Genomic DNA, 57,313 nt, shown 5'->3' on the forward strand with positions numbered 1-57,313 from the left:
TGGTCGCGTTCACCGGGGTGTCCGGGTCGGGCAAGTCCTCGCTCGCCTTCGGCACCCTCTACGCCGAGGCCCAGCGCCGCTACTTCGAGTCGGTGGCCCCCTATGCGAGGCGGCTGATCCACCAGGTCGGCGCCCCCAAGGTGGCCGAGATCACCGGGCTGCCGCCCGCCGTCGCGCTGGAGCAGCGGCGCTCCACCCCCACCGCCCGCTCCTCCGTCGGCACCGTCACCACGCTCTCCAACACCCTGCGCATGCTCTTCTCCCGGGCCGGCACCTACCCCGAGGGCGCGGCCGGACGGCTGGACTCCGACGCCTTCTCCCCCAACACCGCCGCCGGGGCCTGCCCCGAATGCCACGGCCTGGGCCGTGTCCACCGCGTCACCGAGGACTCCCTGGTCCCCGACCCGTCCCTGACCATCCGCGAAGGCGCCGTCGCCGCCTGGCCCGGCGCCTGGCAGGGCAAGAACCTCCGCGACATCCTCGCCACCCTCGGACACCCCCTGGACACGCCCTGGCGGGAGCTGCCCCGGGCCGACCGCGAGTGGATCCTGTTCACCGACGAACAGCCCGTCGTCACCGTCCACCCCGTACGCGAGGCCGGGCGTATCCAGCGCCCCTACAAGGGCCAGTACATGAGCGCCAAGCGCTACGTACTGCACACCTTCGCCGACTCCAAGAGCGAGACGCTGCGCAAACGCGTGCAGCGCTTCATGGTCTCGGCCCGCTGCCCGGCCTGCGACGGGCGGCGGCTGCGCGCCGAGGCGCTGGCCGTCACCTTCCAGGGCCATGACATCGCGGAGCTGGCGGCCCTGCCGCTGAGCACCCTGGCGGACGTGCTGCGCCCCACGGCGGAACGGACCGGCGACCAGGCGCCGGGCGTCGCCCCGGCGCTGGCCCGCGACCTGGTGGCCCGTATCGACGTCCTCACCGAACTGGGCCTGGGCTATCTGGCCATGGACCGCCCCTCGCCCACCCTCTCCGCGGGCGAACTCCAGCGGCTGCGGCTGGCCACCCAACTGCGCTCGGGGCTCTTCGGCGTCCTCTACGTCCTGGACGAGCCCTCGGCCGGGCTGCACCCCGCCGACACCGAGGCGCTGCTGACCGTCCTGGAGCGCCTCAAGGCCGCCGGGAACTCCCTGTTCGTCGTCGAGCACGACATGGACGTGGTGCGGCACGCCGACTGGATCGTGGACGTCGGGCCGCGCGCCGGGGAGCACGGCGGGCGGGTCCTGCACAGCGGGCCCGTCGCGGATCTTTCGGCCGTCCCCGAATCCGTCACCCGGTGCTTCCTGTTCGCCACCGGTGAGGACGGCGGGGAGCAGGGAACGCCCACGGCCCCCGTCACTGCCCCCGTCACGTCACGCGCATCCGTCACCTCACAGGCATCGGCCACCCCACAGGCATCGGCCACCTCGCGGGCTTTGGCGCCGGCCGGCGGCGACCGGCCCCGTACCCCCAGCGGCGTGCTGTCCCTCCACGGCATCACCCTCCACAACCTCCGTGGCCTGGACGCCGAGTTCCCCCTCGGCGTCTTCACGGCCGTCACCGGTGTCTCCGGCTCCGGCAAGTCCACCCTGGTCACCCGGGCCCTGGCCGACGCCGTGGCCGGTCACCTGGGTACGCCGCCCGGCGCGGACCCCGGCGAAGACGCCGGTACGGCTCCCGGCAGCGACCCCGGCACCGACGGCGTACGGATGGCGGACGCGGCGGACCACGCGCCGCCACTGGCCGGGGCCAAGGGGCTGGAGGCGATCGACCGGCTCGTACGGGTCGACCAGAAGCCCATCGGCCGCACGCCGCGCTCCAACCTCGCGACGTACACGGGGCTGTTCGACGCCGTACGCAAGGTCTTCGCCGCCACCGACGAGGCCCGCGCCCGCGGCTACAACGCCGGCCGCTTCTCCTTCAACGTCTCCACCGGCCGCTGCGAGACCTGCCAGGGCGAGGGCTTCGTCGCCGTCGAACTGCTCTTCCTGCCCGGTACGTACGCCCCCTGCGCCGCCTGCCACGGCGCCCGCTACAACCCGGACACCCTCGACGTCACCTACCGGGGCCGCAACATCGCCGAGGTGCTGGCCATGACGGTGGAGGAGGCCGAGGGGTTCCTCGCCGACGTCCCGGCCGCCGTGCGCAGCCTGCGCACCCTGCGCGAGGTGGGCCTGGGCTATCTGCGGCTGGGGCAGCCCGCCACCGAACTGTCCGGCGGCGAGGCCCAGCGCATCAAGCTCGCCACCGAACTCCAGCGCTCGCACCGCGGCCACACCCTCTACCTCCTGGACGAGCCCACCACCGGCCTCCACCCGGCGGACACCGAGGTCCTGCTGCGGCAGTTGCACGGGCTGGTGGACGCGGGGAACACCGTCGTGGTCGTCGAGCACGACATGGGGGTGGTCGCGGGCGCCGACCACGTCATCGACCTGGGGCCGGGCGGCGGTGCGGCGGGCGGCCGGATCGTGGCCGCCGGCACCCCCGCCGAGGTGGCCGCCTGCCCCCACGGCCGTACCGCTCCCTACCTGGCCCGACGCCTGTCCCGCGGAGCCCGCACGGCCGCTGCCGACGGGACCGGCTCGGCGGTCGGTTAATGTACCCGGGTCAGCTCCGCCGATCAGCGGCACAGCACTATGAAGGGGGCATCTCCCGTGGCAGACATCGAGGCGGCCAAGGCAGCGTTCGACCGGCTGGACGCGAACAAGGACGGTCTGGTCACCGCGGACGAGTTCCGGCGGGCGATGGCCGAGATGGGTGACCCGTACGTCACCGGGCCCGTCGCGGAGGCCGTCATCAAGGCCAAGGACACGAACTCCGACGGACTGCTCTCCTTCGACGAGTTCTGGCAGGCGCTCCAGCGCTGAGCACCCCTCGCGCCGGCGTGCCGGCGCCGCCCCCACGCCGCCGTCCCGTCCGGCGGCGGGAGTCCGCTCCCGCCGCCGGACGGCAGGGGGCCCGTGCCCGGGGCGCGCGCCGTCGCTACCGGCGGCCGTCCGCGCCGTGCGCCGCCCCGGCGCGCGGACCGCCGCGGGCCAGCGCGGAGTGGCGGTAGGAGTACCCGAAGTAGACGCCCAGGCCGATCACGAACCACACCGCGAAGCGGACCCAGGTCTGCCACTCCAGGAACGTGATCAGCCAGATCGAGAAGACCACACCGAGCGCGGGCACCACCGGCACACCGGGGCAGCGGAACGTACGCGGCAGATCGGGCCGCCGGTAGCGCAGCGCGATCACCGCCACGCACACCACGACGAACGCCAGCAGGATGCCGATGTTCGTCAGCTCCGCGGCCTGACCGATCGGCAGGAAGCCGGCGATGACGGCCGAGGCGGCACCCACGATCCAGGTCACCCGGGTCGGCACGTGCCGGGTGGGGTGGGTCTTGGCGAACCACGTCGGCAGCAGACCGTCCCGGCTCATGGAGAACCACACCCGGGTCACGCCGAGCATGAAGGTGAACATCACGGTGAGGATGCCGATGATCGCGCCGACCGCGATGACATCGGCCAGGCTGCCCAGCCCCACCGACTTGAACGCCGTGGAGAAGCCGCTCTCCGGGTCGATGTCCTGGTAGCCCTGCATGCCGGTCAGCACCAGGCAGGCCAGCACGTACAGCACCATCGAGATCGCCAGCGAGTACAGGATCGCCTTGGGCATGTGCCGCTGGGCGTCCTTGGACTCCTCGGCGGCGGTGCTCATCGCGTCGTACCCGAAGACGGCGAAGAAGACGGTGGCCGCGCCCGTGAACGCGCCGCTGACGCCGAAGGGGAAGAACGGCGTGTAGTTGCCGGTCCTGACGTGGAAGAAGCCGACGCCGATGACCAGCAGGACCACCAGGACCTTCAGTCCCACCACGACCGTCTCGAAGCGTGCCGCGTTCTTGATGCCCAGCGTCAGCAGGTACGCGATGAGCAGGCACAGCACCGCCGCGAACAGATCCACCCGGTGGCCGGCGCCGGTGCCCGGCGCCCCCAGCATCCAGGCGGGCAGCTCCAGGCCCATTTCGCCGAGCAGGAAGCTGAAGTAGCCGGAGATGCCGATCGCGACCACCGCGACGATCGCGGTGTATTCCAGCAGCAGGTCCCAGCCGATGAACCAGCCCGCGAACTCGCCCAGCACCGCGTACCCGTAGGTGTACGCCGAGCCCGCCTTGGGGATGAGCCCGGCGAACTCGGCGTAGGAGAAGGCCGCCGCGGCACTGGCCACGCCCGCGATCAGGAAGGAGATCAGGACGGCCGGCCCGGCCTTCCCGTTGGCGACCGTACCGGCGAGGGTGAAGATGCCCGCGCCGATGATGCCGCCGACGCCGATGGCGGTGAGCTGCCACAGCCCCAGCGACCGGTTGAGCTGTTCGGTCGCGCCGCCTTCCGTCTCCTGGATGTGTTCGATCGGTTTACGGCGCAATACGCCCTGTCCCGCGCGCAGACCCATGCCCCGTCCTCTCCGGACTCGTGGTTGACCGACGGCCGGTCATCATGGCCCTTCGAAGGGGGCGGCGGAAGGCGACTCCCTGGTACGGGCCGGGCAAGCCGGCTCCCGGTACGGCCTCAAGGGGTGGGTCAGCCCGCGTCCTCCAGGCGGAAGCCGACCTTCAGACCCACCTGGTAGTGCTCGATCTCGCCGTCGACGATGTGACCGCGCACCTGCACCACTTCGAACCAGTCGAGGTTGCGCAGGGTCTGCGCGGCCCGCTTGATGCCGTTGCGGATCGCGGTGTCGACGCTCTCCTGGGACGTACCCACGATCTCGGTCACCCGGTACGTGCGGTCGGTCACGGTCATCTCCCTCGTCGGGCGGCATACCTCTTCCCCCCACCGTGCCCCAGACCCGGCCGCCCCACCAGCGGAACGGCCCGCGGCGCCGCCCGGCCCGACGGGTCCCGGTCAGGTGCGGCCGAGGTCCGCCGGGCCTACGGGACCACCGTCACCGGCCAGCGGCCGGCCTTGACCAGGCGGACCGCCACCGACCCCATGATGCGGTGCCCCGCCGACTCCGAGGCGCCCACCACCACCGCGTCCGCCTTCAGCTCGTCGGCCATCCGCACCATCCCGCCGTACGGGTCCCCGCGCAGCGTATGGAACTCCCAGCGCACGTGATGGGTGCCGTACGAGCGCTCCGTCGCCGCGCGCATCTGTGCCATCAGCTCCTCGGCGACCTCGTCCGCGGCGTCCACGACCGGCGCGCCCATGACCGCGCCGGCCGGCAGCACCGGCTGGACGTAGACCAGCGCGAGCAGCGACCCCTGGCGGCGGGCCAGCCCCGCGGCGTAGGCGGCGGCCCGCCACGAGGAGTCCGAGCCGTCGACCCCGACGACGATCACCTTCGGTCCGTCCGTACCGCGCTCGAAGGGCGCGGGCGTCTTGTCCTCCACGCAAAGGAGGTTATCCGCCCGCGCCCCCCGGTGATCTCCCGGGCCGGGGTGCCCCGCGGCCCTTCACGCGGCCCGGCCGCGGCCCCTCACGAATCCGCGCCGGTGCCGCGCTCCGGGAGCACCGGCCGCCACGGCGCGAAGGCGCTCGCGCCGCGCGGCAGCATCGCGGCCAGCTCCGGGCAGTGCCGCAGGATGACGGAGCTCATGCCGCCCTTGGCGACCCAGTCCATGCCCAGCGGCGTGTACAGTTCCGGCCGGAAGTCGACGGTCAGGAACCGGTCGGACTGGATCCGCCGGGTCGCCATCAGGATGAAGATCCTGAAGGCGGTGTCGCTGAAGCCGAAGCCCTTGGGCGGGTTCTCGGCGAACAGCCCGACCATGGTGTCGACCTCGTCGACGTTGCGGTAGACCTCCTTGAGCCGGGTGACCGTCTCGGGATCGCCGGAGATGTCCTCGAAGCGGCTCACCCGCTGCTTGTGCAGCCCGGCCCGGAAGTCGTTGTAGCGCGGTACGCCGCGCCGCCTGGTCCGTACCAGATCGACCACCGAGAGGTCGATGATCTCGCCGTCCCGCTCGAAGTGGGTCAGCGACCGCGGGTAGTTGCGCAGGGTGATCGCGCCGGGATGGGCGATGCCGAAGGAGTACAGGGAGTCCGCCAGCCCGGTCTTGCGGGCCACCGCCTCGGCCGCCACACCCTGGATGTCGTGGAAGGACACCGTCTCCAGGCGCTGCCCGAAGTGGTGCTCCCGCAGCTCGTAGTCGTCCGGGATCAGCGGGTGCATGCGGTAGACGGTGACGAAGTCCTCGGTCAGCGAGTACGGCACGTCGTGGTGGTCGGGCAGGGTCCTGGGGATGCCGGTCAGCGCATGCGACTCCACCAGCCACAGGCCCAGCTTGGTCAGCCAGTTGTCCGGCGGGCCCTCCCAGTTGGTGCGCAGGCCGACGTCGATGGCCTTGGTGGCCAGGATCGCCGGGGTCCACTCCACCGTGTGGATCTTGGCGATCAGGGCGGAGACCACCAGCCGCGCGGTGTGGTAGATCCGGTCCTCGCTCATCGAGGGGTACTCGGCGCGCAGCGCGTCGCACAGGGCGTTGTGCTCGCGCGCGAAGAGGGTGTGCATCACGCTCAGGCCCAGCCACCAGTTCTCGCTGAACCCGGTCAGCGGGATACCGTCGGCGCCGATCGGCAGATGGCCGTCCTCCAGGCGCAGCTTGGCGCCGCCGTCCGGCTCGCGCAGCGAACGCGCGGTGCGCTCGTCGCCGCCGTACACCTCCGAGCCGTCCCACCACGGCGAGGTGGTGTTGGTGAACAGCAGCGGCGGCTTGCCGGGCTGCTCCACGCCGATGTTCTCCGCGAACCGCATCACCTCCTCCGACGGTCCGCCGGGGGTGTTCTGCCAGGTCGTGCCGGGCGGCAGCGGCACCTCGACGGACCGGCCGCCGACCGGGTGGCGCCGGTGGTTGACCCAGTCGTGCACCTGGAACTGGATCCAGGCCGCGGCCAGGATGTTCAGGGAGGTCGCGGGCACGAACGCCTCGCGGTGCAGCAGCCGGCGGGCGGTGGTGACCGGGTTGGGCACGTCGAAGAGGTCGGGCCGGTAGACGGGGGCGAGGTTGCGGCCGAAGGTCGAGCCGATCGCGCCCATGTGCGGCACGGACAGATCGGTGGAGGAGCCGTCGTAGGTACGGGCCGTGCGGGCCGCCTCGTCCACCGTCTCCGGCACCGGTACGGCCTTCGGCGGGGCCTCGGGGATCTCGGTGTCGATGAGGTTGAAGCGGCGCAGCGCCTGGCGCAGCGCGACCAGGTTGAGCAGGCTCAGGTTCAGCGGCAGCCGGTGCCAGGGCACGTACCGGTTGACGAATCGGAAGGCGGCCCGCACCGGCACGCCGATCAGCGCGTTGCGTACGGGTTCCTCGGTACGGAAGCGGGTGCCCAGGCGGTGCGCGGCGCTCGCCTGGTAGGCGGCCTTGCGGGCGCGGTTGAGGTTGCCCAGCGGACGGAACTCCTCGGTGGTGTGCCACGGGTTGAACGCCAACTGCTCGATACGGCGCGCCGCCGAGCGGGCCTGCGCGGAGGTCAGGTCCTGGCGCGGCACGGTCAGCCGGGCGACGGTCAGCACCGGCGCGTCCGATTCGCGCCAGTTGGCCGCACCGTCCTCCACCGGGGTCCGCCGCTGGTCGGTGAAGCGCTGGACGCACAGGTCGAAGGCGACGTCCTCGGTGGCCAGCCGTTCCGTCAGCTCGTGCCGCAGGTGGTCGGGGTCGCGCTTGTCCGGGCGCGGCGCGGGCGAGCCGCCGGGCGCCGGCCGGAACTGGTAGCGCACCGGTCCCGCCTCGCCCCACAGGATCGCGCCCCGGCTCCAGTACGTCTCGCGGGCCAGCGACCCGACCACGTGCCGGGAGGCCGCCTGCACGTTCTTGCGCATCCGCGCCGCGGTGTTCCAGCCCACCGCCAGCGGCAGCTTCACCAGCAGCCCGAACGCCTTCTGGACCGGGTTGACGGCCCCCGCCATGGCCTTGGCGAACGCCACGAACTCCCGCGCGTCGCGGGCGTGGGAGACCGGGAAATTGGTTGCCAGCAGGTCGTGGTTCTCCTCCCCGGAGACCTCCACGCGTACGGCGATGCCGCGCAGGTCCGGTGTGCTGTCACTCTGGGCCGTGCCGCCGGCGTTGGAGAGCCGCAGGAGCGCCGGGTACTCCGCGCCGGGCCGCGCGTACCCGGTGGTCAGCGCCGCCGGCAGATCGTCGGCGAAGCGCAGCCGGGCGTTCTCCACCCCCAGCGCGGCCTTGGCGTGGAAGGCCCGCTGGACGCCCGGGGCCCCGGCGGCCTCCTTGTTCTTGAGCTGCACCCGCATCAGTTCGCGTGCCAGCTTCTCGAAGACCACTCGCTCCGCTTCGGGACTTCCGCCTTCGTACGTCTCGTACTGCGCGTAGTTCACGGTGTCGGCCATGGCTGGGCGTCCTGTCCTACGAGAAGAAGGACGCCTGACGCTACTCGGCCCCCTGCCCGGTTCCAGGGGTGGTTTCGGGCGGATTCATGGATCTGTAGGAGGAGTGTCGGGTGGGGCGTACGAGGCGCGTCGGGCCTGCGTCGGGCGCCCGTGCGGGCCGTTCAGACGGGGGCCGGGGCCAGGCGGTGGGGGACAGGACGCCCAGCACGTACGCCTTGGCCACCAGGGCGGTGCGGCCCTGCACCCGCCAGCGGCGGGCGAGCCGGCCGAGGTGATAATTGACGCCGTCGGTGGTCATGCCCAGCGACTTGCCGATGGCCGCCGTGGTCGTGCCGGCCGCGGCCAGGGCCAGGATGCGGGCCTCCACGGGGCTGGCCAGGCCCCGGGCGGACGGCTGCGGGACCTCCTCTCCCGCGCGCAGCACGGCGAGCAGGGCGGGCGGGGTGACGGAGGGGTCGCCGACCGGATCGACCGTCAGCTCACCCGTACGCTCGGCCCCGTCCGTGCCCGCCCGCCAGCGGACCTCGACGGGGTAGCGGGACCTGCGGCCCAGCCGCAGCGCCTCGGTCAGCCGCTCGAACTGGGCGATCGCCGTGGGACGGAAGAGGTCCAGGAGGTTACGGCCGCGCAGTTGGCCCGGGGCGGTGCCCCACTCCGCCGCCATGGCCGGGTTGGCAACGAGCACCACGCCGTCGGCCCGGCACACCGCCGTGGGCAGCGGTATCCGGTCCAGGAGAATGAGGAAGTAGTTGCGCCAGGGACCGGCTTCGTACGGGGCGGCCGGGTTGCCGGCGTCGTCGGTGGTTCCCTGGTCCATTGCTCCTTCTCCGGTCCGTCCGCAAGGGTGCTCGGCGAAAAATCACTGCACAATCATGCAGTTGCCCGGCGCGGGCCCGTACACCGGGCCGGTCACGCTGGAGGAATGACCGACACGATCCCGTTCCACGCCGACGAGCGCGCCGGCGACCGCCCCGCCGCCACGGCCTCACGGACCGGCGCGACCGCTGCCACCGCCGCGACCGCCGTGTCCGCCGAGGTCGTCGAGGACACCGGGGACGGCGGCATGCCGGTGGTCGACATCTCGGCGACCGGCCCGACCGCCACCCCGCTCCAGCAGGCCATGGAGATCACCCGCCGGCACGGCCCCGTCTTCCGGCGGGTGCTGCACGGCCGCTCCTCGGTCATGGTCTCCTCCCTGGAGCTGGTGACGGAGCTGGCCGACGAGGAGCGCTTCGCCAAGGGCATCGCGCCCGCGCTGGAGAACGTCCGGGAGTTCGCCGGTGACGGACTGTTCACCGCGTACAACGAGGAGCCGAACTGGGCCCGGGCGCACGACATCCTCATGCCCGCCTTCGCGCTGGGCTCGATGCGTACGTACCACCCGGCGATGCTGAAGGTGGCCCGCCGGGTCATCGCGAGCTGGGACCGGCGGGCCGCCGACGGCACCCCCGTCGACGTCCCCGAGGACATGACACGGATGACGCTGGACACGATCGGTCTGGCCGGTTTCGGCTTCGACTTCGAGTCCTTCAGCCGCGACACCCCCCATCCCTTCGTGGACGCCATGGTGCGCTGCCTGGAGTGGAGCATGACCCGACTGGCCCGCACCCCCGGCGTGGACCACTCCGAGCGGGACGAGGCGTTCCGGGCGGACGCCGACTACCTCGCCTCCGTCGTGGACGAGGTCATCGCCGCCCGGCAGGGCAGTAGCGGAACGGGCCCCGACGGCCGTACGGCCCCGGCCGAGGACCTGCTCGGCCTGATGCTGGACGCCCCGCACCCCGAGGACGGCGAGAAGCTGGACGCGGCCAACATCCGCAACCAGGTCATCACCTTCCTGATCGCCGGCCACGAGACGACCTCCGGCGCCCTGTCCTTCGCCCTGTACCACCTGCTCAAGGACCCGGTCGCGCTGCGGATGGCGCAGCGCGAGGCCGACGAGCTGTGGGGCGACGAGCCCGACCCCGACCCCTCCTTCGAGGACATCGGACGGCTGCCCTTCACCCGCCAGGTGCTCAACGAGGCGCTGCGCCTGTGGCCCACCGCCGCGGCCTTCAGCCGCCAGGCCCGCCACGACACGCTCCTCGGCGGCCGGTACCCGCTGCGCGCGGGCGAGCTGGTCACCGTTCTGACGCCGATGCTGCACCGCGACCCCGCCTGGGGCGACAACCCCGAGCTGTTCGACCCGGCGCGGTTCGCCCCCGAGGCGGAGGCGGCCCGCTCCCCGCACGCGTACAAGCCCTTCGGAACGGGGGAACGCGCCTGCATCGGGCGGCAGTTCGCGCTGCACGAGGCGACGATGCTGCTGGCGATGCTGGTGCACCGCTACCGGCTGATCGACCACGCCGACTACCGGCTGCGCGTCAAGGAGACCCTCACCCTCAAGCCGGACGGCTTCACCCTCACCCTGGCCGCCCGCACCCCTGAGGACCGGGCGGCGGCACGTGCCGCGCTGGCTGTGCTCCCCGGCGGCGGCGACAAGGCCCCGCAGGACACCGCGCGGGACGGCGAGCTGCCCAGCCGCGCCCGGCAGGGCACCGGCCTGCTGCTCCTGCACGGCACCAACTACGGCACCTGCCGGGAGTTCGCCGAGCGGCTGGCCGAGGAGGCCGGTGAGCTGGGCTTCACCGCCGAGGTGGCGCCGCTGGACGCCGCGGCCGGCGCGCTGCCCGCCGACCGCCCCGTCGTCCTGGTCGCCGCCTCCTACAACGGGCAGCCGACCGACGACGCGGCCGGATTCGTGCGCTGGATCCAGGGCGCGCAGGAAGGGACCGCGGCAGGCGTCGCGTACGCGGTGCTGGGCGTCGGCGACCGCAACTGGGCCGCCACCTACCAGCGCGTGCCGACCCTGCTCGACGACCGGCTCGCCGCCCTGGGCGGGGAGCGGCTGCTGCCGCGCGCCGAGGCCGACGCCTCGGGCGATCTGTCCGGGACCGTACGAAAGTTCACCGCCCACCTGCGGACCGCCCTGCTCGCCCGGTACGGCGACCCCGCGAGCACCGGCGCGAGTGGTACGGAGCCCGCCGGGCCCGCGCAGGAGACGTACAGCGTCACCGAGATCACCGGCGGGCCGCTGGACGCGCTCGCCGCCCGGCACGGCCTGACGCCCATGACCGTCACCGAGGCATACGACCTCACCGCCCCCGGTCACCCGCGCACCAAGCGCTTCCTGCGCCTGGCCCTGCCCGACGGCGTGACCTACCGCACCGCCGACCACCTCGCGGTGCTGCCCGTCAACGCCCCGGCGGCCGTCGAGCGGGCCGCCCGGGTACTGGGCGTGGACCTCGATGCCGTACTGGCGCTGCGCGCCCACCGCCCCGGCCGCGACACCCTGCCCGTCGACCGGCCGCTGACCGTACGGGAACTCCTGGCCCACCACCTGGAGCTGGGGGCGCGCCCGACACCCGCACAGGCCGCGCTGCTGGCCGCGCACAACCCCTGCCCGCCCGAGCGCGCGGCCCTGGAGAACCTCGCCGAGGACGACCCGCGGACCGTCCTGGACCTCATCGAGGAGCACCCGGCGCTGCGCGGGGCGCTGCCCTGGACGGCCGTGCTGGACCTGCTGCCGCCGATGCGCGTCCGGCACTACTCCGTGTCCTCCTCGCCCGCCGCCGACCCCCGGCACGCCGACCTGATGGTCTCCCTGCTGCCCGGCGGCACCGGCTCGGGCCATCTGCACGCGCTGCGGCCCGGGGACACGGTCCTGGCCCGCGTCCAGCCCTGCCGTGAGGCGTTCCGTATCGACCCCGCCGACCCGACCCCGGTGATCATGGTCGCGGCCGGCACCGGACTGGCGCCCTTCCGCGGCGCGGTCGCCGACCGCGTCGCCGCCGGCCGGCCCGCCCCCGCGCTGCTCTTCTTCGGCTGCGACGCGCCCGACGCGGACTATCTGCACGCGGCGGAGCTGAAGGCCGCCGAGGCGGCGGGCGCGGTGGGGCTGCGGCCGGCCTTCAGCGTCCGTCCCGAGGAGGGCCGCCGCTACGTCCAGCACCGGATCGCCGCCGCGGCCGACGAGGTGTGGCCGCTGCTCCAGGCCGGGGCGCGGGTGTACGTGTGCGGGGACGGCAGCCGGATGGCGCCGGGCGTACGGGAGGCGTTCCAGGAGCTGTACGCCGCACGGACCGGCGCCTCGCGGGAAGAGGCGCGGTCCTGGCTGGACGGGCTGACCGCGGCGGGCCGCTACGTGGAGGACGTCTACGCGGCCGGCTGACCGCCTCCGGCCGGCCGGCCGGTCGTCCCGGCCGCGCCGGCCACCCCGGTCCGGCTGCCTGGTACGTACGTGTACGCGGCGGCCGGACCGGCCCGGGAGCGGGTGCCCGGCCCGCTCCCCAGGACCGGGACGCCGGCCTCGCACACCCCTGGGCTCCCGTCCGCCGCGCGGGTTGCGCCCGCGTCCCGCCGCTGCCGCGCGAGGTCTGGCTCCCCTCGCCCTACGGCGTCAAGGTGGACGGGTGCGGCCCCGCGGCCGTGCCCGTCCACCTCGTCCGGAGGGCCGGGAGGTCCGACAGGGGGGAGCGTCATGACCCACGCCCTGATCATCGGAGGCGGCATCGCCGGCGCGGTGACCGCGATGGCCTTGCGCAAGGCGGGGATCGACTCGGAGATCTTCGAGGCGTACCCCACCGGCGCGGACGACGTCGGGGCCTTCCTCGTCGTCTTCGCCAACGGCCTGGAGGCGCTGCGGGTGATCGACGCGCAGCGGCCGGTCGTGGAGCACTCCTTCCCCGCCGAGCGGGTGGAGTTCTTCAACAGCGCCGGCAAGCGGCTCGGCGAACGCCCCATCGCGGGCAGCGGAGGCGGGGGAGAAGGCGAAGGGGACGACGGACGGCGGGGGACGAGCGGCACCGGTCCCCGTACGCTGCGCCGCGCCACCCTCTACCGGGTCCTGCACGACCAGGCCCGCGACCGCGGCATCCCCCTGCACCACGGCAAGCGGCTGATCGCCGCCGAGACCGTCGGCACCGGCCGGGTCGTGGCCTCCTTCGCCGACGGCGGCCGTGCCGAGGGCGACGTCCTGATCGGCGCGGACGGCATCCACTCGGTGACCCGCAAGCTCATCGACCCGGCCGCGCCGCGCCCCCGCTACACCGGGCAGAACACCGTCTGCGGCTACACCCGGGACGCCAAGACCCTGCCCGCGGCCCGCACCTACACCATGATCTACGGCAGGCGTGCCTTCTTCGGGTGCACCCTCGCCCCGGACGGCGAGGTGTGGTGGTTCGCCAACGCGCCCGGCCGCGAACTGTCCCGGGCGGAATTGGCCGCCGTCGCCCCCGACCAGTGGCGCCACCGTGTCGCCGCCCTCTTCGAGGAGGACCACACCCCGGCCGCCGCCGTCGTCCGCTCCACCGGCGAGGCGATCACCGGCTCCAACGCCTACGACATCGCCTCCACACCGAACTGGTCCACCGACACCATGGTCATCATCGGGGACGCCGCGCACGCCGCCGCCCCCAACGCCGCCCAGGGCGCCTCGATGGCGATCGAGGACGGCATCGTGCTGGCCAAGTGCCTGCGCGACCACCCCCGCGCGCGGGACGCCTTCGCAGCGTATGAGGAGCTGCGCCGCGAGCGGGTGGAGCGGGTTGTGGCGGCCAGCGCGGAGATGGTCCGGCACGCGGCGCCCGGACCCGTGCGCCGGGTCGTCAGGGACGCCGTACTGCCGCGCCGCATCGAGCGCCGGGAAGCCGGCGCCGGAGCCGACGACTGGCTGACCGGGTACCGCATCGAGTGGTGAACCGGGTACCGCATCCAACGCGTCCCATGTCCAGCGCATCCCATGGTGCACCGGCCGGGCGCCGGACCGGTGCGGGCGCGCCCGGAATCCGGGCTGTTCGGCCGGCAATCCGGGCTATTCGTCGGGCGCCGTACGCTCCCGCGTCCCCGGAAGGTGGACGACCACCAGCGCCACCCCCGCCAGGAGGAAGTTGCGGGCGGCGGCCTCCAGGCCGTTCCAGCTCTTGGACTGCCACATCGCGAACCACTCGCCGCCCACCGCGATGAAGCCCGCGCCGAAGAGCAGCAGCACCATCAGCAGCCCGGCGGTGGCCGCCCGCCGGGCTCGGGCGAAGCCGCCGCGGCGCCGCAGTCCCCCTGCCCACAGCGCGGTCGCCGCGATCAGGACGAGCGCGGCGGCCGTCTCCCAGAGGATGATCAGGACGTACGCGATGTCCTGGACCACGGGTGACTCGATGGCCCGCCACATCAGGTCCGGGTCCTTGAACGTGGTGTCCATCGCCAGGACGTGCCGTACGAACTCCCGGTTGGTACCGAAGTCGGTGATGTTGCCGAAGGCGACCAGCGTCATGTAGAGCGCGAGCGTCGCGGTGAGCACGGCCGCCGCGAGCGGCAGCGCCACAAGGGACGTCGCGGCCGGTGTCCGTGGTCTTCGCGGTGTCCGTACCGGTGCGAAACGATACTTCCGGGTCATGCCGCCTCCCCTGTGGTCCGGGACAACTCACGGTAGAGGCAGGGAAGTTGCGGCGGAAGGGCGTGCTTCCGGCGGCCCCGGCGAAGGATGACGCCGCCGACGGTCCCCGGAGCGGGACCCGCGCGGGGTACGGCGTCAGCCGGTGCGGGCGGCCAGCGCCACCAAGGAGGTACGCGGCGGTACCACGCACACGTCACCCGTCTTGAGGGTGGCGGCGGGGGCGGGCGCGCCGTCCGGTGCCGTGGTGTCCACGACGACCTCGTAGACCGCGCCCGCCCGGCCCGGCACCACGAAGCTTGCAGGCCCGGTGTCCGCGTTGAGCAGGGCCAGCAGGTCCGCGTCCGGCACGGCGCTCCCGTCCCCCGCCAGCAGCATCCCCAGGAACCGGTGCGCCGGATCCTGCCAGCGGGCCGGTGTCATGACCCGGCCGTCCCGGTCGTACCAGGCGACGTCCGGAGGGGAACCTGCGCCGGTGAGGAAAGTGGTGCGCCGGAGCACCGGGTGGTCGCGCTGCAGCGCCACCACGCGGCGCACGAAAGCGGTCAACGGGGTCGGCGCGGACCAGTCGTACCAGCTCAAAGGGTTGTCCTGGCAGTACGCGTTGTTGTTGCCTCCCTGGGTGCGCCCCAGTTCGTCGCCCCCCTGGAGCATGGTGCAGCCCTGGGAGATCAGCAGGGTCAGCAGCAGGTTGCGGCGCTGCCGTTCGCGGACCGCGGTGACGGCGGGGTCGGTGGTGGGGCCCTCGACCCCGTAGTTGGCGCTGCGGTTGTCCTCCGTGCCGTCGCGGTTGTTCTCGCCGTTGGCCTCGTTGTGCTTGCGCGCGTAGGTGACCAGGTCGGTCAGGGTCATGCCGTCGTGACAGGTGACGAAGTTGACCGAGGCGTCCGGGCCGCGGCGCCCGGGCGCGTACAGGTCCGAGGAGCCGGCCAGCCGGCTGGCGAGGTCGCCGGTGGCCGCCGCGCCGCGCCAGAAATCGCGCACCGTGTCGCGGTAGCGGTCGTTCCACTCGTTCCAGCCCGCCGGGAAGCGGCCGGCCTGGTAGCTGTCGGGCGCGCCCACGTCCCACGGCTCGGCGATCAGCTTGACGCGGTTGAGCACCGGGTCCTGGTAGAGCAGGTCGAAGAAGGCGGAGAGCCGGTCGACGTAACCGTACTGCCGGGCGAGGGAGGCGGCGAGGTCGAAGCGGAAGCCGTCGACGTGCATCTCGGTGACCCAGTAGCGCAGCGAGTCCATGATCAGGCGCAGTACTTCCGGGCGGCCCGCGTTGAGGGTGTTGCGGGTGCCGGTGGTGTCCACGTAGCGGGACGGGTCGGCGGGGTCCAGCCGGTAGTAGATCTCGTTGGCCAGACCGCGCAGCGACAGCGCCGGATCGTCCGGCGGGCCCTCGGCGGTGTGGTTGTAGACGACGTCCAGGACGACTTCGATGCCCGCCGCGTGCAGTGCGCGGACCATCTCCTTGAAGCCGGTGAGCTGCCCGCCGTCGTGACCGGACGCACTGTAGGCGGCGTGCGGGGCGAAGAAGCCGATGGTGGAGTAGCCCCAGTAGTTGACCAGCCCGCGGTCCAGCAGGAACTGCTCGGACAGGAACTGGTGCACCGGCATCAGCTCGACCGTCGTTACGCCCAGTTCGCTCAAGTGGCGCAGCACCGCCGGGTGCGCCACCCCCGCGTAGGTGCCCCTGATCTCCGGCGGCACCTCGGGATGGGCGGCGGTCAGCCCCTTGACGTGCGTCTCGTACAGGACGGTGCGGGACCACGGGTGGCGCGGCGGGCTGTCCGTCCCCCAGTCGAAGGCGGTGTCGGCGACGAGGCTGACCAGCGACCGTTCCCCCAGCGGCTTCATCACCTTGGCGTACGGGTCCAGCAGCACCACGGACGGATCGAAGCGCAGGCCGCGCCGGGGCTCGTTCGGGCCGTGGGCGCGGTAGCCGTAGGCCAGACCCGGCCGCGCGTCAGGGACGTGGGCGTGCCAGATGTCGCAGTCCACGGACATCGGCACCCGCCGCTCACCCCCTCGCCGAACAGGCACAGTTCGACCGCGCCGCCGTACGCGCCGGCCGAGGAGTGGACGGCGAAGGAGGTGCCCCGGCCGTCCCAGTGGGCGCCGAGCCGGTAGGGGTCGCCGGGCAGGCTCGCGGGAGTCGTCATCAGTCGTCACCGCCGGGTCCGTGGTATCCGCCGAGTCAGTCGTCACCGTCAGGATCAGTCGTAACCGCCGAACATGAAGAGGGAGGCGCGCTGGTCGGCCGGGTTCATCAGCCCGTGCAGATTGCCGCCCTTGAGGAACGCCAGGTGCCCGGCCGGCAGCCGGCGGATCTCGAAGGAGCGCACGCGGGTCCCGGAGTCGGCCCAGTCACCGATCACCATCAGCCCGTCGCCCTCCAGCATCAAGAAGACCTCCTGGTTGTCGCGGTGGCGGTGCAGGCCGATGCCGCAGGCCGGGTCCAGGACGTGCAGGTCCATGTAGTTCACGGCGAAGAACGGCTCGCCGTCACCGCTGGAGTGCCCCTTGTTCCCGTACGCGTCCAGGTTGTACGGCTCCAGGGCGCGCCGCAGTTCGCCGCTGCCCGCCCAGCGCCCGTAGTCGCTGAAGAGCGTGCGGTACTCCAGGAACCCGACGCCGCCGTGCGGATTGCCGCTCGTACCGACGCTGAGGTAGTTCTCCCAGCCGCGCAGCCGCATCTCGAAGCCCAGGCGCACCGAGCCCGACGGCGGATCGGCCGAGCCCGCGCCGTCCGGGCTCGCCGTCCAGCGCAGGTCGATGTAGCAGGGCAGGACGGGGTGCAGGGCGTGCCGGGGCGAGATCTGCCGCAGGTCCTGGTCGCTCATCCGGTCGCGGGCGAAGTCCTGGGCGAGTCCGGTGACGATGTCCGGGCGCGGCTGGAGCAGCCCGCTGTCCAGGGCGGCCCTGCCGCGCTCGCCCAGCAGGTCGCGCAGCCCGTCACCGACCCGGCCCCACAACTCGACGGTGTAGAAGTCGGTTTCCTCGTCGTAGGGGACCCGGACCGGCAGCGGCGTACTGCCCTGTACGGAGACCACACACCCGATCGCGTCCCCGAGCTGTCCCGCCTCCCGCCACAGCGCGGAGTCCGGGCCGCCGCGGTAGGACAACTGGAGGAAGGGGCCGCGCCAGTCGCCGACCGAGGCCCAGCCGCGTACCGCCCGGGTGTCGCCGAGCCGGAAGTCGCGCACGTTCTGCTTCTGGAAGTCGGTCTTGTCGTCCTGGTGCTCCGGGTCGAGCTGATCCTGGTTCGGGGCGGCGGGCCCGTACAGCTCCAGGGAGCGCAGCGGGAAGAGGTACTGGAGGGAGGCGGGGTCATACAGTTCGCGCTCGGCGGCCGTACGGGAACGCTCGACCAGGCCCAGCAGCTTCAGCAGGGGGTTGTCCGCCGCGTAGTCCGGTGGTTTGCCGGGGTCGACGCGGAAGACCGAGTCGGTGTGCACGATCTTGGGCATCGCTGGACCGCCTCAGATGGTGGGTGTCGGTGGGTGTCAGGTCGTGTGGTACAGGAACGCGACGAACTTCAGGGGCGCGTCGTTCGGGTTGCGGATGCCGTGCACCCCGCCGCTCTTGGTGTAGATGACGCTGCCCGGCTTGACCGGCAGCTCACGGCACTTGACCGGCCCGACACCGAAGACCGGCCGCTCCACCAGCGGATAGTTCGCGGTGGTCGGGTCGTCCCCGTCGCTCATGTACGCGATGCCGGTGCCCGAGACGACGTAGTACAGCTCCTCGGAGCCGATGTGCCGGTGGGTGCCCTCCACCGCGCCCGGCGGGACCGTCACCTCGTGGAAGAAGACCAGGTCGCTGCCGAGCTCCCGCTGGAAGAGCCAGCGCATCTGGACGATGTTGTCCTCCCGGCGCTCCGGGTTGCCCTCGTCGCTCATGGCGTTGCGGTAGTTGACGGGCGCCAGCGCCGAGGCGTCGGGGATGAAGAAGCCGCGCTGGAAGTCCAGCAGGTAGTTGCTGTCGGCGACGGTGTTCTGCGGTGAGCTGGGTTCCGGCGTACGCGGTTCCTGGTGCGAGCGCAGATAGGCGTTGTCCCACTGCGGGTTGCCCAGCTTCTGCCCCGTCGGGTAAAGGACGCCGTCCTCGCGGAAGGCCATCGCCACCTCGGTCACCGACCCCAGCAGCGGGGAGAGCTGCGGCACCCGCGTGATCGGCGCGTCCCGCCCCATCAGGGGCAGCACACGGTGGTCGTGGGTGGTGCCGTCCGGCGGCTCCAGGGTCTGCCAGATCTCGGCCGCGTACGCGCCGATCACCGGGTCCCAGTGCAGGGTGACGATCGCCTCGGCGGACTGCGCCGGGTCCTCCCCGGTGACCTTCAGCCACGCCTTCGTACGGGGCCCCAGCCGCCGCCCGAACTCCCGCGCCTGCTCCACCAGCCGGATGCCGGAGTACTCGATGCGCAGCATGGGGCAGAGCTTGCTGCCGGCCAGGAAGACGTCGCCCTTGATGGCGGTGCCGTCCGCGGAGCCGCGTACCTCCGAGACGTAGTAGCGGTAGCGGGAGGAGCGGGTGGCGTTGAGGTAGCGGGCATGGTAGATGCGGTCGGGGTAGAAGACGACGCGGAAGATCTCGTTCTCGGGGTGGGTGTAGATCTGGTCGAAACGGCTGTCCATGTCACGGCCTCCTGGGCGGCGTCCTCACGGCTTCTGGAGCCGGCCGAGCAGCACGTCGCCGACGCGGAAGGAATTGGCCTCGATGGTCAGCGTCGGGTTGGCGCTGCCGGAGGTCGGCATGAACGCGCCGTCGGTGACGTAGAGATTGTCGAAGTTCCAGGCCCGGCAGTCCGGGTCCAGGACGGAGTCGCCCGGCTGCGACCCGAACCGGGCGCCGCCCAGGACGTGGTTGGCGATCCGTACCACCGAGCCTCCGACCGACCCCGAGCTGACGTCGCGCACGTCCCCGCCGTGCACCAGGATCTGCCGGCACTGCTCGGCGAGGGTGTCCATCAGGGCCCGGTCGTGCGGGTGCCAGGTCTTGATGATGTACGCGACCGGGCGGCCCCACTTGTCCTTGACGGTGGGGTGCAGCTCGATGCGGTTGGAACGCTGCGGCACCTGGTTGGCCATGAACGCAACCGACAGCCGGCGGCCGAAACTGTCCTCCAGGTAGTCCTCGAAGCCGTCGCCCACCAGGCCGGTGTCGTAGAGGTAGCCCTTCCACATGTTGTCCATGTCCATGGCGTGCCAGGTGCGGGCCAGGGAGATGGGCAGCGCGCCGTCGGAGGTGTTGTTGTAGATCACCCCGCCCGCCCACAGGCCCTGCGCGCGGAACCACTCCGGGCGCGCGCAGTGGTCGGTGGCCCAGTCCGAGTCCAGCGTCTTGGACTTGTCCGCGCGGGTGGGCACGATGCACTGCGCCCCGCCGAAGCAGTGCGTCAGGAAGTAACTCCCCAGCAGGCCGCCCGCGTTGATCCGCTGGTCGAAGGCCGCGTCCAGCGCGGCGGACAGCTTCAGCAGCCGCACCGACTCGATCGCCGAGCACGCCACGACCACGGTGCCCGCGGCGATCGTACGGGCCCGGCCGCCCGGGTCCCGGTAGTGCACCCGGGTCACCCGCGGGCCGTCCGCCTCCAGATGCGTCACGGTGCAGTTGGCCCGCAGGTCCAGCCCGCCCGTCCCGTCGGTGAGCAGCGGAGCCAGCAGCGAGACCCAGGTGTTTGACTTCAGCCCCAGCGGGTCGCCGTAGCGGTTGACGAACGCCGTCTTGATGCTGTCGGTGTCGGCGGGGACCGTACGGCCGCTGGGGGCGTGGTCGCGGGTGATCACGGCCAGCGGGGTGCGGTAGCGGCGCATGCCCAGCGCGTCCATGCCGGCCGCCGCGTACGCGCTGATGGCGTTGGGCTCCAGCGGCGGCTGGTAGTGGTCCTCGGAGGGCACCTTCGCCTGCCCCTCCCAGGTCCCGTTGATGCCGACCAGGCGCTCGGCCCGGCTGTAGTACGGCTCCAGCACGGCGTACTCCAGCGGCCAGTCGCGGGCCTCACGGCGCACCTCGCCGCCCGGGTCGTCACGCAGGTCCGTACGCGAGGCGTTGAGGGTGGCCAGCCGCAGGTCCTCCGGTGTGAAGCGGGGCGAGACCCCGCCGTACAACTGGGTGCCGCCGCCCACCACCTGGGCGGTGTAGCCCTCGATGGTGACCCGGTCCTGTCCGTCGCTGTCGCGGTAGACGTGCGGCTCGTCGTTCAGGTCCGGCTCGACATGACTGGAGTAGTACGGCTCACCGGTGTTGGCCACGCCCTGGACGGTGATCCGCTTCTCCGAGCCGGTGGCGAAGGACTCGTCGCGCTTGAAGTCCGAGAGCCCCGTGGGACTCTGCGCCTGGGTGCGCAGCAGCGGGCCCTTCTCCAGCATCACCACGCGGTGGCCGGCCTTGACGAGCGTGTGGGTGAGCGGTGCGCCGCCCGCGCCGCTGCCGATGACGACGATCGGGGCACTCTCCTCGGAGGCCATCTCTCCCCCTCAGCCGCGGTAGTCGGTGTTGTGGCCCAGCGGCGACTCCAGCGCCCGCCGCCAGTCGAAGAGGGTGCGGTCCCCGGCGTCCCTGAAGCGGCTCTCCAGGTACATCCAGCCCGCCGCCCCGGAATTCCCGCCGTACTTGGGGTGGACGAACGCGCCGGTCATCGCGTGCCGCCTCAGCAGCAACAGGAAGAAACGCGGGCTTCCGTAACGGGAGTAGTCCCAGCCGTCGACCTTTTCGGTCTCCATCTGCGCGTAAAGATCCGCGTACATTTCGGGGGGCGCGGACGCCGGGTCGAGACTGCCGAAGCGGTACCGCAGTATTTCCCCGATGATTTTGAGGCAGATGTGGTAGTCGTCGGCGTTGTGCTGTTCCTGGCGGGCCACGAGCTTGTCGATGTAGTTGACCGTGCCGACCTCGTCGTCCAGTTGATAGGCGAGCGGGAATTCCTCCTCGCGGCTCGCCCGGTCCAAGGACTCGTACACGCCGCGCAGGAACCGCCGGTTCTCCTCCAGCCGGAACGGCAGCAGATGGCGCACCAGCCGGCCCAGCAGATCACGCTCGGCCCGGCTGAAGGTCAGCGGTACCGCGCAGCCGTCGGTGAAGAAGCGGGACCAGGTCTCGCCGTTGTCCAGGACGGTGCGCTGCGGATTGACGGGGTCCAGGCCGAAGGTGCCGTCCACCGCGAACTTGTAGGTGTGCACCTGCCCCTTGGGCACGCGCACGGTCGCGGCGTAGAAACCGGTCGGCTCCCCCGCGAAGACCAGCGGGCGCAGCGGCACGGGGGAGTGCAGCGGGCCGAAGGTGCCCAGCACGGACACCGAGGAGGGGGTCCGCCGCCGCCCGTCGTGGACGAACGTCACGTCGTTGTACGGATAGGAACTCGCGGCCGACACCCCGTCCCAGTGGGCGTCGACCACCGGGAACCGCCAGGCCTCGCAGATTGCCGCGCGGGCGTCCCCGGGCGGGTACTGGCCGAAGTCGTGACGCGGGTCGGCGCTGTCCCGGGCGAGATATTTCGTGCAGTGATTCAGAACGTACTGATCGTCTTTCTCGATGACCTCGATCTTCACCGCGGCACCCCCGAGAGGTCTGGAGTGCCATTGAAAGTATTGCGGCGACCGGGGGTTGTCCACGCCACCGGCCAAGGCCGTATCGTGCGGGACATGCGCGCCGCTTGGTATGAGAACAGAGGCCGGGCCCGAGAGGTGCTGCGGGTGGGGGAGATGGAAACTCCCGTGCCCGGGCCGGGGGAAGTGCGCATCAGGGTGGAGTTCTCCGGGATCAACACCGGGGACGTCAAGAAGCGGCAGGTGTGGCTGGGCGCGGGCGCGATGGCCCACCCGCGGATCGTGCCGCACAACGACGGGGCGGGAGTGGTGGACGCGGCCGGCGAAGGGGTGCCGCGCTCCTGGCTGGGGCGGCGGGTGTGGTGCTCCTACGCCCAGAGCTACCGGCCGTACGGGACCGCGGCCCAGTACACAGTCGTGCCCGTGCGTCACGTCGGCGCGCTGCCGCAGGAGGTGCCGGCCGAGCAGGGCGCCTGCCTGGGCATCCCCGGGCTCACCGCCCACCGCGCGGTCTTCGCGGACGGGCCGGTGGCAGGCACCACGGTGCTGGTCGCGGGCGCCGCGGGCAGCGTGGGCCGGGCGGCTTCGGCCCTGGCCCGCCGGGGCGGGGCGCGGGTGATCGGCACCGTCACCCGCGCCGATCAGCTCGACGCGGTACGCGAGGGCGGCGCCGACCACGCCCTGCGGACGGGCCCGCACCTGGCCGCGGCGGTCCTGGAACTGACCGGCGGGCGCGGCGCGGACCGGGTGATCGAGGTCGCCCTGGACGCCAACGTCCACGCCGACGCCGACCTGCTGGCCCCCGGCGGCGCGGTCGTCACCTACGCCACCGGCGACCCCGAACCCGCCCTGCCCTTCTGGCCGCTGGCGTTCAAGAACGCCACGGTGCGGCTGCTGGGGTACGACGACTTCCCGCCCAAGGCGGTGGCCGCCGGCATCGCGGAGGTGACCGCCGCTGCCGCCGCCGGCGACCTGCGCTACCCGATCGCCGGGGTCTTCCCGCTCACGGACATCGCCGCCGCCCACGAGGCGGTGGAGCGGCCACAGAAGCCGGGGCGGGTCCTGCTCGCGCTGCCCGACGGCCGGCAGGCCGGTCAGGAGCTGTCCGCTTGACGGCTGGTCAGGAGCCGAGCCGGCGCAGCAGCCTGCGGGCATGTGCCAGCAGGGACCCGAACAGCGCGATGGCCCCCGGATCGTCGGGTGTCTGGGCGGCCAGTCGCTTCTGGAGCGACTCGTGGGTGTCCTGGGCGTGCCGCAGCGCCCGGGACAGCTCCTCGCGTGCGGCGTCCCGGTCCGGGCCGGTCATGCTGCGCCCGTAGGTGTCGGTCGCGGCGGCGACCTGACGCAGGAACGCGGCGTAGGACTCGGTGGTCTCCGCGTCCGGCTTGGTGATCGGGCCGATGCAGTCGGCGTCGCTGTCGCTGGCGGCGTCGGTTTCGGTGCTGGTTGCGGTGCCGGTGCCGGCGTCCGAGCCGGCAGCGGCAGGGGAACCGGAGCCCGGACCGCCCCCGTCGTGGGAGCCGGCGTCCTCGGACGCGTCCAGGAGCGTACGGGTCAGCCCCTGGATCTGCTCCGCCACCTCCTCCAGGGTGGACAGCAGCCCCTCGAACTCCGACTGCGCCCGCACCAGTTCGGTACGCCACCGGCGGTCCGGGTTCAGCCGGGCGCTCTCCTTGCTCCAGTCGACGGCGGAGCGCACCCGGCGCAGCAGCCGCGGCAGCCGCCGGGCCCGGTCCCACCAGCCCAGCGTCTGCCGGTTGGTCCACGGCTCGGTCAGGCCGTCCGCCACGGCCTCCAGGATGCCCACGCACTCGGCGATCACCTCCCGTACCGCCTGACGGGTGCTGCGCAGGTGGGCCGGCGGCCGTACCAGGGCGTTGACGCCGATGCCCAGGGCCGCACCGATCAGCGCGGCCAGCACCCGGTCGGTCGCCACGGACACCGACACCGGCCCGCCGACCAGGGTGAACAGCGCCGAGGTCGCGCTGTAGATCCCCTGGTCGCCCAGGCGCGGCCAGTTGCCGACCAGCAGCGTCACGGGCAGCACCACGGCCATCGCCGCCGCCGTGCTGTGCAGCAGCAGGCTCACGGCGGTGGCGAGCATGGTGCCGAAGGCGATGGCGAAGGTCTGCTGGAGCCCCTGGGCGACCGAGCGGTAGACGGTGGACTGGACGAGCACCACGGCCACCCAGGGCGCCATCAGGGCGAGGGTGTCGGGCAGCAGCCACTGGGCGAGCGCCCAGGCGGCGGCAGCGGCCAGCGCCGCCTTGAGGGACTGGACGACCAGGTCGCGTTCCCGGCCGGGGCCGGACCACGCCTGCCGTACGGACCGTAGGACGGCGCTGCTCTCCTGGCGTACCGCGTCGGTGACCTGCTGTTTTGCGATCATGCATGCTCCGGTGCTCGGTGGTCGTGCTACTTCCGTGCGTACGGCGGGTGGTTCCCACGGGTCCATTTCCCCGGGCGCCACACGGGTACCAGAGCAGCGCGTTCCCAGACGTGCGACATACCGGGCGGGTTTCCGGGCACCCGGACCACTCCGGACGCGGACCTGCGGCGCCGCGCCCCGGCAGCACCATGAGCACGGCACCTGAGCACGGCGTTTACGACCACAGCACCTATGACCACAGCTTTACGAGCACAGCACCCATGAGCACGGCCCGGCAGCACAAGGACTGAGGACTTGGAGGCCCTGTGACCCGCGCGACCCGAACGCCCTCCGCCAAACGCCCCCGCATCGTGATCGTCGGGGCCGGCTTCGCCGGCTACCAGTGCGCGCGCACACTCTCCCGCACAGCACGCGGCGCCGCGGAGATTGTGCTGGTCAACCCGCACGACTACTTCCTGTACCTGCCGCTGCTGCCCGAGGTCGCCGCCGGGGTCCTGGAGCCGCGCCGGGTCTCCGTCTCACTGACCGGAACCCTGCCGCACGTCCGGCTGGTCCTGGGGGAGGTGGGGGACGTCGACCTGGACGAGCGGCGGCTGACCTACACCGACCCCGAAGGGCGCACCGGCACGCTCGGCTACGACCGGCTGGTGCTGACCGTCGGCAGCGTCAACAAACTCCTGCCCGTCCCGGGCGTCGCCGAGCACGCCCACGGCTTCCGCGGCATGCCCGAGGCCCTCTACCTGCGCGACCACGTCACCCGGCAGATCGAGCTGGCGGGCAGCACCGAGGACGACGCCGAGCGCGCCGCCCGTACCACCTTCGTCGTGGTCGGCGCCGGCTACACCGGCACGGAAGTGACCGCGCACGGCGTGCTGTTCACCGATGCGCTGGCCCGCCAGAACGCCGGCCTGCGCGGCGCGGGCAAGCCGCGCTGGATGCTGCTGGACCTCGCCGACCGGATCCTGCCCGAACTGGACCCCCGGCTCTCCCGCGCCGCCCACCAGGTGCTGAGCAGGCGCGGCGTGGACGTCCGCACCGGCACCTCCGTCAAGGAGGCCACCTCCGACGGGGTGCTGCTGGACGACGGGTCGTTCGTGGCCACCCGCTCGCTGATCTGGTGCGTGGGGGTGCGTCCGGATCCGCTCGTCGCCTCGCTGGGCCTGCCCATCGAGCGCGGCCGGCTGTGTGTCGACAAATATCTGCGGGTGCCCGGCCACCCGGAGGTGCTGGCCTGCGGTGACGCGGCGGCCGTACCCGACCTGACCCGGCCGGGTGAGTTCACGCCGATGACGGCCCAGCACGCCCAGCGCCAGGGCAGGGTCGCCGCCCACAACATCGCCGCCTCCTACGGGAAGGGCGAGATACGTCCGTACAAGCACAACGACCTGGGCTTCATGGTCGACCTCGGCGGCATCCAGGCCGCCGCCAACCCCCTGCACCTGCCACTGTCCGGCCCGTTCGCCAACCTCGTCACCCGCGGCTACCACCTCATGGCGATGCCCGGCAACCGCGTACGGGTCGCCGCCGACTGGACGCTGGAGGCGCTGCTGCCGCGCCAGGGCGTCCAACTGGGGCTGGTCCGCTCCGGATCGGTCCCGCTGGACGCGGCCACCCCCGAACTGGCCCGGGTGCCCGCGGGGCCCGGCCGCGAGGACGGCTCCGGCCAGGGGAACGGCCGGCCGCAGACCGGGGAATCCCACGGACCCGGAGGAACCGCATGACCACCGAGCACCCTTACGACGACACCGGCGCCGGCGGCGAGCCGCGCCCCGCCGCCACCGGATCCCGGGCCGCCGGGTCCGCCGCCACCGGACCCGAGGCCGTCGGACCCGACACCATCAGCGCCGGCGACCGCGGCCGGCACGCCATGCTGCGGGAGCTGGCCCAGCAGCTCCGCGTGGACTCCGTACGGGCCGCGGACGCCGCCGGCTCCGGCCACCCCACCTCCTCGATGTCCGCCGCCGAACTGGCCGCCGTGCTGCTCGCCGGGCATCTGCGCTACGACTTCACCTGGCCCGAACACCCCGGCAACGACCATCTGATCTTCTCCAAGGGGCACGCCTCACCGCTGGTGTACGCGCTGGGCAAGGCCGCCGGCGCGCTCACCGACGAGCAACTGCTCACCTTCCGCAAGCGCGGCAGCATCCTGGAGGGGCACCCCACCCCCGGATCCCCTGGGTGGACGTCGCCACCGGCTCGCTGGGCCAGGGGCTGCCGATCGGCGTCGGGGTGGCCCTGGCGGGACGCGACCTGGACCATGTGCCCTACCACGTCTGGGTGCTGTGCGGGGACAGCGAGATGGCCGAGGGCTCGATGTGGGAGGCGTTCGAGCACGCCGGGTTCGAACACCTGGACAACCTCACCGCCGTCATCGACGTCAACCGCCTGGGCCAGCGCGGTCCCACCCGCCACGGCTGGGACCTGGACGCCTACACACGCCGCATACGGGCCTTCGGCTGGCACACCATCGAGATCGACGGGCACGACACACAGGCGGTCGACCGCGCCTACGGCGAGGCCCGGTCCACCGTCGGCCGGCCCACCGCGATCCTCGCCCGTACCCGCAAGGGCCGGGGGGTCGCCGCCGTGGAGGACCAGGAGGGCAAGCACGGCAAGCCGCTGCCCGACGCCGCGGCGGCCGTCGCGGAACTCGGCGGCGTACGCGACCTCCAGATCAAGGTGCATCCGCCGCTGGACACCGAACGGCAGGTGTGGCCCGGCGGCGGGGACCCGGCACTGCCGCGCTACGAGATCGGCGAGGAGGTCGCCACCCGCAACGCCTTCGGCGAGGCGCTGGCCGCACTGGGCACCGCGCGCGGCGACGTGGTCGCCCTGGACGGCGAGGTCGGCGACTCCACCCGGACCAAGGTCTTCGCCGACGAGCACCCGGACCGGTTCTTCGAGTGCTACATCGCCGAACAGCAGATGGTGGCCGCGGCGGTCGGCATGCAGGTACGCGGCTGGCTGCCGTACGCCTCGACGTTCGCCGCCTTCTTCAGCCGCGCGTACGACTTCGTCCGCATGGCCGCCGTCAGCCGCGCCGACATCAACCTCGTCGGCTCGCACGCGGGCGTGGCCATCGGCGAGGACGGGCCCTCCCAGATGGGCCTGGAGGACCTGGCCGCCTTCCGGGCGGTGCACGGCAGCACGGTGCTCTACCCGTGCGACGCCAACCAGGCCGCCCATCTGGTCGCCGCCATGGCCGACGCCGAGGGCATCCGCTATCTGCGCACCTCGCGCGGCGGTCTGCCGGTCATCTACGACCCGTCGGAGAACTTCCCGATCGGCGGCAGCAAGACCCTGCGCGCCACCGAAGGGGACCAGATCACCATCGTGGGCGCGGGGGTGACCGTCCACGAGGCGCTGGCCGCCGCGGACGCCCTGGCGGCGGAGGGCGTGCCGGCCCGGGTCATCGACCTGTACTCGCTCAAGCCGGTGGACATCCCGGCCCTGCGGGAGGCCGCCGAGGTCACCGGCCGGATCATCACCGTGGAGGACCACCACCCCGAAGGCGGCCTGGGTGACGCGGTGCTGGACGCCTTCACCGACGGCCGTCCCGTGCCGTGCCTGGCCCGGCTGGCCGTACGCACCATGCCGGGGTCGGCCACACCGGCCGAGCAGTTGCGGGGCGCGGGCATCGACGCCCAGACCATCGCCGCCACGGCGCGCGGCATGCTCGCCACCACCGCCTGACAGCGGGCGCACGGCATCGGAACCACGGCACGGCACCGGAACCGGGGGCGACGAAAGGAGCGGGCCCATGGCGAAGAACACGAAACAGGCGGGCGGCGGCAAGCGGGTCGTGGTCGTCGGCGCGACCGGCAACGTCGGCACCAGCGTGGTACAGGCCCTCGCCGAGGACCCCGACGTCGCCTCGGTGCTCGGCATCGCCCGCCGCGTCCCCGACTGGACGCCGCCCAAGGCCGAATGGGCGAGCGCCGACATCGGGCAGGAGAGCGGCCGGGCCACGCTGGGCGGACGCTTCGCCGGGGCGGACGCCGTCATCAACCTGGCCTGGCTCTTCCAGCCCACGCACAATCCCGCGGTCACCTGGAGCACCAACGTCCTGGGCGGCATCGCCGTCTTCCGGGCCGCCGCCGAGGCCGAGGTGCCCGCCCTGATCCACGCCTCCTCGGTCGGCGCGTACTCGCCCGGCCCCAAGGACCGCGCCGTGGACGAGTCCTGGCCCACCCACGGCTGGCCGGAGGCCGCGTACTGCCGCGAGAAGTCCTACCTCGAACGTGTCCTGGACGACTTCGAGCGCACCCACACCGGCATGCGCGTGGTACGGATGCGGCCCGGCTTCCTCTTCAAGGAGGCGGCGGCATCCGAACAGCGCCGCCTGTTCGCCGGCCCGCTGGTCCCCGGCCGGCTCGTCCGTCCCGGGCTGCTGCCCTTCGTGCCCGACATCCCGGGACTGCGCTTCCAGGTCCTGCACACCGACGACGCGGCCGACGCCTTCCGCCGTGCCGTCCACCGCGACGTCCGCGGCGCCTTCAACCTCGCCGCCGGGCCGCCGGTGGACGCCGAACTGCTCGCCGGGATCCTCCACGCGCGTACGGTCCGCCTCCCGCGCCGGGCGGCCCGCGCCGCCGTGTCGGCCGCGTGGGGCCTGCGCCTGGTCCCCGCCTCACCACATCTGCTCGGCGCGGCGCTGACCCTGCCGCTGATGGACTGCGCCCGCGCCCACGCCGAACTGGACTGGCACCCCGAACACACGGCCGTCGACGCCCTGCGGGAGTTCCTGCGGGGCCTGCGCCGGGGGAGCGGCATGCACACCCCGCCGCTGGCGGCCAGGGTCCGCGGCGGACGCGCCCACGAACTGGCCACGGGAGCCGGCGTACGACCGTAAGAACCGGCTGGTCGACGACGGCACGGAGGTCCTCGGCGCCCTGGCCGCCGCGACCGCGGGCGCCGGAGTGGGAGGAGCGTTCACGATGCTGGTCGTCGTCCTGCGCGGTCTCCTGCGCAAGGCGACGGAGCTGCGGACCGAGATCGCCGGGGTGAACTGATGGCGATCGTCGTCCGACTCGACCGTCGGCTCGCCGCACGCGGAACGTCGGTCGGCGAGTTCGCCGAGGCCGTCGGCATCACGCCCGCCCCACATCGCCGTACTGAAGAACGGCCGCGCCAAGGCCGTACGGTTCACTGCCCTCGACGCCATCTGCCGCGCCCTGGACTGCCGGCCCGGCGACGTACTGCGCCGGGTGCCCGACGGCGACGCGGAGGACAACGCGGTGGACTCGCCTGCGGATCAGGAACGGCGGTGAGGAGCTGTTGGAGCTGTTCCTGGAGCCGTACGGGAGCGACCACTGGCTGGTTCCCGGCGAGACCTTCGTGGTCTGGACGGTCGGTTCGGTGGGCGGTGACGGTCCCTGGTCCGGGACGACACGTGGTAACGAGCCCTTCGAGGCCGACTACCGGCCGGGTTCGGCGACGGTGCACGCCAACGGCGTGCACAGCCATGTGACCGATGAGGACGGCAACGAGATCGACCGCGGTCACCGGCGACCGGACGCCACCGGTCCCTCGGCATGACCACGCACGGCCCCCAATGTGCGGCAGAACTAGATGTACTGGCCCGTGAGGTTGGGGACGCGGCTGGCGGGTGGTTTCCCTTGCAGCGCGGTGTGGCCGCGGTGGTGATTGTAGGTGTGGAGCCAGCCGGGGAAGGCGTCGCGTCGTTCCTGCTCCGAGCGGTAGGGGCGGGCGTAGGCCCACTCGTCCAGCAGCGTGCGGTTGAAGCGTTCGACCTTGCCATTGGTCTGGGGCCGGTAGGGCCGGGTGCGTTTGTGCGTGATCCCGGCCCGGGCCAGCTCGTCTTGCCAGTCGTGTGAGCGGTAGCAGGCGCCGTTGTCGGTCAGCACCCGCTCGACGGTGATGCCGCACTCGGCGAAGAAAGCGTGGGCCCGCTTCCAGAAGCTGGTGGCTGTTTCCTTCTTCTCGTCGGTGTGGATCTCGCTGTAGGCCAGGCGGGAGTGGTCGTCGACGGCGGTGTGCAAGTAGCTGTAGCCGACGTTCGAGCGGGTCTTTCGGCCTGTCTGCCGGCCCAGGACCTTGTGTCCGCCGCCGTCGGGGATGTTGCCGAGTTTCTTGATGTCGACGTGGACCAGTTCGCCTGGCCGTTGGCGTTCGTAGCGGCGTATGACAGGGCCGGTTGCCCGGTCCAGATGCGCGAGGCGGGCCAGGCCGTAGCGAGTCAGCACGCGGTGCACGGTCGAGGGCACCAGCCGCAGCAGGCCCGCGATGCGGGCTGGTCCCCAGCGGCGCAGGACACGAACCTTGATGATGCGGCGCTCGGTGCGGGTGGGGGTGCGGCGCGGGCTTGTGCGCGGGCGGGAGGAGCGGTCGCACATCCCGGCCTCACCGAACCGCCGGTAGCGCTCAGCCCACCGCTGGGCTGTCGTCGGCGAGACCTGGAAGCGTTCCGCGGCGCGCCTGAGGGGCCAGTTGTCCTCGACCACGCAGCGAGCCAGACGCAGGCGGCCTGTCTCGGTCAGGGGTGCATTACGGTGGGGCACGAGGGCCTTTCTGTTGCTGGTGCAGATGTCGCAATCCACACCAGGCCAGAAGGCCCTCACCCATTTCAAGATCGATCAGCCGTGAGCCCTGTCACCGTCCACAACCTCCCGGAACAGAACAACTAGAGCTGCCGCAGATGGTCCCGCAGGGTGCGGGCGACCTGGGACATCAGGGCGTCGGCACCGGGCTGGGTGCCGGCCGGGACGAGGGACTCGGTCAGAACGGCTATGGCGAAGGCCATTCCGTCGGAGTGCTCGACGACACCGATCTCGTGGCGGAGGTTCAAGAGCGTGCCGGTCTTGGAGGACCAGGTGGTGGCGTCGGAGCTGAAGTCCGGGGCGAGGCGGTGCCGCAGCACGTTGTTGGCCATGAGGTCGCGTACCCGCCCGGCCACTTCGGGGTCGATCGCCGAGGGTCTCCACAGGGCCTGGAGCAGCCCGGCGTAGGCGCGTGCGCTGCCGGTGTTGGCGCGGGTGGTGTCGAGCTGGGGCACCCGGTGCCCGCGTCCGCCGGTGCCGGCGTCGATGGCCAGGGCGTAGGCGAGGTGGGCCTCGGCGGGATCGAAGCGTTCCACGGGCGTGTCGGACAGTTCGCGCATCGTGTGCCGTACGGTGATGCCGCCCAGGCCGAACTCGCGGAGGATGGCGGTGACCTGGTCGGGCGGGGTCAGGTCGAACAGGGCGTCGGCGGCCGTTCCGTCGCTCAGACAGGTGCTCAGGTAGAGCAGGTCCTCGACCGCGATCCGGACGGGGTGGCGGAAACGGCTCAGCCCGGTGGGGCCGGGTGTGGTGATCCGTCCGGGCGGTACGTCCAGCATCATCGCGCCGTGGAGTTCGCCGCGCCGGATGCGCTCCAGGGTCGCCAGCGCGAGCGGGACCTTGACCAGGGAGGCGGTGGGCAGCTCGGTGTCCGGCTCGATGCCCAGCTCCTCCCCCGTGTGCAGGTTCCGTACGAGCAGAGTGCCGTGCAGGCCGCCGTCGTGCAGTTGGCGGCGCATCTCGCGCAGCAGTGCCTCGGTGTTCACGCCGCCGTTCCTCCTGTGGTGTGCGCCCTTCCGTCTGTGGTGGGCCCGGTGTCCGCGCCGAGGCAGCGGGCTATGGCGTCGCCCAGGCGCGCCTGGATGAGCCGGGGGTTGCCGTCCGCGGCGGCGGCCAGGGCGAACCCCCGGCCGATGGTGACCTCGCCCAGGGGCCGCCAGTTCAGGGCCAGTTCCGCGGCCTGGGCGGGGGAGCACAGCAACAGGTCGTCGGTGCTCAGGACGTCGGCCGCGGCGCTCGTCAGGTCGGGTGCGGTGACGAGCTGTGCGGGCCGCAGCCCCACCGCGTCGCGCAGCCTGGTCAGCGGGTCACGGATGTGCGGCACGTCGTCCTCCGGCTGGATCCAGACCCGGCGGGCCGGGCCGCGGCCGGCCCGGCCCAGCCGCAGCGTTTCGAGGTAGACGCGCCTGACTCCGGGGTCCCGGACGCCGGCGAGCCCGAGCGGTACGGACCACGCCGCCTCGTCCGCGGGCACCGCGAGCAGCGCGGCCCGTACCTGCTGGGCGTGGACCAGTTCCCTGCGCCGTGCCGGTGGTGCGACGCGGAGGTCGAGGGTGACGCCGTGCCCTCGGGCCTCGGCGACGAGACGGGCGAGGGAGGCCGTGGAGCAGATGCCCGGCACCGCGAGCCGCCACGGCTTGCGCTTGGCGGCTGCCGCCTCGTCCAGCAGCACCTCGGCCGCCTGTGCCAGTCCTCTGGCCGCCGGCAGCATGTCCCGGCCGAAGGGGTGAGTACGGCCCGGCGCGATGTGCGCTCGAACAACTGCTCACCGAAACGTTCTTCCAGGGCGGCGACGCGACGGCTGGCCACCGACTGGGACATCCCGGCGGCGGCTGCTCCGACGGTGAAGCTGCCGTACTCGCTGACGCTGACGAACGCGCGACACGCTCCCACGAGATCCACGGCCCGCACTCTATGCCAGTTCGGCATGGAACGGCGCACAACCGTATTGGACCGCATGGTCACCCGAGGGCGAGGGTGTTCCCGACAGCCAGCCGCACACCGGGGTGGAGCCTTCGCGTTCCATCCCTCGACGCGCCCTGCCCGCAGGGCGCCCCGGGAGGTTCGGACCATGCAGCAATACCGTTTCCGGCGTGCCGTCGTCGGTACGCTCGCCACGCTCGCCCTCGTCCCGTCGGCAGCCTGTGGCGCGCAGGGTCACACGGAGGACACCTCGGCGTCCTCGTCGGCGTCCTCGGCGACGTCGGTGTCGGCATCGGCGGCGTCCCTCGCCAGGACGGAACCGGCCGCGGCCGTCAAGCCGTACGCCCGCGCGTTGCGGGACCTGGAGCGCAAGTACGGCGCACGGCTCGGGGTGTACGCGATCGACACCGGTACGGGGCGCGAGGTGGCCTACAAGGACGGTGAACGGTTCGCCTACAACTCCACGTTCAAGGCCCTGGAAGCCGGTGCCGTCCTGCGGAAGTACTCGCTGAACGGGCTGGACCGGATGATCACGTACTCCAAGGACGACCTGGTCGACAACTCGCCCGTCACCAAGGAGCATGTCGCGGCCGGGAGGATGAGCCTGGGTGAGCTGTGTGACGCCGCCGTGCGGTTCAGCGACAACACCGCCGCCAACCTGCTGTTCGATCAGCTCGGCGGGCCCCGGGGCCTGGACGCCGTCCTGGCGGAGATCGGTGACGACGTCACCGTGATGGAGCGCTACGAGCCAAAACTGAGCAGTTGGGTGCCGGGGGTCATCAGCGACACGAGCACGGCGCGGGCGATCGCGAAAGACCTCCGCGCATTCGTGCTCGGGGACGTCCTCGGCAAGCGGGAACGGGCCCAGCTCACGAAGTGGCTGCGGACCAACACCACCGGGGACGAGCTGATCAGAGCCGGTGTGCCCAAGGGGTGGGTGGTCGGCGACAAGACCGGGACCGGCACCTACTACGGCGCGCGCAACGACATCGCCGTGCTGTGGCCGCCGCACCGCGCGCCCGTCGTCGTGGCGATCATGTCGCACCGCAACGAGAAGGACGCCCCGTACGACAACAAACTGATCGCCGAAGCGGCGACCGTGGTCACCGACACGCTGTCGAAGTAGCGGAGCGGCGGGCGCCCGTCACGAAGACGGGCGCCCGCCGGAAGCCGGAGAGACAGGCGCCCCGTCACCAGCCCCAGATGCGGGCGAGAAAGAAGATCGCGCACAGCACGACGACCAGCGCGAGGAGCAGGAGCGGGCCCCGGGACCAGCCGCGCCCCGGGTTGTAGGTCTCGCGCGGCCCGGCGCCGGACATACTGCTCTCGGCGGGCGGCGTCTCACCTGGCGGCACGCCGCCGCCCCCTTCGAGGCCGGGTGTCGTCCCGGGCGACGGGTCGGGGTTCTTGGGATCCGGGTTGGCCGGATCGGGGTTCTTCGGGTCGGGGTTCTGCGCGGGGCCGGCCACGGCTTCACTCCGACCGGGCCTGGCGCGTCCGCGAACGGTTCGCCTTGCGGATGGCCTCCAGCAGCTCCGGCTTGGACATCCGCGAGCGGCCTTCGATGTCCAGGCGCTGCGCGAGGTCGTACAGATGCTCCTTGGAGGACTGCTCGTCCACGCCCTCGCCGCTGCGCCCGCCCTGCTGCCGCGGCCTGGCCGACTGCGGGTCGGAGGGGCCCTTGCGGCCCTTCTCCTTGCGCTCCCAGTGGTCGCCGACCTTCTCGTGGGTGTGCTTGAGGGCGCCGTAGGCCACGCGGTGGGCCCGTTCACCCTCGCCGTACTGTTCCACGGCCGAGTCGTGCGCCTTGATCCAGGTGCGCTGGGCTTCCTCGGGTGAGCGCCCCAGGGTCGAGGGCAGTTCCTGCCGTCCTGGCACGGGTCTCACCTCCGCTTCCGGGTGGTTGTGCGGGTGGTCGTGCGGTCCGGGTGCCCCGCGGCCAGGCGTTTGACACGTGGGTGCCGGGGCCCGGGCAGGCGGTACGGGGCATACCGCCGGCTTCCCGTACGCAGGGCGCGGCGGCCGTACGGGCGCTCAGCTCCCCGCCTCCCGTACGTCCCGGGCCGCCTGTGCGTCCAGCGCCACCCGGACCAGCGCCGCGGCCAGCGCGGCCGGTTCCGCCGTCCGGTCCGCCGTGCGTACGGCCTTCCACAGGGCGTCCGGGTCACCCGGCAGCCCCACCCGCCGGGCGCCGTCCAGCGCCTTGGCGTCCAGGTACGGCGCGAGCGCGGTCCACACCGCCTGCACCTCGCGCAGAAAGATGTCGATGCCCGTCGGACCCAGCCCCGGCACCTCGCGCAGCAGCGTGCGCAGCCGCCCGGTCGAGCCGCCCGCCGCGTCCCGCAGCTTGCGCAGATCGCCGCCGTACTTCTCCAGCACCAGGCGGGCCCCGTCACCCAACTGGGTGGCGGTGCGTTCGTCGTAACGCCGGTAGCCGCCCTCGCCGAGCGCGTCCACCCGCGCCTGCCAGGTGGCGTCCGCCATCCGCCGCGCGTCCCGCAGCCCGGCGTCGGCCAGCGCCCGGGCCGCCGCCACCGCGGTCGTGGCCCGGATGCGGGCGCTGAGCAGAACGGCGAGCACCAGCAGCCGGTACAGCGGCTGCGGGGTGTCCTTCAGACGGATGCCGGCCTCGGCGGCGTACGTCTGTCCGTGGCCCTCCAGGAGCGCGCGGACGGTGCTGGCCGTGCTCTTGGCCGTGCCGCCGCCGCTCACGTCCCCTCGCGCAGCGGATCGTGGCCCAGCGACATCAGGGCGTGCCGCCACTCCGGTCGCTGCGCGGCGTCGGACGGGGCCGTGCTCAGGCGCTCGTTCACCTCGTCGATGACCTCACGCATACAGGTGATGTCCTCGTCGGTGAGGTCGGTACGGCGCTTTTGCAAGATCGCCAGGACGTGCCGGCCCACGGGCGGACCCGCGAGGTCGGGCACCTCCTCGCTGTTCTCCTCGGCGGCGCTGGTCCGCAGCCATGTGGCCAGCTCCGGCGAGGTCATGTTGACCACGCGGTGGAACGTGTCCCACAGCGCGTCGCTCTCGGGCTCCGTCGCGGGGTCCGTGGTGATCGGGTCTTCCGCCATGGTGGTGCCTCCCGGTCGGCCGGGTCGGTGCTCTCGTACGCCCGCCTGTGTGCCCCCCGGTCCGCGGGCGGAAACCTGACCGTACGCAGCGTTGGCCCAGGCACCACACCCGGTGAACAGCCCGTCCGGCAACCCCCGTACGCTGCTGCCCGTTCGACCACAGTGACCTATGAGAGACATGAGGGTGGGGCGCGTGAACAGAACGCGAAGTGCGGGGGCCGCGGCGGTCGCGGCGGCGGCGGTGATCGCGACGATGGGCCCGGCGGTGGCAGCGCCCGCCGGGACGTACGACAAGACCACGGCGGTGGGCGTCCACAACGCCTACGAGAAGGGCAAGTACCCCTATTTCGCCGATGCCCTGGACTCCGGCGCCGGGCTCGTCGAACTCGACGTGTGGACCAACGGGCTGGGCAGGTCCTGGCGCGTCTCGCACGCCAACCCGCTGGGGAACAACAGCAACTGCGTGAACGCCGCCGGCCCCGCGGAGCTGCGCACCAAGCCCCGCGACCAGGACTTCGCCGGCTGCCTCGCCGACATGAGGGCCTGGCACGACGCCAACCCGGGGCACCGCCCGATCGTCGTCAAGGTCGAGATGAAGGACGGCTTCAACGCCCGGGGCGGCCGGGGGCCCGCCGCGTTCGACGCGCTGGTCCGCGGCAAGCTGGGGGACGCCGTGTACGGGCCCGGCGACCTGGTGGGGCGGCACGCGACCCTGGACGAGGCGGTACGCGCCGACGGCTGGCCCGAGCGGTCCGCGCTCGCCGGGAAGTTCCTCTTCGAACTCATCCCCGGCACGGTCGAGGAGGGCAACCCGCTCGACAAGCTCTGGACCGACCGCGAGTACGCCACCCACCTCAAGGACCTCGCCGCACAGGGCGAGCTCGCGCAGGCCACCGCCTTCCCGGCCGTGCACCGCGCCGCCCCCGGAGACCCGCGCGAGCGCTACGCCGACCCGGCCCTGCGCCCCTGGTTCGTGGTCTTCGACGGGGACGCCGCGGCGTACATGAACGGCACCGTCGACACCGCCTGGTACGACACCCGGCACTACCTGCTGATCATGACCGACGCCCACAAGGTGCCCCCGGTCATCGACGGCACCAGGCCCACCGAGGCCCAGGCGCGCGCCCGCGTGGACCAACTGGCCGCAGCCCACGCCAGCTTCGCCACCGCCGACTGGTACCCGCTGCCGCAGGTCCTCAAGACCGTGGTGCCGCGGGGTACCCGGGGTTAGCCGTCCCTCGCAGATCACCGAATCGTCGGCGTCCGGTTCCGGCGCGGTCGCGCGCTGAACACACCTTCCCCCCGCCCGTGGAGGAGGTTTTTGCGGCACAGTACTAACCGATCGGTCAGTTAGCTGACCGATCGGTTAGTCTTTTCCCCTCAGGAGAGGGGAGCAAGCGTGGAACGTACGACGTGCTGTGTGGTGGGTGGCGGCCCGGCGGGCATGATGCTCGGACTGCTGCTGGCCAGAGCCGGGGTCCAAGTGACCGTTCTGGAGAAGCACCGGGACTTCCTGCGCGACTTCCGCGGGGACACCGTGCACCCTTCGACGCTGCGGCTCCTGGACGAACTGGGGCTGGGCGAGGAGTTCGGCGCGCTGCCCGCCCGCCGGCTCGAAGAGATGCGGATGGAGATCGGCGGCACGACCGTGGTGATGGCCGACTTCCGCCGGCTGCCCGGCCGCCACAAATACCTCGCCATGGTCCCGCAGTGGGACTTCCTCAGCCTCCTCGCGGACGCCGCGGCCAAGGAGCCTTCCTTCACGCTGCGGATGGGTACGGCCGTCACCGGCCTGCGTACCGAGGCCGGCCGGGTGACCGGGGTGCGCCATGTGGACGCGGACGGCCGGACCGGTGAACTGGCGGCCGATCTGACGGTCGCCTGCGACGGCCGCGACTCGCTGGTCAGGAGCTTGGCCGGACTCCGGCCGCGGTGGTTCCAGGTGCCCATGGACGTGTGGAACGTACGGGTCCCGGTGCCGCGCGATGCCGCCGGTGACATCAAGGACGGCCGGGTCTTCGCCCGCTTCGGGGGCGGGCAGGCGGCGGTCACCATGGACCGCGGCGGGTACTACCAGACCTCGTACCTGATCCCCAAGGGCCGGGACCGGGCGCTGCGGGCACACGACATCCAGTGGTTCCGCGACCGGATCGGCGCCCTGTTCGGCTGGGACCGGGAGGTGACCGGTGCGATCGGCTCCTGGGACGAGGTCAAGCTGCTGGAGGTGACCATGGGGCGGCTGCCGCGCTGGTACCGGCCCGGCCTGCTGTGCATCGGGGACGCGGCGCACACCATGTCCCCGGTGGGCGGCGTGGGGGTCAACCTGGCGGTGCAGGACGCCGTGGCGGCGGCCCGCATCCTGGCCGGGCCGCTGCGCCGGGGCACCGTCGGCGTACCGGACCTGGCGCGGGTACAGCGCCGGCGGGGGCTCCCGGTGTCCCTGGTGCAGGGGGCGCAGCGCGGCGAGCACGCGGCGGTGCTGCTGCCCGCCCTGGAGGGGACGCTCGACGGCGACCGGCTGCCGGTGCCGCTGCGGCTTCTGCGGCGGTGGCCCGCCCTGCGTACGGTGACCGGCTACCTCGGCGGCATCGGCGTCCGCGCCGAACACGCGCCCGGCTTCGCCCGCCCCTGACCGGGCGCGGCGGTCCCGTCGCTCCCGCCGCGCCCACCGGGGACGTACGCGGCGGGAGCAGCCGTGACCCGGAGCAACCGTGATCCGGAGCGGCTGTGGTCAGGACCGGTCGCGGCGGTCGATGGCGTTGAGGGTGAAGTGCTCCAACTCGTCGGCCGCGGCGTCCAGGTCGAGGTCCGGATGGGCGAGCCAGTGCGAGATCACGCCGTCGATCGCACCGCCGATCGCCAGCGCCACCGTACGGGCGTCGAAATCCCGCAGTGAGCCCGCCTCCTGACCGGCCGTCAGCAGCCGGACCAGGGAGCCGATGCGGTCGTTGGTGTCGTGCGAGCCGGGTGTCTTGAGCCGGGTGCCGCCGTGGTCGTCGAGCAGCATCTCGGTGATCACCCGCACATGACGGCGGTTGGCCTGCTGGTAACCGATCATCGCCCGGACGTAGGCCACGACGGCGGCCCGCGGATCGGACTCCCGTTCCACGCGCTCGGTGACGTACGCGGTGAACTGCTCCAGCACGTGTGCCAGCGTCGCCTGCGTCAGGTTGTCCTTGGAAGAGAAGTGGTAGAGGACGGCGGCCTTGGAGATGCCGGCCTCCTCGGCGATCGCCGACAGCGAGGTCGCCGGATAGCCCCGGGTGGAGATCAGGTCGATCGTGCACTCGACGAGCTGCCGACGACGGGCCTGCTCCGTGAAGGTCGGTGCGCCGGTGTCCGTACCCCGCCGACGAGTCATGGTGACGCCACCCCTGCCCTGTTTCCGCTGCCCATGGCCCTGTGACGGCCACAACGCGGTGACGGTCACACCAGACCGTACACCGGGGCGCGCAGCGGGAGAGCGGGAGGGCCGACCGGCTCCGGACGGCGGCCCGGAGCCACGGGCGCAGCGAGGGCGCGCTCCTACTGGGCGTTGCTGCCCTGGAGGGTGCGCACCGGCAGCAGGCAGTGCGCCGAGGTGGTCAGCACGTCCTCGTTGGCCACGAACCGCTTCAGCGCCTCCTCGCCCACGGGACGCCCGGGCACCGCCTCCGGCCACGGGCGGGTCGCGAACAGCGCGTAGACCTGACGGCGGGCGCGCGCCGCGGCCAGCCACTCCTGCGGCACCGTGCACTGCGCGTTGAAGTGCGGCGTCGTCAGGACCGCCTGCCCGCCCTCCACGAGGAGGGTCAGCGGCAGTCCCGGCGCCCGCGAGCCGTCCAGCAGCTCGTTGCCGATGGTCAGCCCGATCTGCCGGATGAGCTGTTCCATGGCGGCCATGCCGGCCTGCGGACCGTCCTTTCCGTTGCCCAGGGAGTACGTGAGCAGGAAGGGCACGTCGTTCCCGTCCTGCGCGTTCTCACCGCTCCATCCGATCATCACAAGGGTGCCCAACTGGCTGTGCCGGATGGTGCCGCCGGCGGACTGGGTAGAAGTCATGGCCGGGACCCTAGCGGCCGGTGGAGTGCCGGTGTGCGCCCATTTCACCCGGTCGGCGGAGTGTCTTGGCCAACTACTCCGAACGGGGCGGGCCGCTCACACGTACGGCCCAGCCCGTTCGTCCGTCAGTGCCGGGGCCGGTCGTCCCCGCTCCGGCCGAACTGGTCCTTGAGCTTGTCCTGGGCGGAGTCCACCTGGCCGCTGTACTTCCCTCCGGTGCGCTGATCGAAGGCGTCGCCCGCCTTGTCGATGCCCTTGCCGGTCTGCTCCTGGTGGCCCTTGAGCATCTGCTTGAGCTTGTCCATCATCGACATGGTCGTCCTCCTCGCCGTGCACGCCCCCTTCATCTCCAGGGTCGCCGCACCCGGCGGGGTCCGCATCCGGATGGCCCAACGCCGCCCGAGGCCGCCCGGCGCGGCCCGTCGGTCACCGCTGCGCAGGGGAGGCGACGGCCGGTGCGACGGCGCCGCCGCCCGCCCGGACGGCATCGACGGCGGCCTGGTGGACCGCTCTGCTGTGTGCCTCGGAATGAGCCGGTACGGGGCTTCCGGTGAGCGTGAACCAGTCCAGTGCGCCGGTGTACTGCACAGCGATGTGCGCCTGGTCCTCGGTCCAGGTGGTGTGGACGGTCAGCTCTCCGGTGATCACTCCGATCTCGTCCGTGACCACCCCGCCGGCCCCGGCGATGACGCCGCTGGTCGTCCATGAAGCCCACGTCATCGCGCTCCGCCTCTCCGCCGCCCGCGGGCCGCCGCGCCGGTGCGCCGGTGCGACCGGGCGCGTCGAGGCGGCGGCCCGCTGGGCCTGTTCGTCCTGGATGTCCGCACAGTTTCACTCACTATGGTGGGTTTATCCAGGATGTACCGCGACTCACCGCGACTCACCGTGGCCCGTCATCGCCGGTCGCCGCCCGCGATCAAGCCCCTGGCCCGGATTCACGAAACGAACATGCGATGGTTTATACTTGAACTTACCGTGCGATACCGGGACCCCCCGCCCAGGTACCGCACCGGCACCGGGCGACCGGTGACGGGGCTCGTGCCCCAACAAAGCGCCCCGGCCGGTTCCCCCCAACCGGCCGGGGCGCTTTCCTGTGTCCGCACGGCGTACGCCGCGCCCGTCGGCGTCACACGTGCGGGAAGAGATCGGTGAAGGGCTCCGCCGTGGCCGTCAGGCCCCGGCTGAAGGGCGCGTCGAAGTCCCACACCAGGAAGAGCAGAAAAGCGATCAGGGCGCTGAACAGGCCGGCCATCAGCAGCTCACGCCCGGAGCGGCGGATCTGGAGCGTGAAGATCAGGCCGATGGTGACGGCCGCGCCGGAGAGCAGCCCGAACCAGACCACCGGCGGCAGGGTCGCCCCGGCGCTGTCACCGCGGGCGCTGCGGGCCCCGTCCGCCACCCCCACCTGATCGATGATGCCCTGGTAGGACTGCTCCTCATAGCTGTCGCGCGGCCGGTAGTCGCTGACATCGGCCCGTACCTTCGCCAGCAGGTCCGCGCCACGCCCGGTGAGCTTCCCCTGCCCGGCCAGGACCGGCCACTCCTTGTGGACGACATGGCTGACGTACTGGTCGACGTCCGAGCGGATCCGCGCCCGGACCGGCTGCGGATACACCCGGGCCCGGGCGCTGACCTCGTGCAGCGCCTGCGCCTCGGTCCGTACGGTGTCCTGCGCGGCGCCGCGGGCCTCCCAGACGCCGGCGATGGCCAGGCCCAGCACGATCGCGTACACCACCCCCACCATCATCGTCATGTACTCGATGACGTCGGGCGTCTCGGACGGATCGTCGTCCTCGCCGATCCGGCGCTGTCTGAGGACCGTGATGGCCAGGACGACGCCGCAGGCAGCGGCCATGGCGAGGGACAGCACCAGCCATTCGGACATGGACAACCTCCTAGGAGGAACGGCGCCCGGCCGAGCCGGAACCGGACGGGGAGCTGGAGGAGTTCGAGGAGCTCGAACGGGGGCGCAGCGCCGCGGCGGCCAGCACGGCCGGTGCGGTGATCAGCAGGGTCGTGGTCACCAGCGACCTTTTGCCGTGCCGGTGACGGGCGGCCACCGTGTGGTGGTACAGCCGGTGCGGTGTGGCGGAGGGCGGGACCGGGGGAGAGGGGGCCGGAGGGGCGGGAGGCGGTGCGGAGGGAGGGGGCGCGGAACGCTTCGGGGGCGGTTGCGGGGGAGCGGGGCGGGGCGGCGGCGCGGCAGCCGGCGGTGGCGGCGCGGGGCGGGCGGGCCGGTGGGTGGCCGGAGGCGGCGGCTGGGGGGCCGGGGGGCGGGGCCGGGCCGGTGGATGCGGCGGGCGTGGCGGCGCAGGGGGACGGGGCGGGTGCGGCGGACGGGGCGGTACGGGAGGAGGCGTCGGCGACGGCGGGCACGGTGGTGGCGGGGGCGGCGGGAACGTGGGGCAGTCCGGCGGTCTCGTCCCCGCCCACGAACAGTTGCCGTTCCCGTCGTGGGCGTGCGATCCGCCGCCACCGGCCCCCGACGAGGGAGGCGTCGGCCCGGCCCGCGACAAGAGGCGCTCGGCCCCGGTTCCCGGCGAAGGGGACGCCGGTCCGCCGCCCGCGGCCACGGCGGTGAACGCGGCACAGGTGCCCAGCGCCAGGAACGCGGCCAGCGCGGCCACCGCGGCCAGCGTCGCCCCCCACCTCGTCGGCCGGTGCGTACCGAGCGGCGTTCCGAGGGCCGTCACCGGTGGGCCCGCGCGGCGCGCCCGTTGGCGTACTCCTCGACGGGTCCGGGATATCCGGCGTGCTCCAAGTCGTGCGTCCACGCGGAGATCCTGCGCGGTGCAGGGCACGTCCAGCCATGTCGTACGACTGATTCCCTCGAAGGTTGGAAATATCGTACGGTCGTGTGCGTGACTGCTGTTGAGGTGTTCACCCCGCGGACCTACGCCGACGGGGTCCCCTACGGCCTCTTCCGGGAACTGCGCGCCACCCGTCCCGTGTGCTGGATCGAGGAACCCGCGGTCGACGGCTGGCCGGCCGGGCCCGGCTACTGGGCGGTGCTGCGGCACGCCGACGTCAAGCACGTGCTGCGTACGCCCGGGTGCTACTCCTCATACCTGGGCGCCACCCAGATCCGTGACCCCGACACCGAGGCCGACCTGGCCTTCGTACGCGCCATGATGCTCAACCAGGACCCGCCGGACCACGCCCGCGTCCGGCGGGTGGTCGCCGCGGCCTTCACCCCGCGCGCCGTACGGGAGTTGGAGCAGGACATCGACGCGCGGGCCCGCACACTGGTGGAGCAGGTGGCACGGGACGGCGCGGCCGATTTCGTGACGGTGGCCGCGGACCTGCCGGTGTGGACCCTGGCGCGGGTGATGGGAGTGCCGGAGTCGGACCGGCAGTTGCTCGTGGACTGGTCGAACCGGGTCATCGGCTACCAGGACGCGGAGTACGCCGAGTGCGCGGAGCACGCCGAGAACACCGAGCACGCCGAGTACGCAGGGGCCGCGCGGCCGGGCACCGCGGACCCGGCGCGGCTGAGCCCCATGGCCCGGGCCGCGCTGGCGCAGCGCCCGGCACCCGCGCTGCGCCCCGACGGGCACCCCGTCAACCCCCGCTCCCGCGCGGCGCTCGCCGACATGTTCGCCTACGCCCACGCGCTGGCACGACGGCCGCGCCCCGGCAGCGTCATGGCCCACATGCGGGCGGGCGGGCTCAACGAGGCGGAGTTGGAGAACATGTTCTTCCTCTTCGCGGTGGCCGGGAACGAGACCCTGCGCAACGGCATCCCGGGCGGTCTGCTCACCCTGCTGCGCCACCCCGAGGAGTACCGGCGCCTGCGCGCCGCACCGGAGCTGACCGGCTCGGCGGTCGAGGAGATGCTGCGCCACTGGCCGCCGGTGATGAACTTCCGCCGCACCGCCGCCCGCGACGTGGAGCTGGGCGGCGTACGGATCCGGCGGGGCGAGAAGGTCGTCGTCTACCACGCCTCCGCCAACCGCGACGAGACGGTCTTCCACGACCCCGACCGCTTCGACGTCACCCGTGCCCCCAACGACCACCTCAGCTTCGGCTTCGGCCCGCACTTCTGCATGGGCGCCCATCTCGCCCGCGTCCAGATGCGGTCCGTGCTGCGGCATGTGCTGACCCTGCTTCCCGGCCTCCGGCCGGACGGCGAGCCGACCCGCCTGGTCTCCAACTTCCAGAACGGGCTCAAGCACCTGCCGGTGGCCGTCGGCACACCCGACTGAACGCCGGGGGCCGGTGGCCGAGGGCCGGTGACGGCGTGACGCGTCCGAGCCCTGGGCCGGCGGGACCGTGCCGGGCGCCGGCTCCCGTCACTGGCCCACCCTTCCGTCGATGCGCTCGCGCAGCAGGTCGGCGTGCCCGCAGTGCCGGGCGTACTCCTCGATCCGGTGCACCAGCAGCTCACGGACCGCGATCCCGTCCTTGCCCACGCGTTCGCCCGGGTCCGGGTGCCGGGCCAGCGCGGCGTCGGTCGCGGCCTGTTCGCGCTCCAGAGCGCGGTATGCGGCGTCGACCTCGGCCTGGTCGGCGACGGCCGCCTCGAAGTCCGCGCCGCCCTCGCCGTACAGCTTCGGCAGCGGGTCGCCGTCGCCGATCCAGTTGCGCCAGTCCCGTTCCACCTCGGCGAGGTGCCGCAGCAGGCCGAGCAGTGACATCGTCGACGGCGGGACCGACCGGCGCGCCAGTTGCCCGGCGTCCAGTCCCTCGCACTTCATCCGCAGGGTCAGTCGGTAGTTGGTCAGGAAGTCGTGCAGCGTGGCGAGTTCGCCGTCCGGAGCGGGACCTTCGTTGTTGCGCGGGTCCTCCTGCGGGTCGGCCCACATGTCGGGGTAGACGCTCGCCCGGCTCCACCGTGCAGGTTGGTCACTCATGCGTCCCATGTTCCTCCGCGAGGGCCGGAGCCCGCCAGAGCACCGCTTCCCTCAGGGCGGAAACGAGGTGTCAGCGGTGGCGGCACCGGCCGGGCGCATCCACGCCCCGGCCGGTGCCGTCCGGGCCGCTGTACGGGCCGGTCCGTACACCCCGCCGTCAGGCGCGTACGGACCCCCCGCCGTCAGGCGCGTACGGACAAGGACAGGGCGAAGCGGGCCGCGCGGTCGGTCCACCACCGGGACAACGTGAAGCCGGCGGCGGCGAGTTCGGCGCGTACGCCGTCTTCGCGGAACTTCGCGGAGACCTCCGTGCGCACCTCCTCGCCGCGGGCGAAGGTGACCGCCAGGTCCAGTGCGGGGATCTTGGCCGTCAGCTCCTTGCGGGCCCGCAGCCGCATCTCGATCCACTCCCGCTCGGCGTTCCACAGGGCCACGTGCCGGAAGTCCGCCGGGTCGAAGTCGGCGCCCAGCTCGCGGTTGATGACGGCCAGCACGTTCTTGTTGAACTCGGCCGTCACGCCCGTCGGGTCGTCGTACGCGGCCACGAGCGTGGCCTCGTCCTTGACCAGGTCGGTGCCCAGCAGCAGCGCGTCACCGGGCGCCAGCAGTTCCCGTACGCGGTGCAGGAAGGCGGCGCGCTCCTCGGGCAGCAGGTTGCCGATGGTGCCGCCCAGGAACGCCAGCAGCCGCGGGCCGGGCGTGCCGGGCAGCGGGAAACCCTCCTGGAAGTCGGCGACCAGGGCGTGCACGGTCAGGGTCGGATGGTCGGAGAGCAGCGCGCGGCCCGCGGCGGCCAGCGCGCTCTCGCTCACGTCGACGGGCAGATAGGTGTGCAGACCGGTCAGTGCGCCTATGAGATGGCGGGTCTTGTCGGAGGAGCCCGAACCCAGCTCGATGAGGGTGCGGGCGCCGGTGGCCGCGGCGATGTCCCCGGCGCGGGCCAGCAGGATCTCCCGCTCGGCGCGGGTGGGGTAGTAGTCGGGCAGCCTGGTGATCTCCTCGAAGAGCACGCTGCCGCGGGCATCGTAGAACCACTTGGGCGGAAGCTGCTTGGGGGTACGGGTCAGCCCGTGCGTCACGTCCGCGCGCAGGGCGGCGGCGGTGGCGTCGGCGGGCAGGGTACGGGTGATCGTGAGGGGGCTCACGCAGTGGGCTCCTTGAGCGGGGTGAGAAGGATGTCGGTGGGGGTGGCGGCGAGCAGGGTGCGGTCGGGGACCTCGGTCCAGTGCGGCGAGTCGTCGTACGGCTCGGAGGCGACGACGGTGGAGCGGCCGGGCTCGCTGCGGTGGAAAAGCGTGTCGCCCCAGGCGGTGGCGGCGATCGTCAGGCCGTCGGTGAGCAGCAGGTTCAGCCGGGACCCGGGGGCGGCGTCGGCCACCTCCCGTACGGTCTCGGCCAGCGCGTGCGCCGGGTCCAGGCCGGCCGCGAGCCGGCTGTGCACCAGTGCCCATACGAACGCCGAGTCACAGCGCGCCTGGAGGCTCAGCAGCGCCTGTGGCGGCAGACCGGCGGCGAGCGCGGCCAGCGACCCGGGCCAGCCACGGACCGCGCCGTTGTGGCTGAACAGCCAGCGTCCGGACGCGAAGGGCGCGGTGGCCGCCTCGGCGTCCGCGCCGGACTCGGTGGCGTCGCGTACGGCGGCCAGCAGCGCGCCGGTCCGTACGACCCGGGCCAGGTCGGTCAGCGAGGCGTCGGCCCAGATCGGGCCGGCCCGGCGGTAGCGGGCGGGCACCGGGTCGCCGGGCGCGTACCAGCCGACGCCGAATCCATCCGCGTTGACCGTTCCGTGGGCCTGGCGGCGCGGCGCCCACGACTGCCGGTACAGGCCGTACGGCGGGTTGACGATCACCTCGCCGAGGGGGACCTCCGGGCCGAGGTAGGCGATGTGGCGGCACATCAGCGCCTCCGCCGGGTGCTACCGCCCCGGGCCGTGGCAGGGGCCGCGCCCGGGACCGCCCCGGACGCCGGCCTCACGCGCTCTCCGGTGCCGCGTCGCGGGCCGTACGGAAGCCGGCGAAGATCTGCCGCCGCACCGGCAGGTCCCAGTTGCGGAAGGTCCCCCGGCAGGCCACCGGGTCCACGGCGAAGGAACCGCCGCGCAGGACCTTGTACGCGCTGCCGAAGAACACCTCGGAGTACTCCCGGTAGGGGAAGGCGGCGAAGCCCGGGTAGGGCAGGAAGTCGCTCGCCGTCCACTCCCAGACGTCACCGATCAACTGCCGTACGCCCAGGGGCGAGCGCCCCTCCGGATAGCTGCCGACCGGGGCCGGGCGCAGATGCCGCTGCCCCAGGTTGGCGTGGGCGGGGAGGGGTCCTCCTCTCCCCACGGGTAGCGTCGCGAACGGCCGCTGTCCGGGTCGTACCGCGCCGCCTTCTCCCATTCGGCCTCGGTGGGCAGCCGCCGGCCGGCCCAGCGCGCGTAGGCGTCGGCCTCGTACCAGCTCACGTGCAGCACCGGCTCGTGCGGTGGTACGGGCTCGGTGACGCCGAAGCGGCGCCGCTGCCATCCGCCGCCCTCCTGCCGCCAGAACAGCGGGGCCCGCAGGCCGTGCTCGCGGACCTGCGCCCAGCCCTCCGGCGCCCACCAGCGCGGGTCGCGGTAGCCGCCGTCCTCGATGAACTCCAGGTAGGCGCCGTTGGACACGGGGGTGGTGTCGATGTGGAAGGCGGGCAGCAGCCGGCGGTGCGCGGGCCGCTCGTTGTCCAGCGCCCACGGCTCGGTGGAGGTGCCCATCGTGAACGGGCCGCCGGGCACCAGCACCTCCCGGGGCAGCGGTCCCCCGGAGGTGTCCGGGGGCTCGGGCGCGGTGAGGGCGGCGGGACCGCGGCGGAGCTGGTGGGTGATGAGCATGGTCTCGTCGTGCTGCTGCTCGTGCTGGGCGATCATGCCGAAGGCGAACCCGGCGTCGCGCAGCGGGTCACCGTGCAGCGGGGTGCGTTCCAGGATGTCCAGCACCCGGCCGCGTACCTCGGCGAGATAGCCGTGGGCCTCGGCGGGCGCCAGCAGCGGTAGCGAGGGCCGCTCGGCGCGCGGGTGCTCGAAGGCGTCGTAGACGTTGTCGATGTCCGGGCGCAGCGCCCGGCGCCCGCCCACCGTGCGCAGCAGCCACTGTTCCTCCTGGTTGCCTATGTGCGCCAGGTCCCAGACCAGGGGGGACATCAGCGGTGAGTGCTGGGCGGTGAGGTCGGGCTCCTCGACACAGGTGGTGAGCAGCCGGGTGCGGTCGCGCGCGGCGAGCAGGGCGCCGGCCGCGCGTTCCCGGAGCGAGTCGGGATCGGTGGTCACAAACTGTCCTTCCCAGGGGGGAGCTGATCCGCGTGGGCGGCGGCGTCCGTGGGGGCCGGAGGGCTCAGGGCGTCCAGGAGGTCATCGGCCGGGCAGCGGCCACGGTTCACATAGCGCTCGGTGAAGTCCGCGACCGCGCCGATGACCTCGGGGCCGGCGCCCAGCCGGGGCAGCGCCTCGCGGGCCACCGCGAAGCAGGCCGGGGCAACCGCGCGCAGCTCGGGATCGGTCAGGGCGGCGCGGGCGGCGTGCCGCCACAGCGGGTTGCGGGGCGCCGGGCGCGACCCCGCCGTCTCCGCCAGCGGTTTGACGAGCCGGTAGACCCGCTCGGCGGCCTCCGGGTCGTCGAAGAGGGCCGCGGTGACGGCCAGCGGCACGATCCACCCGCCGTCCCCGGGCTGCGCGTCGATCATGCGCAGTTCCAGGTGGCCACGCGGCCGTACGGGCGGGAAGAGCGTGGTGAGGTGGTAGTCCAGGTCCTCCCGCGTCGGCGGCCGTGGCAGCCCCGTACGGATCCATTCGCGGAAGGTCAGGCCCAAGGGCGCGTCCCACGGGCCCCGGTCGGACCGTACGCACATCACGGGCGCGTCCAGGACGTAACGGACCCACGCGGCGCGCGGGTCGGGGTCCGGGGCGGGGCGAGGGTACGGGCCGGGTCGAGCTGGGACCACACGAGCTGACGGGTGGTGCGGTACCCGGTCGGGCAGCCCTCGCTGGCCGGCGAGTTGGCGAAGGCCGCGGCCAGCACGGCGCCCAGCAGATGGGCCAGGTACCAGCGGCGCCCGTAGCCCAGCGGCCCCGGCTCCTCGTACCCCGCGTCCAGGCACACCTGGACCGAGGCCGTGGCGCACATCATGGACCGCCCCGCGTCGCCCCAGCGGTCGAAGTACGCCTCCATGGCGTTGTAGCGCGGTTCGTCCAGGACGCGTCGGGGCGGGTGCCAGGGGTTGTGCCCGTGGCCCGCCATGCCCAGGCCCATCTCCCGCATGGCGGGGCGGACCAGGGCGAGGTCGGCGCGGACGGACTCCACGCAGTCGGTGAGGGAGGCGGCGGGCAGCGAGCTGAGCTCAAGCTGGCCGCCGGGTTCGAAGGTGAGGGCCGACCGCAGGGGCAGGGCCCGCAGTGCGGTGGCCGCGGCGTGCAGCCGCTCGGGTTCCACAGGACATCGGGGGCGGTGCGCGTCGTGGACGAGCCATTCGATCTCGACCCCGGTACGGCGCGGCGGGCCCGTCTTGAAGCAGATGCCGCGCAGGTGGGCCTCCAGTTCGGCTTCGGTTGTCGCCGGTCGTGCGGTCACGGTCGCACTCCCTTCCGGTCGGGCGGTAGTTGCCGCCCTCTACCTAATCGGGTGACGGCCACGGGCTCAAGAGTGCGTGGCCGCGGGTTCCGTGCCGCGGGTTGCGCGTCAATGGGCGGCGGCCCGCCTGGTCCGTACGACCGGCCGCCCGGACCGCACGCCGGACGACCGGACTTCCCGGCAGGCGGGCCACCGCCCGCCGGCTCACTGCCGGTAACCCGCCAGGAAGCGGCCGATCCGGCTGATCGCGGCGTCCAGGTCGTCGGCGCGCGGCAGGGTCAGGATGCGGAAGTGGTCCGGACGCGGCCAGTTGAACCCCGTTCCCTGGACGACCTGGATCTTCTCCCGCAGCAGCAGGTCCAGGACGAACCGCTCGTCGTCGTGGATCTTGTGTACGGACGGGTCCAGGCGCGGGAAGGCGTACAGCGCGCCCTTGGGCTTGACGCAGGTCACGCCCGGGATCTCGTTCAGCCGCCGCCACGCCCGGTCCCGCTGCTCGTGCAGCCGGCCGCCCGGCAGCACCAGGTCCTTGATGCTCTGCCGCCCGCCGAGGGCGGCCTGGATGGCGTACTGCGCCGGGGCGTTGGGGCACAGCCGCATCGAGGCGAGGGTGCCCAGGCCCTCCAGGTAGTCGGCGGCGTGCTGCTTGGGGCCGGAGACCACCAGCCAGCCGGAGCGGAAACCGGCGACGCGGTAGGACTTGGACAGGCCGCTGAAGGTCAGGCAGACCAGGTCCGGGGCGAGCGCCGCGGCATGGTGGTGCACCTCGCCGTCGTACAGGATGCGGTCGTAGATCTCGTCGGCGAAGACCAGGAGCTGGTGCCGCCGCGCCAGGTCCAGCATGCCCTCCAGGAGGTCACGCGGATAGACGGCGCCCGTGGGGTTGTTGGGGTTGATGATGACCAGGGCGCGGGTGCGGTCGGTGATCTTCGACGCCAGGTCGTCCAGGTCCGGCAGCCAGTCCGCCGACTCGTCGCACAGGTAGTGCACGGCCTTGCCGCCGGCCAGTGTGGTCACCGCGGTCCACAACGGATAGTCGGGCGCGGGGATCAGGACCTCGTCCCCGTCGTCGAGCAGCGCCTGTACCGCCATCGAGACGAGTTCGGAGACACCGTTGCCCAGGTAGACGTCGTCCACGCCGATGCCGGGCAGCCCCGCGTCCTGATAGCGCTGGGCCACCGCGCGGCGCGCCGGGAGGATGCCGCGCGAGTCGGTGTACCCGTGGGCGCGGGAGAGGCTGCGGATCATGTCCTGGAGGATCTCTTCGGGCGCCTCGAACCCGAACAGGGCCGGATTGCCGGTGTTCAGGCGCAGCACGCTGTGGCCCGCCTCCTCCAGCGCGTCGGCCTGTTCGATCACCGGTCCCCGGATCTCGTAGCAGACGTCGGCCAGCTTGCCCGACTGCTTGAACTCCATACGGCCTCCCGGTTCCTCGCCCGTCGCCCGGCGCGGCGGGCCCCTGCGCACCGCGCGGCGCGGTGGCATCCGTCAACGTACTTGGTTTTACCAAGCAGCCACTTGGAAAGTCCAACCACTTGTCTATGCTGAGGGCATGCCACGCCGAAGTTACGACCAGTACTGCGCCGTCGCCCGTGCCCTGGACGCCGTGGGGGACCGCTGGACGCTCCTGATCGTCCGGGAACTGCTGGGCGGGGCCCGGCGCTACACCGATCTGCACGCCGACCTCCCCGGAGTCAGTACGGACATGCTCGCCTCCCGCCTGAAGGACATGGAGCGCGACGGCCTGGTCACCCGGCGCCGGCTCGCCCCGCCGGGCGCCTCCTTCGTCTACGAACTCACCGCGCGCGGCCGGGAGCTGCGGCCGGTGCTCACCGCCCTCGCGCGGTGGGGGAGTGCGGACCTCGGGGAGAAGCGGCCCACCGACGCGGTACGCGCCCACTGGTTCGCCCTGCCGCTGATGGAACGCCTCGCGCGGTACGTCCAGGAGCGGGCCGCCGGGGACATCGCGGATCCCGAAGGCGCCTGTGCCGTGCGGACCGTACAGATCTCCCTGGACGAGGGAGACTTCCACCTCACCCTCGGCCCCGAGGGCCCGTCCTACGCCGACGGCTCCGCCGGACACGCCGACGTCCTGCTGCGGCTGTCCGCCGACACCTGTGTCGACCTCGCGTACGATCGCCTTTCGTTCGCCCAGGGCATCGCATCCGGCCGGATCGAGGTCACCCGTCCAGTGGGGGCCGCCGTGTCCCCCGGCCGTACGGACGCGTAGGCGCTAGGAAGCGGCAGACGGGCGGATCGCGCACGTGGCAGAGGACAAGGCGCAGGAGAGGGCGGCACGGCATGGCGACGCTCCCTTTGGCGGTATTCGATCTGGACGGCACCCTCGCCGACACCGGGCACCGGCAGCACTTCCTGGAGCGCCGGCCGCGGGACTGGAACGGTTTCTTCGCCGCCGCCCCGCAGGACCCGCCGCTGGCGCGCGGCGTGGCCCTGGCGCTGAAGAGCGCCGGGACGTGCGAGGTGGTCTATCTGACCGGGCGCCCCGAGCGCTGCCGCCGCGACACCCTGGAATGGCTCGACCGGCACGGGCTGCCGCAGGGGCGGCTGTGGATGCGGCCGAACGAGGACCGGCGCCCGGCCCGGTACACCAAACTGGAGATCCTGCGCCGGATCGCCCGCGGCCGTGCGGTACGGCATCTGGTGGATGACGACGAACTGGTCTGTGACGCCGCCGAGCGGGCCGGCTTCCCGGTCGTACGGGCCCGGTGGGCGGCCCCCTCCCAGGAGTTGAAGGACGCCCAGGAGCGGGAGGGCCGCACCTGAGGGGGAGGGCCGCGCCTGAGGGGAGGGCCGCACCTGAGCGGGGCCGACGGGAGCCGTCCCCGCCACGCGGGCGTCCCGGGAGCTATCCCGCCGAGGTGTCGATGACGCAGAAACGGTTGCCTTCGGTGTCCGCGAGGACGACGAAGTCGGGGTCGGGCGGGTAGCGGTCCCAGGGCACCCGCTCGGCGCCCAGGGCGACCAGCCGCGCCACCTCCGCGGCCTGTTCGGCCGCGTCGGCGGCGTACAGGTCGAGATGGACCCGCGGCTCCGGCTGTACGGGGGTCTCGCTGCGGTCCAGCGCGAGCCCGACGCCGGTCCCCCCGGCCGGGACCAGGACCACCCAGTCCGGCTCCACTTCACCCTCGCGCGGCACGTAATCGAGCGCCGCACACCAGAAGCGGGCCGCGCGCGGCACGTCCTCGGCTCCCATGACAACAGTACCTATGGCCACCATGCCGGTGATCCTGCCAGTCGGGGGCGGGCCGGGATAGAACCTACCCGCCGGGCGTGGCGCGCCAAGGCATGGTGGCGCATTTGCGGCCCGGCCCACGAAAGAGGGGCCGGGCCGCACTGCCGCAGCGGAGTTCGCGCTCCGCTGCCTCACCCCTTGGTCTGGACCGGTAGCGACATGACGTCGTCGGGTCGGCGGTCGCCTAGGGGCGTCCGCGGCGGCATCTGCCGCGGAAATTCAAAGGGCCACAGAGCCACGGGGCCACAGGGCCAGGACCGCTCGTCAGCCGTCCACGTCGCGGGCCTCGGCGGATCCCAGCGTGGTGTCGGCGACGAAGTCCACCGCCTCCTCCGGCGGCGAGTAGGGGGGCATGAAAGCCGCCGCCCGTACGTCACGGTAGGCGCGGGCCAGAGGGTGGCGGGCCTGGTAACTCGCCCCGCCCGTCAGGCGCATGGCGAGGTCGACGACCGTGGTGGCGGCGCGCTCGACGACCATGCTGACGAGCTGGCACTCCTTCATCATCGCCCGGCTCGTGTCGTCGGTGACCACCTGCGGCTTGTTGCGCAGCAGCAGCGAGTCGAAGTCCTGGAGCGCCGCACCGAGCGTGCCGCGGGCCGTGGTCAGGGCGGCTTCCATCTCGGTGACGGCGGTCTTCACCGCGGCCGATCCCGAGCGCCTGCGGCTGCGGGACGGTCTGGTCAGGGCCTCCAGCGCGTGATCGCGGGCGGCCTCGGCGATCCCGAGGCAGACGCCGTTGAGCCCCATGCCGCTGACCGCGCGGCCCTCCAGCATCCCGGCGTCGCGCCTGCCCCAGGGCCCGCGTACCAGCAGCGCGTCCTCGGGCACGACGCACTCGCTGAACAGGACGCTGCCGCTGCCGGAGCCGCGCAGCCCCAGCCCCTGCCAGTCGTCCTCGACCCGCACGCCCGGTGTGCCGGCGGGGATCATGGCGCTCGCCAGGTGGTTCCCCTCGCCGCGCACCGCCTTGAGCCGGCAGTAGAAGTGGGTGGCGGCGGGCGAGAGCGAGGCCAGGATCTTACGGCCGTTGACCACCCAGCCGTTGTACGAGGCGGTCGCGGTCGTGGCCAGATTCCAGTAGTCGGCCCCGCGTTCGGCCACCGCCGAGCACAGCAGCATCCGCCGGCCGCCGATGGCTTCCAGCCACTCCGCCCGGGGCAGGTAGCCCGGCTCGCCGTCCGCCGCGAACCGTACGACGCGGGCGAAGTACCACGCCAGGGCGGTGTGCATGTAGTAGGCGACCGCGACCGAGGCGTCGGCGCGGGCGATCCGGGAGGTGATCACCGTCAGGTCGTGCAGCCGCTCGACGCCGAAGCCGCCGAGATCGGTGGGGACGCTCGCGGCGAACACCCCGGCCTCGACGAGCGCGTCGACGCTGTCACGGGCGAACCGCCCTTCGTGGTCGGTGGCCTCGGCCTGACCGGTGAGGAAGTCCTGGAGTTTCATGACCGCCGCGACCGCCTGCTCGCCGCTCGCCGTGGCCGGCTGCAACTCGGAGTTCAGTGACAAGGAATTCGACATGATTGCGTCCTCGACGTTTAGCGGGTACCCGGCATGTTTTGGACATCGTGTGCAGCGGAAACAATGCCGGTGCGCGCGCCGACCGGCGGATTTCGGACGATCGAGCAAGGGCATTGCCCGGGTGTAAGCCCCCGGTTACTGTGGTTTCAACTAGCGGAGCGGTGAATTCTGTTTCCTTGTACCAACGTTCAGTTTCATGCACCAACGTTCGGAAAAGGTTCTTCACTGTGCGGACTGTGACTCTTCAGTTCTCCGGATGGCTGCCCGGGGGCCCGACTCGTCCGACCACGGCCAGGCGCTGCGAACTCGCCGGGGGCGAAGGGGCGGTCGTCCGGTACGACGAGCGGGCGGATTCCCTGGACTTCGCCCCGGACACCGGCCCCCACCCGCACGGACTCGCCGTCGTCACGGCGCGGGACGGACACTGGTGCCTGACGAATCTGCACGCCGAGGACACCTACTTCGTCGAAAACATGGAGAGCGGCGGGGAGTTCGTCAAGGTGGCGCCGCGGCGCCGGGACATACCCATTCCCTTCGAACTGGCCCGGCTCATCCTGCCGGTGCCGCGGGGCGCAGGTATGGTGAAGGTATTCGGCCCCGAACCCCATTACCTGGCACCTTCCGCGCTGTCCGGAAGTGCCGCCAACTGGCCCCGGCTCGACGAGGATTGCATGTATTTCCGCGTTCTGGTGGCCCTGTGCGAACCGCAGTTGCGCGGGTGCCCGCCGGGCGCGGTGCCGACGGTCGCCGAGGTGATTGAACGGCTCGGGGACGGCCGGCCCGCGTACCGGATCAGCCGGGCCGCGGTCAATCACCACATCGACTATCTGGCCATGCACAAACTGCGGGTGGGTGAATGGGCCGGGGCCGCCGACGGAAAGCGCTCCTACTGGAAGCGCGAGGCGGTCGTGGCGATGGCCCTGCGCTCCGGCCTGGTCGGGGAACAGCACCTGAGGATGCTCCCCAGCCGGCGCGTCACAGCGCGGCAAGGGCCTGGCCCGTCACGCTTACCAGCTCCGCCACCCCGCTCTCGCCGATGACCAGCGGCGGTATGGCCATCACGGCGGCGCCCTGCCGGCGCAGCAGCACCCCGCGGGCCCTGGCCCCGGCCACCAGTTCCGCCGCCACCTCGGGACCGGCGCACTCGACCGTCGCCACCAGGCCCAGCCCCCGCACATCGAGAACCTCCCGGTGGTCCAGCAGCGGGCGCAGGCCCGCCAGGAGCTGTTCGCCCAGCGTCGCGGACGCCTGGACCAGCTTGCGTTCCTCGATGACGTCGAGCACGGCCAGCGCCACCGCGCAGGCCACCGCGTGCCCCCCGGTCGTGTGCCCGTAGCGCAGGCCGCCCAGGAGCGGGTCGGCCGCGAAGGACGCGTAGACCTCCTCCGTCGTGCTCAGCGCCGCGAACGGCACGTACCCGCCGCTCAGCCCCTTGCTCATGGTCACCAGATCCGGCGTGACACCGTCGTGCTCGAAGCCGAACATCCGCCCGGTACGGCCGAATCCGCAGAACACCTCGTCCACGATCAGCAGGGTTCCGCAGCGGTCGCACAGTTCGCGCAGCGCCCGCAGGAACCCGGCCGGCAGCACCACTCCTCCGCCCACATTGAGCAGCGGCTCGACGAACACCGCGGCGGGCGGCGTGCCGTCCAGCACGGCGTGCTCGAACTCCTGGACGAGTGCGGGCAGGGCCTCGGGCGTCCGCAGCTCCCGCGCCGGGAGCGAGGGCCGCACCCGGGTGACGGGGAAGGGCTCGGCGCCGTACACGGCGTTGGTCGGCAGCCCGGACAGATGCTGGGCGATGTAGGTCGTGCCGTGGTAGCCGGCGGCGAAGGTGACGATCCGGCTGCGGGGCTCGCCCTTGTTGGTCCAGTAGTCGTGGGCGATCCGCACCGCGGCCTCGGTCGCCTCCGAGCCGCTGTTGAGGAACAGCGTACGGCCGAGTCCTTCGGGCAGCAGCGCGCCGAGCCGCTCGGCGACGCGTCCGACCGGCAGATGCGTGCCCACGCTCAGGTCGTAGTGCGGCAGCAGGGACATCTGCCGTTCGGCCGCCGCGACCAGCGCGGGATGGGCGTACCCGCAACTGGAGTTCAGCGCGCAGGCCATGGCGTCGAGGTACTCGCGCCCCGCCGCGTCCCGTACCCGGTCTCCCCGGCCGGACACCAGGACCAAAGCGTCCTGGCCGGACGCCTCCACAGGGGACCACGGGTGCCATACGAAGCGCCTGTCACGCTCACGGGCGCGGCCCTCGTCCACGTCGGTGTCCAGGGCGGCGGCCACGCCGGAGTTCTCACCGTTGGTAAGCGACATGCCAACGATCATGCAGCGCCGTCGGCCCGCACACACCCGTACACCTGTCAGGGTGTCAATCCGCCGGGGGACGGTGATCATGGCTGCGGCGGCCGGCAGCGGCCCGTGGAACGGATCGAGAGGAACGCCGACGGTGGTCTTGCACGTGCTCAATCCGGCGACGGACCTGCCGCGCCGGCCGGACCGGGTGCTGGTCGCGGGCGGCAGCGGGGCGGGCAAGACGACGGTCGCCGGCAAACTCGCCGGCCTGCTGGCGCTGCCCCGTATCGAACTGGACGAGCTGTACTACGAGCCCGACTGGCAGATACGTCCCGAGTTCCCCCAGGACGTCGCCCGGGCGGCCGGGCAGCCCCGCTGGATCACGGAGTGGCACTACCCGGAGGTGGCCACCCTACTCGCCCGCCGGGCGGATCTGCTCGTATGGCTCGACTACCCGGCCCGTACCACGATGACCAGTCTCGTCCTGCGGACCCTGCTGCGGTCGCTGCACAAGGAGGTGCTGTGGAGCGGCAATCAGGAACCGCCGCTGCGGTC

The 57,313-nt window shown here is 72.6% G+C and carries 46 protein-coding genes and 6 pseudogenes (2 of these 52 cut by a window edge); 18 read left to right on the plus strand and 34 right to left on the minus strand.

Features of this window, described 5'->3' with window-relative positions; translation table 11 throughout:
- Together KGS77_RS31610 and KGS77_RS31615 are read left to right on the plus strand one after the other, a co-directional pair.
- Window positions 1-2,582, plus strand: partial view of an excinuclease ABC subunit UvrA gene (locus tag KGS77_RS31610; RefSeq protein ID WP_242586588.1) — the 3' portion only. Its footprint begins 82 nt before the window's first position; only the last 2,582 of its 2,664 coding nucleotides appear in the window; the start codon falls outside the window, past its left edge; the stop codon is at window positions 2,580-2,582.
- Between the two features lie 57 nt (window positions 2,583-2,639).
- Window positions 2,640-2,852 carry an EF-hand domain-containing protein gene (locus tag KGS77_RS31615; protein ID WP_242586589.1) on the plus strand — a complete coding sequence of 71 codons (213 nt, stop codon included), beginning with the start codon at window positions 2,640-2,642 and terminating at the stop codon, window positions 2,850-2,852.
- A gap of 115 nt (window positions 2,853-2,967) precedes the next feature.
- Here KGS77_RS31615 and KGS77_RS31620 read toward each other — a convergent pair whose 3' ends face one another.
- From KGS77_RS31620 to KGS77_RS31640, 5 genes are all read right to left on the minus strand, one after another.
- Window positions 2,968-4,419 (minus strand): amino acid permease, encoded by a 1,452-nt coding sequence (locus KGS77_RS31620; protein WP_242586590.1) that lies wholly within the window; start codon window positions 4,417-4,419, stop codon window positions 2,968-2,970.
- A gap of 128 nt (window positions 4,420-4,547) precedes the next feature.
- Window positions 4,548-4,763, minus strand: coding sequence for a dodecin (locus KGS77_RS31625; RefSeq protein ID WP_242586591.1), 216 nt, complete (start codon window positions 4,761-4,763; stop codon window positions 4,548-4,550).
- A gap of 134 nt (window positions 4,764-4,897) precedes the next feature.
- A complete protein-coding gene (locus tag KGS77_RS31630) occupies window positions 4,898-5,359 on the minus strand; it encodes a universal stress protein (RefSeq protein ID WP_242586593.1) in 462 nt (153 codons plus the stop codon).
- 86 nt (window positions 5,360-5,445) lie between these two features.
- Window positions 5,446-8,310 carry a peroxidase family protein gene (locus KGS77_RS31635; protein WP_242586595.1) on the minus strand — a complete coding sequence of 955 codons (2,865 nt, stop codon included), beginning with the start codon at window positions 8,308-8,310 and terminating at the stop codon, window positions 5,446-5,448.
- Window positions 8,311-8,350: 40 nt separating this feature from the next.
- Window positions 8,351-9,127 (minus strand): PAS domain-containing protein, encoded by a 777-nt coding sequence (locus tag KGS77_RS31640; RefSeq protein ID WP_347404552.1) that lies wholly within the window; start codon window positions 9,125-9,127, stop codon window positions 8,351-8,353.
- 246 nt (window positions 9,128-9,373) lie between these two features.
- Here KGS77_RS31640 and KGS77_RS31645 point away from each other — a divergent pair, with 246 nt between their 5' ends.
- Both KGS77_RS31645 and KGS77_RS31650 read left to right on the plus strand, forming a co-directional pair.
- A complete protein-coding gene (locus KGS77_RS31645) occupies window positions 9,374-12,520 on the plus strand; it encodes a cytochrome P450 (protein WP_242587806.1) in 3,147 nt (1,048 codons plus the stop codon).
- A 309-nt stretch (window positions 12,521-12,829) separates the two neighbouring features.
- Window positions 12,830-14,047: an FAD-dependent monooxygenase gene (locus tag KGS77_RS31650; RefSeq protein WP_242586596.1), complete on the plus strand. Its 1,218-nt coding sequence runs from the start codon at window positions 12,830-12,832 to the stop codon at window positions 14,045-14,047.
- Window positions 14,048-14,161: 114 nt separating this feature from the next.
- On the opposite strand, the gene KGS77_RS31655 is transcribed toward KGS77_RS31650, so the two are convergent.
- The 6 genes and pseudogenes from KGS77_RS31655 to KGS77_RS31680 all read right to left on the minus strand — a co-directional run bounded on the left by KGS77_RS31655 (window position 14,162) and on the right by KGS77_RS31680 (window position 22,275).
- A complete protein-coding gene (locus tag KGS77_RS31655; RefSeq protein WP_242586598.1) occupies window positions 14,162-14,740 on the minus strand; it encodes a DUF2165 domain-containing protein in 579 nt (192 codons plus the stop codon).
- A 135-nt stretch (window positions 14,741-14,875) separates the two neighbouring features.
- Window positions 14,876-16,887, minus strand: a pseudogene (gene glgX / locus KGS77_RS31660) (glycogen debranching protein GlgX).
- Window positions 16,888-16,941: 54 nt separating this feature from the next.
- A complete protein-coding gene (locus KGS77_RS31665) occupies window positions 16,942-18,195 on the minus strand; it encodes a hypothetical protein (RefSeq protein WP_242586600.1) in 1,254 nt (417 codons plus the stop codon).
- Between the two features lie 36 nt (window positions 18,196-18,231).
- Window positions 18,232-19,362: a cupin domain-containing protein gene (locus tag KGS77_RS31670; protein WP_242586602.1), complete on the minus strand. Its 1,131-nt coding sequence runs from the start codon at window positions 19,360-19,362 to the stop codon at window positions 18,232-18,234.
- A 24-nt stretch (window positions 19,363-19,386) separates the two neighbouring features.
- Window positions 19,387-21,195, minus strand: coding sequence for a GMC family oxidoreductase (locus KGS77_RS31675; RefSeq protein ID WP_242586604.1), 1,809 nt, complete (start codon window positions 21,193-21,195; stop codon window positions 19,387-19,389).
- Window positions 21,196-21,204: 9 nt separating this feature from the next.
- Window positions 21,205-22,275, minus strand: coding sequence for a gluconate 2-dehydrogenase subunit 3 family protein (locus tag KGS77_RS31680; RefSeq protein ID WP_242586606.1), 1,071 nt, complete (start codon window positions 22,273-22,275; stop codon window positions 21,205-21,207).
- 93 nt (window positions 22,276-22,368) lie between these two features.
- Here KGS77_RS31680 and KGS77_RS31685 point away from each other — a divergent pair, with 93 nt between their 5' ends.
- On the plus strand, window positions 22,369-23,385 hold the full coding sequence (locus KGS77_RS31685; protein WP_242586608.1) for an NADPH:quinone reductase: 1,017 nt from the start codon (window positions 22,369-22,371) through the stop codon (window positions 23,383-23,385).
- A 7-nt stretch (window positions 23,386-23,392) separates the two neighbouring features.
- Here the strand turns inward: KGS77_RS31685 and KGS77_RS31690 are convergent, their stop codons facing one another.
- On the minus strand, window positions 23,393-24,661 hold the full coding sequence (locus KGS77_RS31690; protein ID WP_242586609.1) for an aromatic acid exporter family protein: 1,269 nt from the start codon (window positions 24,659-24,661) through the stop codon (window positions 23,393-23,395).
- A gap of 350 nt (window positions 24,662-25,011) precedes the next feature.
- On the opposite strand from KGS77_RS31690, the gene KGS77_RS31695 reads away from it, so the two are divergent.
- The 5 genes and pseudogenes from KGS77_RS31695 to KGS77_RS31720 all read left to right on the plus strand — a co-directional run bounded on the left by KGS77_RS31695 (window position 25,012) and on the right by KGS77_RS31720 (window position 30,199).
- Window positions 25,012-26,382, plus strand: coding sequence for an NAD(P)/FAD-dependent oxidoreductase (locus KGS77_RS31695; protein WP_242587807.1), 1,371 nt, complete (start codon window positions 25,012-25,014; stop codon window positions 26,380-26,382).
- A 146-nt stretch (window positions 26,383-26,528) separates the two neighbouring features.
- A pseudogene (locus tag KGS77_RS31705) lies at window positions 26,529-28,354 on the plus strand (transketolase).
- Between the two features lie 67 nt (window positions 28,355-28,421).
- Window positions 28,422-29,513, plus strand: coding sequence for an NAD-dependent epimerase/dehydratase family protein (locus KGS77_RS31710; protein WP_242586612.1), 1,092 nt, complete (start codon window positions 28,422-28,424; stop codon window positions 29,511-29,513).
- A gap of 159 nt (window positions 29,514-29,672) precedes the next feature.
- Window positions 29,673-29,931 (plus strand): annotated as a pseudogene (locus tag KGS77_RS31715) (helix-turn-helix transcriptional regulator).
- Between the two features lie 7 nt (window positions 29,932-29,938).
- On the plus strand, window positions 29,939-30,199 hold the full coding sequence (locus KGS77_RS31720) for a hypothetical protein (protein WP_242586614.1): 261 nt from the start codon (window positions 29,939-29,941) through the stop codon (window positions 30,197-30,199).
- 29 nt (window positions 30,200-30,228) lie between these two features.
- Here the strand turns inward: KGS77_RS31720 and KGS77_RS31725 are convergent, their stop codons facing one another.
- The 3 genes and pseudogenes from KGS77_RS31725 to KGS77_RS31735 all read right to left on the minus strand — a co-directional run bounded on the left by KGS77_RS31725 (window position 30,229) and on the right by KGS77_RS31735 (window position 33,150).
- Window positions 30,229-31,182, minus strand: a complete 954-nt coding sequence (locus tag KGS77_RS31725) for an IS481 family transposase (RefSeq protein ID WP_242586616.1) — start codon at window positions 31,180-31,182, stop codon at window positions 30,229-30,231.
- A 122-nt stretch (window positions 31,183-31,304) separates the two neighbouring features.
- Window positions 31,305-32,207 carry a serine hydrolase gene (locus tag KGS77_RS31730; protein WP_242586617.1) on the minus strand — a complete coding sequence of 301 codons (903 nt, stop codon included), beginning with the start codon at window positions 32,205-32,207 and terminating at the stop codon, window positions 31,305-31,307.
- A pseudogene (locus KGS77_RS31735) lies at window positions 32,204-33,150 on the minus strand (LysR family transcriptional regulator). Before KGS77_RS31735 ends, KGS77_RS31730 begins: the two are co-directional and overlap by 4 nt.
- Window positions 33,151-33,292: 142 nt before the next feature.
- On the opposite strand from KGS77_RS31735, the gene bla reads away from it, so the two are divergent.
- Window positions 33,293-34,270, plus strand: coding sequence for a class A beta-lactamase (gene bla, locus KGS77_RS31740; RefSeq protein ID WP_242586619.1), 978 nt, complete (start codon window positions 33,293-33,295; stop codon window positions 34,268-34,270).
- A gap of 64 nt (window positions 34,271-34,334) precedes the next feature.
- Here bla and KGS77_RS31745 read toward each other — a convergent pair whose 3' ends face one another.
- The 4 genes from KGS77_RS31745 to KGS77_RS31760 all read right to left on the minus strand — a co-directional run bounded on the left by KGS77_RS31745 (window position 34,335) and on the right by KGS77_RS31760 (window position 36,218).
- On the minus strand, window positions 34,335-34,613 hold the full coding sequence (locus tag KGS77_RS31745) for a DUF6480 family protein (RefSeq protein ID WP_242586621.1): 279 nt from the start codon (window positions 34,611-34,613) through the stop codon (window positions 34,335-34,337).
- Between the two features lie 4 nt (window positions 34,614-34,617).
- The gene (locus KGS77_RS31750; protein ID WP_242586622.1) at window positions 34,618-35,022 is read right to left on the minus strand and encodes a ChaB family protein; all 405 of its coding nucleotides are present in this window, start codon (window positions 35,020-35,022) and stop codon (window positions 34,618-34,620) included.
- 156 nt (window positions 35,023-35,178) lie between these two features.
- On the minus strand, window positions 35,179-35,856 hold the full coding sequence (locus KGS77_RS31755; protein ID WP_242586624.1) for an endonuclease: 678 nt from the start codon (window positions 35,854-35,856) through the stop codon (window positions 35,179-35,181).
- On the minus strand, window positions 35,853-36,218 hold the full coding sequence (locus KGS77_RS31760) for a DUF3140 domain-containing protein (protein WP_242586626.1): 366 nt from the start codon (window positions 36,216-36,218) through the stop codon (window positions 35,853-35,855). The genes KGS77_RS31755 and KGS77_RS31760 overlap by 4 nt, the downstream gene beginning before the upstream one ends.
- A 178-nt stretch (window positions 36,219-36,396) precedes the next feature.
- Between KGS77_RS31760 and KGS77_RS31765 the strand changes: the two genes are divergently transcribed.
- Window positions 36,397-37,449, plus strand: a complete 1,053-nt coding sequence (locus KGS77_RS31765; protein WP_242586628.1) for a phosphatidylinositol-specific phospholipase C domain-containing protein — start codon at window positions 36,397-36,399, stop codon at window positions 37,447-37,449.
- A 168-nt stretch (window positions 37,450-37,617) separates the two neighbouring features.
- Complete coding sequence (locus KGS77_RS31770; RefSeq protein ID WP_242586630.1) at window positions 37,618-38,850, plus strand: FAD-dependent oxidoreductase; 1,233 nt, start codon at window positions 37,618-37,620, stop codon at window positions 38,848-38,850.
- Between the two features lie 99 nt (window positions 38,851-38,949).
- Here KGS77_RS31770 and KGS77_RS31775 read toward each other — a convergent pair whose 3' ends face one another.
- The 6 genes from KGS77_RS31775 to KGS77_RS34755 form a co-directional block, all read right to left on the minus strand.
- Window positions 38,950-39,579 carry a TetR/AcrR family transcriptional regulator gene (locus KGS77_RS31775; RefSeq protein WP_242586632.1) on the minus strand — a complete coding sequence of 210 codons (630 nt, stop codon included), beginning with the start codon at window positions 39,577-39,579 and terminating at the stop codon, window positions 38,950-38,952.
- 164 nt (window positions 39,580-39,743) lie between these two features.
- Entirely contained in the window at window positions 39,744-40,259 is a 516-nt protein-coding gene (locus KGS77_RS31780) for a DUF5949 family protein (protein ID WP_242586634.1), read from the minus strand.
- Between the two features lie 125 nt (window positions 40,260-40,384).
- Window positions 40,385-40,573: an antitoxin gene (locus tag KGS77_RS31785; protein WP_242586636.1), complete on the minus strand. Its 189-nt coding sequence runs from the start codon at window positions 40,571-40,573 to the stop codon at window positions 40,385-40,387.
- Window positions 40,574-40,685: 112 nt separating this feature from the next.
- Window positions 40,686-40,979, minus strand: coding sequence for a hypothetical protein (locus tag KGS77_RS31790; RefSeq protein ID WP_242586638.1), 294 nt, complete (start codon window positions 40,977-40,979; stop codon window positions 40,686-40,688).
- A gap of 406 nt (window positions 40,980-41,385) precedes the next feature.
- Window positions 41,386-42,144, minus strand: coding sequence for a DUF4239 domain-containing protein (locus KGS77_RS31795; RefSeq protein ID WP_242586640.1), 759 nt, complete (start codon window positions 42,142-42,144; stop codon window positions 41,386-41,388).
- 10 nt (window positions 42,145-42,154) lie between these two features.
- Window positions 42,155-42,283, minus strand: a complete 129-nt coding sequence (locus KGS77_RS34755) for a hypothetical protein (RefSeq protein WP_277994292.1) — start codon at window positions 42,281-42,283, stop codon at window positions 42,155-42,157.
- An 837-nt stretch (window positions 42,284-43,120) separates the two neighbouring features.
- Between KGS77_RS34755 and KGS77_RS31800 the strand changes: the two genes are divergently transcribed.
- Window positions 43,121-44,464 carry a cytochrome P450 gene (locus KGS77_RS31800; protein ID WP_242586642.1) on the plus strand — a complete coding sequence of 448 codons (1,344 nt, stop codon included), beginning with the start codon at window positions 43,121-43,123 and terminating at the stop codon, window positions 44,462-44,464.
- 87 nt (window positions 44,465-44,551) lie between these two features.
- On the opposite strand, the gene KGS77_RS31805 is transcribed toward KGS77_RS31800, so the two are convergent.
- From KGS77_RS31805 to KGS77_RS31830, 6 genes and pseudogenes are all read right to left on the minus strand, one after another.
- Window positions 44,552-45,112: a DinB family protein gene (locus KGS77_RS31805; RefSeq protein WP_242586643.1), complete on the minus strand. Its 561-nt coding sequence runs from the start codon at window positions 45,110-45,112 to the stop codon at window positions 44,552-44,554.
- A gap of 182 nt (window positions 45,113-45,294) precedes the next feature.
- Entirely contained in the window at window positions 45,295-46,257 is a 963-nt protein-coding gene (egtD, locus tag KGS77_RS31810) for an L-histidine N(alpha)-methyltransferase (RefSeq protein WP_242586645.1), read from the minus strand.
- The gene (gene egtC / locus KGS77_RS31815) at window positions 46,254-47,009 is read right to left on the minus strand and encodes an ergothioneine biosynthesis protein EgtC (protein ID WP_242586646.1); all 756 of its coding nucleotides are present in this window, start codon (window positions 47,007-47,009) and stop codon (window positions 46,254-46,256) included. The genes egtD and egtC overlap by 4 nt, the downstream gene beginning before the upstream one ends.
- 73 nt (window positions 47,010-47,082) lie before the next feature.
- A pseudogene (gene egtB / locus KGS77_RS31820) lies at window positions 47,083-48,398 on the minus strand (ergothioneine biosynthesis protein EgtB).
- Window positions 48,395-49,695 (minus strand): annotated as a pseudogene (gene egtA, locus KGS77_RS31825) (ergothioneine biosynthesis glutamate--cysteine ligase EgtA). Before egtA ends, egtB begins: the two co-directional pseudogenes overlap by 4 nt.
- 204 nt (window positions 49,696-49,899) lie before the next feature.
- A complete protein-coding gene (locus KGS77_RS31830) occupies window positions 49,900-51,111 on the minus strand; it encodes a pyridoxal phosphate-dependent aminotransferase (RefSeq protein ID WP_242586648.1) in 1,212 nt (403 codons plus the stop codon).
- Between the two features lie 136 nt (window positions 51,112-51,247).
- Between KGS77_RS31830 and KGS77_RS31835 the strand changes: the two genes are divergently transcribed.
- Both KGS77_RS31835 and KGS77_RS31840 read left to right on the plus strand, forming a co-directional pair.
- Window positions 51,248-51,925 (plus strand): helix-turn-helix domain-containing protein, encoded by a 678-nt coding sequence (locus KGS77_RS31835; RefSeq protein ID WP_242586650.1) that lies wholly within the window; start codon window positions 51,248-51,250, stop codon window positions 51,923-51,925.
- 71 nt (window positions 51,926-51,996) lie between these two features.
- Window positions 51,997-52,479, plus strand: coding sequence for a hypothetical protein (locus KGS77_RS31840; RefSeq protein ID WP_242586652.1), 483 nt, complete (start codon window positions 51,997-51,999; stop codon window positions 52,477-52,479).
- Between the two features lie 82 nt (window positions 52,480-52,561).
- Here the strand turns inward: KGS77_RS31840 and KGS77_RS31845 are convergent, their stop codons facing one another.
- A complete protein-coding gene (locus KGS77_RS31845) occupies window positions 52,562-52,933 on the minus strand; it encodes a VOC family protein (RefSeq protein ID WP_242586653.1) in 372 nt (123 codons plus the stop codon).
- 279 nt (window positions 52,934-53,212) lie between these two features.
- Window positions 53,213-54,469, minus strand: a complete 1,257-nt coding sequence (locus KGS77_RS31850; protein ID WP_242586655.1) for an acyl-CoA dehydrogenase family protein — start codon at window positions 54,467-54,469, stop codon at window positions 53,213-53,215.
- Between the two features lie 236 nt (window positions 54,470-54,705).
- On the opposite strand from KGS77_RS31850, the gene KGS77_RS31855 reads away from it, so the two are divergent.
- Window positions 54,706-55,509: a hypothetical protein gene (locus KGS77_RS31855; protein ID WP_242586657.1), complete on the plus strand. Its 804-nt coding sequence runs from the start codon at window positions 54,706-54,708 to the stop codon at window positions 55,507-55,509.
- Here the strand turns inward: KGS77_RS31855 and KGS77_RS31860 are convergent.
- Window positions 55,445-56,779, minus strand: a complete 1,335-nt coding sequence (locus KGS77_RS31860; protein WP_242586659.1) for an aminotransferase class III-fold pyridoxal phosphate-dependent enzyme — start codon at window positions 56,777-56,779, stop codon at window positions 55,445-55,447. The genes KGS77_RS31855 and KGS77_RS31860 overlap by 65 nt on opposite strands.
- A gap of 133 nt (window positions 56,780-56,912) precedes the next feature.
- On the opposite strand from KGS77_RS31860, the gene KGS77_RS31865 reads away from it, so the two are divergent.
- Window positions 56,913-57,313, plus strand: the 5' portion of a protein-coding gene (locus KGS77_RS31865) for an adenylate kinase (protein ID WP_242586660.1). It continues 244 nt past the right edge of the window; 401 of the gene's 645 nt are visible here — the first part of the coding sequence; the start codon lies at window positions 56,913-56,915; the stop codon falls past the right edge of the window.

It is taken from the genome of Streptomyces sp. MST-110588 (assembly GCF_022695595.1).
Taxonomy (GTDB): Bacteria; Actinomycetota; Actinomycetes; order Streptomycetales; family Streptomycetaceae; genus Streptomyces.

Excerpts from the sequence above, each read along its gene's own strand:
- KGS77_RS31805 (WP_242586643.1), bottom strand. The coding sequence starts at position 45,112 with ATGAGTGACCAACCTGCACGGTGGAGCCGGGCGAGCGTCTACCCCGAC.
- KGS77_RS31765 (WP_242586628.1), top strand. The coding sequence starts at position 36,397 with ATGAGGGTGGGGCGCGTGAACAGAACGCGAAGTGCGGGGGCCGCGGCG.
- KGS77_RS31760 (WP_242586626.1), bottom strand. The coding sequence starts at position 36,218 with ATGGCGGAAGACCCGATCACCACGGACCCCGCGACGGAGCCCGAGAGC.
- KGS77_RS31650 (WP_242586596.1), top strand. The coding sequence starts at position 12,830 with ATGACCCACGCCCTGATCATCGGAGGCGGCATCGCCGGCGCGGTGACC.
- KGS77_RS31835 (WP_242586650.1), top strand. The coding sequence starts at position 51,248 with ATGCCACGCCGAAGTTACGACCAGTACTGCGCCGTCGCCCGTGCCCTG.
- KGS77_RS31670 (WP_242586602.1), bottom strand. The coding sequence starts at position 19,362 with ATGGACAGCCGTTTCGACCAGATCTACACCCACCCCGAGAACGAGATC.
- bla (WP_242586619.1), top strand. The coding sequence starts at position 33,293 with ATGCAGCAATACCGTTTCCGGCGTGCCGTCGTCGGTACGCTCGCCACG.
- KGS77_RS31795 (WP_242586640.1), bottom strand. The coding sequence starts at position 42,144 with ATGTCCGAATGGCTGGTGCTGTCCCTCGCCATGGCCGCTGCCTGCGGC.
- KGS77_RS31640 (WP_347404552.1), bottom strand. The coding sequence starts at position 9,127 with ATGGACCAGGGAACCACCGACGACGCCGGCAACCCGGCCGCCCCGTAC.
- KGS77_RS31790 (WP_242586638.1), bottom strand. The coding sequence starts at position 40,979 with ATGACGTGGGCTTCATGGACGACCAGCGGCGTCATCGCCGGGGCCGGC.
- KGS77_RS31780 (WP_242586634.1), bottom strand. The coding sequence starts at position 40,259 with ATGACTTCTACCCAGTCCGCCGGCGGCACCATCCGGCACAGCCAGTTG.
- KGS77_RS31785 (WP_242586636.1), bottom strand. The coding sequence starts at position 40,573 with ATGTCGATGATGGACAAGCTCAAGCAGATGCTCAAGGGCCACCAGGAG.
- KGS77_RS31655 (WP_242586598.1), bottom strand. The coding sequence starts at position 14,740 with ATGACCCGGAAGTATCGTTTCGCACCGGTACGGACACCGCGAAGACCA.
- KGS77_RS31850 (WP_242586655.1), bottom strand. The coding sequence starts at position 54,469 with ATGTCGAATTCCTTGTCACTGAACTCCGAGTTGCAGCCGGCCACGGCG.
- KGS77_RS31710 (WP_242586612.1), top strand. The coding sequence starts at position 28,422 with ATGGCGAAGAACACGAAACAGGCGGGCGGCGGCAAGCGGGTCGTGGTC.
- KGS77_RS31775 (WP_242586632.1), bottom strand. The coding sequence starts at position 39,579 with ATGACTCGTCGGCGGGGTACGGACACCGGCGCACCGACCTTCACGGAG.
- KGS77_RS31635 (WP_242586595.1), bottom strand. The coding sequence starts at position 8,310 with ATGGCCGACACCGTGAACTACGCGCAGTACGAGACGTACGAAGGCGGA.
- KGS77_RS31645 (WP_242587806.1), top strand. The coding sequence starts at position 9,374 with ATGCCGGTGGTCGACATCTCGGCGACCGGCCCGACCGCCACCCCGCTC.
- KGS77_RS31675 (WP_242586604.1), bottom strand. The coding sequence starts at position 21,195 with ATGGCCTCCGAGGAGAGTGCCCCGATCGTCGTCATCGGCAGCGGCGCG.
- KGS77_RS31620 (WP_242586590.1), bottom strand. The coding sequence starts at position 4,419 with ATGGGTCTGCGCGCGGGACAGGGCGTATTGCGCCGTAAACCGATCGAA.
- KGS77_RS31860 (WP_242586659.1), bottom strand. The coding sequence starts at position 56,779 with ATGTCGCTTACCAACGGTGAGAACTCCGGCGTGGCCGCCGCCCTGGAC.
- KGS77_RS31840 (WP_242586652.1), top strand. The coding sequence starts at position 51,997 with ATGGCGACGCTCCCTTTGGCGGTATTCGATCTGGACGGCACCCTCGCC.
- KGS77_RS31685 (WP_242586608.1), top strand. The coding sequence starts at position 22,369 with ATGCGCGCCGCTTGGTATGAGAACAGAGGCCGGGCCCGAGAGGTGCTG.
- egtC (WP_242586646.1), bottom strand. The coding sequence starts at position 47,009 with ATGTGCCGCCACATCGCCTACCTCGGCCCGGAGGTCCCCCTCGGCGAG.
- KGS77_RS31845 (WP_242586653.1), bottom strand. The coding sequence starts at position 52,933 with ATGGTGGCCATAGGTACTGTTGTCATGGGAGCCGAGGACGTGCCGCGC.
- KGS77_RS31665 (WP_242586600.1), bottom strand. The coding sequence starts at position 18,195 with ATGCCCAAGATCGTGCACACCGACTCGGTCTTCCGCGTCGACCCCGGC.
- KGS77_RS31690 (WP_242586609.1), bottom strand. The coding sequence starts at position 24,661 with ATGATCGCAAAACAGCAGGTCACCGACGCGGTACGCCAGGAGAGCAGC.
- KGS77_RS31830 (WP_242586648.1), bottom strand. The coding sequence starts at position 51,111 with ATGGAGTTCAAGCAGTCGGGCAAGCTGGCCGACGTCTGCTACGAGATC.